Annotated in this window: 43 protein-coding genes and 1 pseudogene; 23 read left to right on the top strand and 21 right to left on the bottom strand. The window is 63.5% G+C overall.

Features of this window, described 5'->3' with window-relative positions; translation table 11 throughout:
- Nucleotides 1-254, top strand: a 254-nt coding sequence (locus BV95_RS24460; RefSeq protein WP_214442613.1) for a hypothetical protein, incomplete at its 5' end; no start/stop codon positions are given.
- Between the two features lie 114 nt (nt 255-368).
- On the opposite strand, the gene BV95_RS16430 is transcribed toward BV95_RS24460, so the two are convergent.
- Nucleotides 369-1,199: a 23S rRNA (adenine(2030)-N(6))-methyltransferase RlmJ gene (locus tag BV95_RS16430; RefSeq protein ID WP_037454331.1), complete on the bottom strand. Its 831-nt coding sequence runs from the start codon at nt 1,197-1,199 to the stop codon at nt 369-371.
- On the opposite strand from BV95_RS16430, the gene BV95_RS23845 reads away from it, so the two are divergent.
- Nucleotides 1,198-1,338, top strand: a complete 141-nt coding sequence (locus BV95_RS23845; protein ID WP_156028694.1) for a hypothetical protein — start codon at nt 1,198-1,200, stop codon at nt 1,336-1,338. The two genes, BV95_RS16430 and BV95_RS23845, sit on opposite strands and share 2 nt — an antisense overlap.
- A gap of 240 nt (nt 1,339-1,578) precedes the next feature.
- On the opposite strand, the gene BV95_RS16425 is transcribed toward BV95_RS23845, so the two are convergent.
- Entirely contained in the window at nt 1,579-3,639 is a 2,061-nt protein-coding gene (locus BV95_RS16425; protein ID WP_037454328.1) for a glycoside hydrolase family 65 protein, read from the bottom strand.
- 215 nt (nt 3,640-3,854) lie between these two features.
- Between BV95_RS16425 and BV95_RS16420 the strand changes: the two genes are divergently transcribed.
- Nucleotides 3,855-6,041 carry a catalase gene (locus tag BV95_RS16420; RefSeq protein ID WP_037454326.1) on the top strand — a complete coding sequence of 729 codons (2,187 nt, stop codon included), beginning with the start codon at nt 3,855-3,857 and terminating at the stop codon, nt 6,039-6,041.
- A gap of 29 nt (nt 6,042-6,070) precedes the next feature.
- A complete protein-coding gene (locus BV95_RS16415) occupies nt 6,071-6,607 on the top strand; it encodes a hemerythrin domain-containing protein (RefSeq protein ID WP_037454324.1) in 537 nt (178 codons plus the stop codon).
- 126 nt (nt 6,608-6,733) lie between these two features.
- Here BV95_RS16415 and BV95_RS24455 read toward each other — a convergent pair whose 3' ends face one another.
- The gene (locus BV95_RS24455; protein ID WP_156028692.1) at nt 6,734-6,889 is read right to left on the bottom strand and encodes a hypothetical protein; all 156 of its coding nucleotides are present in this window, start codon (nt 6,887-6,889) and stop codon (nt 6,734-6,736) included.
- Nucleotides 6,890-6,969: 80 nt separating this feature from the next.
- On the opposite strand from BV95_RS24455, the gene BV95_RS16405 reads away from it, so the two are divergent.
- The gene (locus BV95_RS16405; RefSeq protein WP_037454321.1) at nt 6,970-7,167 is read left to right on the top strand and encodes a hypothetical protein; all 198 of its coding nucleotides are present in this window, start codon (nt 6,970-6,972) and stop codon (nt 7,165-7,167) included.
- A 283-nt stretch (nt 7,168-7,450) separates the two neighbouring features.
- Here the strand turns inward: BV95_RS16405 and BV95_RS16400 are convergent, their stop codons facing one another.
- The 3 genes from BV95_RS16400 to glf all read right to left on the bottom strand — a co-directional run bounded on the left by BV95_RS16400 (nt 7,451) and on the right by glf (nt 10,736).
- Complete coding sequence (locus tag BV95_RS16400; RefSeq protein WP_037454319.1) at nt 7,451-8,095, bottom strand: DUF4142 domain-containing protein; 645 nt, start codon at nt 8,093-8,095, stop codon at nt 7,451-7,453.
- Nucleotides 8,092-8,319 carry a hypothetical protein gene (locus BV95_RS16395; RefSeq protein WP_037454318.1) on the bottom strand — a complete coding sequence of 76 codons (228 nt, stop codon included), beginning with the start codon at nt 8,317-8,319 and terminating at the stop codon, nt 8,092-8,094. The genes BV95_RS16400 and BV95_RS16395 overlap by 4 nt, the downstream gene beginning before the upstream one ends.
- A gap of 173 nt (nt 8,320-8,492) precedes the next feature.
- Nucleotides 8,493-10,736 (bottom strand): UDP-galactopyranose mutase, encoded by a 2,244-nt coding sequence (gene glf, locus BV95_RS16390; RefSeq protein ID WP_037454360.1) that lies wholly within the window; start codon nt 10,734-10,736, stop codon nt 8,493-8,495.
- Here glf and BV95_RS24605 point away from each other — a divergent pair.
- Together BV95_RS24605 and BV95_RS16385 are read left to right on the top strand one after the other, a co-directional pair.
- Entirely contained in the window at nt 10,653-10,934 is a 282-nt protein-coding gene (locus BV95_RS24605; RefSeq protein ID WP_234703214.1) for a hypothetical protein, read from the top strand. The genes glf and BV95_RS24605 overlap by 84 nt on opposite strands.
- Before the next feature lie 102 nt (nt 10,935-11,036).
- On the top strand, nt 11,037-13,220 hold the full coding sequence (locus tag BV95_RS16385) for an SDR family oxidoreductase (RefSeq protein WP_037454316.1): 2,184 nt from the start codon (nt 11,037-11,039) through the stop codon (nt 13,218-13,220).
- 17 nt (nt 13,221-13,237) lie between these two features.
- Here the strand turns inward: BV95_RS16385 and BV95_RS16380 are convergent, their stop codons facing one another.
- From BV95_RS16380 to BV95_RS24950, 3 genes and pseudogenes are all read right to left on the bottom strand, one after another.
- Complete coding sequence (locus BV95_RS16380) at nt 13,238-14,215, bottom strand: methyltransferase (protein ID WP_051749823.1); 978 nt, start codon at nt 14,213-14,215, stop codon at nt 13,238-13,240.
- Nucleotides 14,216-14,220: 5 nt separating this feature from the next.
- A complete protein-coding gene (locus BV95_RS24955) occupies nt 14,221-14,397 on the bottom strand; it encodes a hypothetical protein (protein ID WP_322788226.1) in 177 nt (58 codons plus the stop codon).
- 41 nt (nt 14,398-14,438) lie between these two features.
- A pseudogene (locus BV95_RS24950) lies at nt 14,439-14,540 on the bottom strand (isoaspartyl peptidase/L-asparaginase); the annotation flags it as partial.
- Between BV95_RS24950 and BV95_RS24595 the strand changes: the two are divergent.
- The 5 genes from BV95_RS24595 (at nt 14,521) to BV95_RS16355 (ending at nt 20,257) form a co-directional block, all read left to right on the top strand.
- Nucleotides 14,521-14,853, top strand: a complete 333-nt coding sequence (locus BV95_RS24595; RefSeq protein WP_234703217.1) for a hypothetical protein — start codon at nt 14,521-14,523, stop codon at nt 14,851-14,853. The pseudogene BV95_RS24950 and the gene BV95_RS24595 overlap by 20 nt on opposite strands.
- A 148-nt stretch (nt 14,854-15,001) precedes the next feature.
- Nucleotides 15,002-16,234 (top strand): FAD-dependent oxidoreductase, encoded by a 1,233-nt coding sequence (locus tag BV95_RS16370; protein WP_037454311.1) that lies wholly within the window; start codon nt 15,002-15,004, stop codon nt 16,232-16,234.
- A gap of 237 nt (nt 16,235-16,471) precedes the next feature.
- Nucleotides 16,472-17,287, top strand: coding sequence for a DUF4349 domain-containing protein (locus BV95_RS16365; RefSeq protein ID WP_156028688.1), 816 nt, complete (start codon nt 16,472-16,474; stop codon nt 17,285-17,287).
- A gap of 49 nt (nt 17,288-17,336) precedes the next feature.
- Entirely contained in the window at nt 17,337-19,520 is a 2,184-nt protein-coding gene (locus BV95_RS16360) for a PA5441 family protein (RefSeq protein ID WP_051749821.1), read from the top strand.
- A complete protein-coding gene (locus BV95_RS16355) occupies nt 19,517-20,257 on the top strand; it encodes a DUF3142 domain-containing protein (RefSeq protein WP_322788225.1) in 741 nt (246 codons plus the stop codon). The genes BV95_RS16360 and BV95_RS16355 overlap by 4 nt, the downstream gene beginning before the upstream one ends.
- 93 nt (nt 20,258-20,350) lie before the next feature.
- On the opposite strand, the gene BV95_RS16350 is transcribed toward BV95_RS16355, so the two are convergent.
- The 3 genes from BV95_RS16350 to pobA form a co-directional block, all read right to left on the bottom strand.
- Nucleotides 20,351-21,925 (bottom strand): DUF4139 domain-containing protein, encoded by a 1,575-nt coding sequence (locus BV95_RS16350; RefSeq protein ID WP_051749819.1) that lies wholly within the window; start codon nt 21,923-21,925, stop codon nt 20,351-20,353.
- Between the two features lie 10 nt (nt 21,926-21,935).
- Complete coding sequence (locus BV95_RS16345; protein ID WP_234703213.1) at nt 21,936-23,390, bottom strand: DUF4139 domain-containing protein; 1,455 nt, start codon at nt 23,388-23,390, stop codon at nt 21,936-21,938.
- A 165-nt stretch (nt 23,391-23,555) separates the two neighbouring features.
- Nucleotides 23,556-24,725: a 4-hydroxybenzoate 3-monooxygenase gene (pobA, locus tag BV95_RS16340; protein ID WP_037454344.1), complete on the bottom strand. Its 1,170-nt coding sequence runs from the start codon at nt 24,723-24,725 to the stop codon at nt 23,556-23,558.
- Between the two features lie 111 nt (nt 24,726-24,836).
- On the opposite strand from pobA, the gene BV95_RS16335 reads away from it, so the two are divergent.
- On the top strand, nt 24,837-25,721 hold the full coding sequence (locus BV95_RS16335; RefSeq protein WP_037454308.1) for a helix-turn-helix domain-containing protein: 885 nt from the start codon (nt 24,837-24,839) through the stop codon (nt 25,719-25,721).
- 264 nt (nt 25,722-25,985) lie between these two features.
- Here the strand turns inward: BV95_RS16335 and yaaA are convergent, their stop codons facing one another.
- Nucleotides 25,986-26,738, bottom strand: coding sequence for a peroxide stress protein YaaA (gene yaaA, locus BV95_RS16330; RefSeq protein WP_037454343.1), 753 nt, complete (start codon nt 26,736-26,738; stop codon nt 25,986-25,988).
- Nucleotides 26,739-26,890: 152 nt separating this feature from the next.
- Between yaaA and BV95_RS16325 the strand changes: the two genes are divergently transcribed.
- Both BV95_RS16325 and BV95_RS16320 read left to right on the top strand, forming a co-directional pair.
- The gene (locus BV95_RS16325; protein WP_037454305.1) at nt 26,891-27,346 is read left to right on the top strand and encodes a YaiI/YqxD family protein; all 456 of its coding nucleotides are present in this window, start codon (nt 26,891-26,893) and stop codon (nt 27,344-27,346) included.
- Between the two features lie 120 nt (nt 27,347-27,466).
- Nucleotides 27,467-28,243: an SDR family NAD(P)-dependent oxidoreductase gene (locus BV95_RS16320; protein ID WP_037454341.1), complete on the top strand. Its 777-nt coding sequence runs from the start codon at nt 27,467-27,469 to the stop codon at nt 28,241-28,243.
- Nucleotides 28,244-28,371: 128 nt separating this feature from the next.
- Here the strand turns inward: BV95_RS16320 and BV95_RS16315 are convergent, their stop codons facing one another.
- From BV95_RS16315 to BV95_RS16300, 5 genes are all read right to left on the bottom strand, one after another.
- Nucleotides 28,372-29,070: a TetR family transcriptional regulator gene (locus BV95_RS16315; protein ID WP_234703212.1), complete on the bottom strand. Its 699-nt coding sequence runs from the start codon at nt 29,068-29,070 to the stop codon at nt 28,372-28,374.
- Between the two features lie 151 nt (nt 29,071-29,221).
- Nucleotides 29,222-30,121, bottom strand: coding sequence for a helix-turn-helix domain-containing protein (locus tag BV95_RS16310; protein WP_037454338.1), 900 nt, complete (start codon nt 30,119-30,121; stop codon nt 29,222-29,224).
- Nucleotides 30,102-30,416, bottom strand: a complete 315-nt coding sequence (locus BV95_RS23835) for a hypothetical protein (RefSeq protein WP_156028686.1) — start codon at nt 30,414-30,416, stop codon at nt 30,102-30,104. The genes BV95_RS16310 and BV95_RS23835 overlap by 20 nt, the downstream gene beginning before the upstream one ends.
- An 89-nt stretch (nt 30,417-30,505) precedes the next feature.
- Nucleotides 30,506-31,768 carry a cytochrome P450 gene (locus BV95_RS16305; RefSeq protein WP_051749824.1) on the bottom strand — a complete coding sequence of 421 codons (1,263 nt, stop codon included), beginning with the start codon at nt 31,766-31,768 and terminating at the stop codon, nt 30,506-30,508.
- Nucleotides 31,765-33,618, bottom strand: coding sequence for an AMP-binding protein (locus BV95_RS16300; protein ID WP_037454295.1), 1,854 nt, complete (start codon nt 33,616-33,618; stop codon nt 31,765-31,767). The genes BV95_RS16305 and BV95_RS16300 overlap by 4 nt, the downstream gene beginning before the upstream one ends.
- 193 nt (nt 33,619-33,811) lie before the next feature.
- Here BV95_RS16300 and BV95_RS16295 point away from each other — a divergent pair, with 193 nt between their 5' ends.
- Genes BV95_RS16295 through BV95_RS16285 form a run of 3 tightly spaced genes read left to right on the top strand, consistent with a single transcriptional unit; the run spans nt 33,812 to nt 37,277 of the window.
- Nucleotides 33,812-35,029, top strand: coding sequence for a CaiB/BaiF CoA transferase family protein (locus tag BV95_RS16295; RefSeq protein WP_037454292.1), 1,218 nt, complete (start codon nt 33,812-33,814; stop codon nt 35,027-35,029).
- Nucleotides 35,026-36,507, top strand: coding sequence for an acetyl-CoA acetyltransferase (locus tag BV95_RS16290; protein ID WP_037454289.1), 1,482 nt, complete (start codon nt 35,026-35,028; stop codon nt 36,505-36,507). The genes BV95_RS16295 and BV95_RS16290 overlap by 4 nt, the downstream gene beginning before the upstream one ends.
- Entirely contained in the window at nt 36,504-37,277 is a 774-nt protein-coding gene (locus tag BV95_RS16285) for an enoyl-CoA hydratase-related protein (RefSeq protein ID WP_037454286.1), read from the top strand. The genes BV95_RS16290 and BV95_RS16285 overlap by 4 nt, the downstream gene beginning before the upstream one ends.
- Before the next feature lie 155 nt (nt 37,278-37,432).
- Here the strand turns inward: BV95_RS16285 and BV95_RS16280 are convergent, their stop codons facing one another.
- Both BV95_RS16280 and BV95_RS16275 read right to left on the bottom strand, forming a co-directional pair.
- Nucleotides 37,433-39,982, bottom strand: a complete 2,550-nt coding sequence (locus tag BV95_RS16280; protein WP_037454283.1) for a LuxR C-terminal-related transcriptional regulator — start codon at nt 39,980-39,982, stop codon at nt 37,433-37,435.
- A gap of 21 nt (nt 39,983-40,003) precedes the next feature.
- The gene (locus BV95_RS16275; protein ID WP_037454280.1) at nt 40,004-40,651 is read right to left on the bottom strand and encodes a TetR family transcriptional regulator; all 648 of its coding nucleotides are present in this window, start codon (nt 40,649-40,651) and stop codon (nt 40,004-40,006) included.
- A 150-nt stretch (nt 40,652-40,801) separates the two neighbouring features.
- Between BV95_RS16275 and BV95_RS16270 the strand changes: the two genes are divergently transcribed.
- Both BV95_RS16270 and BV95_RS16265 read left to right on the top strand, forming a co-directional pair.
- Nucleotides 40,802-42,088, top strand: coding sequence for a cytochrome P450 (locus BV95_RS16270; RefSeq protein ID WP_037454277.1), 1,287 nt, complete (start codon nt 40,802-40,804; stop codon nt 42,086-42,088).
- A 127-nt stretch (nt 42,089-42,215) separates the two neighbouring features.
- Nucleotides 42,216-44,027: a flavin-containing monooxygenase gene (locus BV95_RS16265; RefSeq protein WP_051749818.1), complete on the top strand. Its 1,812-nt coding sequence runs from the start codon at nt 42,216-42,218 to the stop codon at nt 44,025-44,027.
- Between the two features lie 58 nt (nt 44,028-44,085).
- Here BV95_RS16265 and BV95_RS16260 read toward each other — a convergent pair whose 3' ends face one another.
- Nucleotides 44,086-45,087: an AraC family transcriptional regulator gene (locus BV95_RS16260; protein WP_037454275.1), complete on the bottom strand. Its 1,002-nt coding sequence runs from the start codon at nt 45,085-45,087 to the stop codon at nt 44,086-44,088.
- Between the two features lie 143 nt (nt 45,088-45,230).
- Between BV95_RS16260 and BV95_RS16255 the strand changes: the two genes are divergently transcribed.
- From BV95_RS16255 to BV95_RS16245, 3 genes are all read left to right on the top strand, one after another.
- Nucleotides 45,231-46,118 carry an alpha/beta hydrolase gene (locus BV95_RS16255; protein WP_051749817.1) on the top strand — a complete coding sequence of 296 codons (888 nt, stop codon included), beginning with the start codon at nt 45,231-45,233 and terminating at the stop codon, nt 46,116-46,118.
- 25 nt (nt 46,119-46,143) lie between these two features.
- Nucleotides 46,144-47,568, top strand: a complete 1,425-nt coding sequence (locus BV95_RS16250; RefSeq protein ID WP_037454272.1) for an aldehyde dehydrogenase family protein — start codon at nt 46,144-46,146, stop codon at nt 47,566-47,568.
- Nucleotides 47,569-47,683: 115 nt separating this feature from the next.
- The coding region (locus tag BV95_RS16245; RefSeq protein ID WP_476712781.1) for a metallophosphoesterase family protein at nt 47,684-48,237 on the top strand (554 nt) is incomplete at its 3' end.

Genomic DNA, 48,237 nt, shown 5'->3' with positions numbered 1-48,237 from the left:
TTGACGGCCGCTATCGATGGTCTATTCTCATTCCTGGTCATGGTGGGGCTCCATTGGGGTTGGCGACTTTGAACATCACCAGCCTGCCATGGCCGCTCAAATCCTCAATGGATTTTGCAGAACATCCCGCACACTACCTCGTGACGGTTCAGCCAAGCATGGCAGCGATCTCCGATGGGGTGGCTTCGCTCAGGAGTTCCCAATCATATTTGAAACCATCAATCTCTACAGTGCCGCTGCGGCCGGGTGTTTGAAAAATATCATACCCTCAGCATGTCAGCAGCTTTACTCCATCCATGGCATCGCAGGTTTTCTCGACGCCCTCAGTCGTCATTCTGAGCGAATGGAGGGTGGAGTGAGGGTTTATTTTAATCGCCCAACCAACCGGATATAATCTCGCCCTTATGCCCTTCGGGCGCTAACGCTGCGCGCAGAGCCTCCAACAGTGGCGGGAGTGCCTGTGTGAAAGCGTAGGGCGGATTGACGATATAGAGGCCCGCGCCGTTGTAGATTCCGGGTTGCTCGCTATCGTATAGCCAATGCTCCACCAGCAGCAATTTCGGGATGCCCAGCTTGCGTAGCTGCTGCTTCCACCGCCAATGCGTGGCGCTGTCTTTCAGCGGATACCAGATCACCGTCACGCCATGCGCCCATTTGCGGTAAGCGGCGGCGAGGGTGGCGGTGATGCGGGCGCGTTCGTCCGGCTGTTCGTAGGGCGGGTCGACCACCACCACGCCGCGCGCGGTGCGGGGCGGCAGCATAGCCAGCCAGAGTTCGTAGGCGTCGCGTTGATGCACGGCCGCGCCGGTATCCCGTATCGCGCCGCGCAGCGCGTAAGCGTCTTCCGGGTGCTTTTCGTTCAGGATCAGGAAATCCTGCGGGCGCAAAAGCTGGGCCAGAAACCGCGGTGAGCCGGGGTACAGATGCGGCTCGTCACCCACATTCACCGCCCGTACGGCGGCGCGGTAATCGTCCAGCAAGGGGTTCGGATCGGCAAAGACCCGCAGCACGCCCTGCGTGGCTTCGCCGGTGCGTCGCGCTTCGTCGCCGCCAAGATCGTACAACCCGCAGCCGGCATGGGTGTCGATCAGGGTCAGCGGCCCCGGCTTGTGCTGCAAAGCCCGTACCAGGGCGATCAGCAGGCCGTGCTTTACGACATCGGCGCTATTGCCAGCATGGAAGGAATGGCGATAATTCATGGTGGTTCAAAATCCTGACGGCCTGCCTTTAGACGAGCTGCCGGACCTTCTGCAAAGCGAAGTTATGGCCGTACCGCTATTGTTGGGCGCGCAAACCGAGCGCGAGGCGATTGAAGCAACCAACCCGGTGCTCGCATAGGGGCGGGCGAAAACCTTCAAAGCGCTTTAGCGCAAGGCTCCAAGCCCACTTTAGGGTGTGTGGGGATTCAGATCAGGGCGCGGCGAAAATAGTGGATTCGAGAATCTCGAAACGAGGCACGTGACTCGTTTCTACGCAGCATACTTCAGTAAGTGAGCACCGGAAGCACGGAAATTGAAGCGAGTCAGGTGTCTCGCTTCAACCATTTGCAGGCCGCCACGGGCTGAATGTCGATCGGTCCTAGGTCGGAACCAGCCTCGCGCATTCTTTGCCATGTTCCGCGACAAGGCGCATCGGCCGGCCGCCAGCGCAGAGGCGGTCGACGGAAATGCTCTTCCAGCCCGAGGGGAGCACGACCGCGCGCCGCGCCCACGCGGCAGGCTTCTCTCCCGTTATCTCCAGTCCCGGCAATCCCATGAGCATCGTCATCAGCATCCCGCCGATATTGGCCATGAATGGACCTGCCGGAACCTTTGAATCGGGATGATCTTCCCTATATTCCAAGCATTGGTGGAAGCGTCCCTTGTCATAAGCGGCATAGCCTTCCTCGAACAATGCGAGCGCCAGGCCTCTGTCTCCGGCCATGGCGGCCCAGGCTGGATAGAAGGCAGGCAGCATGGGCGATCCGACATAGTCGCGCCAGCGCGCAAGGAAGAAGTCCAGCGTCGCCTTCCTTTCCCGATCGGACGCGGGATAATGCATCGGAAACAGCCCGGCCAGCGACGACGGCGTCGCGCCTTTCTCCTCATCGACGCGGAAATCCCGGTGCGGGGCGATCACGCCGTCGCTCCGCACCGGCAACCGAATGCGATCCAGCAGCCTGTGCCATGACGCAGGCACCTCGGCATCGATCGACTTCGCCAGACGGATCGCGCGGCGCAGCAAGTCGCAGGCAGTCATCAGCGTGAAGCTGTCATTGTCCGGCGGATCGGGAACCTCGGCCGGACCGGTCGCGCGCAGCAGATTCGCCCCGCGATCGGTCATCGATATGCGAGCCGCAAGCCAGTCGGCCACGCCGGACAGGATCGGCCAGCCTTGGGCCCGCAAATAGCGACTGTCCCCTGTGACATCGGCGTGCAAGGCAAAGGCGCGGGCGACATGCAGAGACACATGCGCAGCGTTGGCCGCCGCAGGAGCGGCGCCAGGGGTCGCCTCCTCCCCCGAACGGGGCGCCGCCTGCCAGGGAAAGCGCATGCCATCATGACCGTCGAGCTTCGCATAAGCCCTGGCCGCATCGACATGCCGTGCGCGAAAGTCGAGCAGACTCTGCGCCGCTCCCGGCTGGACCAACAACAAGGGCGGGACGCAGAAGGCGTCGATGTCCCACATCACATGGCCGTAATAATAATTATAGCCGGGCCAGCTCGCGAGGCCGAACATGGATGTCGCGGCCGGGGATGATCTGTGCGCCGAACTGTTGAGGTAGAAGAAGCCCGCGTCGATGAGCCGCTGATGATCGCTGCTTGCGCCTTCGACGAGGATGCGCCCCTGCCATATTTCCTGCCAATGTTCGCGATTGAGCGCCCGCAGCCTGTCGAATCCCAAGGCGAGACCCTTCGCCAGACGGCGGACCGCTTCCTCGTCCGGCTGATGATGCACGATGGACGGGATCATTGCGGAAACCTGTTGCAAGCGGGCGGGCCTGCCTCGCTTCAGCTTAACCCGATATTCCTTGATGAGCGGCCCCGAACCATGTTTCTGCCGAAATTGCGGTTGCTCCTCCGCACTCCTGCACTCGCTGGAAAAGGCGATGCCGCAGCTACTCATTCCCCCTTCGGGAATCCAGAGCAGGGCGCCGTCTCCCGCCTGCGCTTCCGCGCCGATCATTCGCCTGGCGGCGTGTCCTCGCACATTTGCGGTCCCTATTGTCGCGCGCAGCCTCACCTGACAGGCAGACTCGGAGGTTAATTCGACCTGTTGAAGGACGAGTGCGGGATCGCTACGGCTGGCAAAGGTCGTGATCCGCGCAAGAAGCGAGTGTTCGCCGACCCGGAACCGAAAGCTGCTGGAAAGTTCGCCGGCAGAAAAGTCGTAGCTCTGCTCCAACTCGCTGACGGCCCACGGCTGCTCGGACAGCCACGCTTCGCCGATGCCGATGTCGCCGCAGAGCGGATAGGGCACCGGGATCGCCGCTTCCAGGAGCTCCTCAGCGTGAAGGCCGACCACGCCGTTCAGGATCGCCGAACCCGGCAGGATCGGCACTTCGCATATCCGAAGACCGACAAGCCCGTTGCCGACATAGGCAGGCAGATCTTTGTTCCGCGCGCCACGAACCGGAAGAGGACTGGATGGTGAAACCATCCCGCTCAAAAGGCGCGGGGACAAAGTTTGTTCCTCACGAGCAGGCTTATCTGGATCAGTGTCGCGCGCATTGCCGGAAATCTCACTGATGCAAATCAGTCCACGCTCATTTGCGCGGAACATAGGCCGGGCTGCGCGCTTTCTCGCTCCAACGGCGCCGGAGCGGCGCATCCCCTTGATAGCCCTGATGTTGATCGAGATAAGGAGGAGTTCGCATGGCGCAGAAGATCGGTCAGGACAAGGGCGCGGCGGCGCAGGCCGGCACGTTTGAAACGGAGACCGGCTCTGGCGGTGAACTGCATCAACTGCCGGACGGCGGCAGCCCGGTCCTCACGACCCAGCAAGGCGTCCCAGTCGCGGACGACCAGAACAGCCTGCGCGCTGGCGAGCGTGGTCCGACGCTGCTGGAGGATTTCCACTTCCGCGAGAAAATCTTCCATTTCGACCATGAGCGCATTCCTGAGCGCGTGGTTCATGCACGCGGCTTCGGCGTGCATGGCACCTTCACGCTGACGGAGAGCCTGGAAGAGTTCACTACCGCCAAAATCCTGACCGAAGTGGGCGAAAGGACGCCGATGTTCGTCCGCTTCTCGACCGTTGCCGGTAACAAGGGCTCGTTCGACCTGGCCCGCGACGTGCGCGGCTTCGCCGCCAAATTCTACACGAAGGAAGGCAATTGGGACATTGTCGCCAATAATATTCCGGTCTTCTTCATCCAGGACGCGATCAAGTTCCCCGATCTGGTCCATGCGGCCAAGCAGGAACCGGATCGCGGCTTCCCGCAGGCGCAGACCGCGCATGACAATTTCTGGGACTTCATCGGCCTGACGCCGGAATCCATGCACATGATCATGTGGACGATGTCGGATCGCGCGATCCCGCGCTCCTATCGCTTCATGGAAGGCTTTGGCGTCCACAGCTTTCGCCTCATCAACGCAGAGGGGAAGGCCGTCTTCGTCAAATTTCACTTCAAGCCCAGACAGGGCCTGCAATCGGTGCTGTGGAACGAAGCGGTCAAGATCAACGGTGCCGATCCCGACTTCCATCGCCGCGACCTGTGGGATGCGATCGATCTCGGCAGCCCGCCCGAATGGGATTTCGGCGTCCAGATCTTCGATGACGACTTCGCCGACAGTTTCGAGTTCGACGTGCTCGATCCGACCAAGATCATCCCGGAGGAACAGGTCCCGGTCCGCATCGTCGGCCGCTTCGTCCTCGACAACCGTGTCGACAATTTCTTCGCCGAGACCGAGCAGGTCGCCTTCTGCACGCAAAATGTGGTGCCGGGCATCGGCTTTTCCAATGACCCGCTGCTTCAGGGGCGCAACTTCTCCTATCTGGATACCCAGTTGAAGCGCCTCGGCAGTCCGAATTTCACCCATATCCCGATCAACGCGCCCAAGGGATGCCCCTTCCACAATTTCCAGCAGGACGGCCATATGGCGATGCGCAACCCGAAAGGGCGCGTAAATTATGAGCCCAATAGCTGGGCGGCGGGGGAAAATAATCCGCGCGCCGACCCGAACACCGGTTATCGCCATTTCGCGGAAGAGGTGAATGGCCGCAAGGCGCAGATCCGCTCCGAGACCTTCGCGGATCATTATAGCCAGGCGCGGCAATTCTTCATCAGCCAGACGCCCATCGAACAGAAGCATATCGGCGACGCGCTGGTATTCGAACTGTCGAAATGCGAGCGGATCGACATTCGCGAACGGATCGTCGGCCACCTGCGCCATATCGATCAAACGCTGGCGACGGTGGTCGCGGACGGCCTGGGCCTGCCCGCCCTACCTGAACCCGTGCAGGCGGCTGTGCCCGCGCGCACCGATCTTCCACCCTCGCCTGCGCTCAGCATCGTGGCGCGTGGACCGGAAAGCTTTGCTGGCCGCAAACTGGGCATATTGGTCAGTGACGAGGCGCCGGCAAAGCTGCTCAAGGCGCTGGTCGCGGGCGTGAAGGCCGCCGGCGCCGTCTATGAAATCATCGCGCCGAAAATTGCCGGTGCGACGCTGGACGACGGCAGCCAGGTGGAGGCCAAGCAGAAGATCGATGGTGGCCCTTCGGTCTTGTACGATGCGGTCGTCCTGCTGCTGGCCCCCGATGGCGCGGCGCAACTCGCGCTGGACAAGACCGCCAAGGATTTTGTGAGCGACGCTTATGCCCATGCCAAGTTCATCGGCTACATCGAGGACGCGTTGCCGCTGATCGACGCGGCAGGCATCGGCGAAGCGGACATGGACGAAGGCTTGATCCTTCTTTCCAATGCCGAAACCATCGCCAGCTTCCTCAAGACCTGCGGCGCACTGCGTCTGTGGGAGCGCAAATATAAGGTGGATCTGGACGCGGCGGGCTTCCTTGCCGCGCAGCCCAAAATAGCGCCACCCAAACAGCCGGGAGCCTGACAACCACCCAACGATAAAGGAGCCTGTCCATGTCCGTACTGGATAAAGTGATCGCAGCGGTGACGCCGCCGGAAAGCGCGGAAACGCGCATCAAGGCAAGGGAAGAGGCGCGTCGGACCGCCATGAGCGGCGACTGGCTCGACCAGATCCTGACCCATCATGAGCAGATCGACGCCGCGTTCGACAGAGCGGAGGCAGCGACCGATGCGGGCGAGCGCACGACCGCGCTCAAGGAACTCGGCGCATTGCTGACCGGCCATTCGATGGCGGAGGAAGCGGTCGTCTATCCGCAACTGTCGCACGATCACAAAGGCCCGATGGGCATGAGCTATCAGGAGCAGCAGGCCGCCAAGGTACAGGTCGCGTTGCTGGAGGAACTCGATCCTCTCTCGCAGGACTGGACCGACAAGCTCGATCATCTGCGGGGCGCGGTCGCGCACCACATCTATGAGGAGGAAGGCAGCCGCTTCCTCAAGCTGCATGAGGAACTGCCGCCCGACGTTCAGGCCCGGATGACGCAGCGCTATCGCGAAGAGACGAAGCGCTACAGCACCGGCCTGGCCTGAACCGGTAAATAGGAAAATCGTCATGACCGCCGCAGGGCGCGTCAGGGCAACCGGAGAAACCATGATGCGCAAATCCCTGTTGATAGTCCTGCTCCTGCCCGCGGCGGCAAGCTGCGCTCCGTCGGATCAGGCCGATTCGGGCGATTCCACCTTCGCGCCCAGCAACATGTCCGCCGGCACCGTGCCCGACGGCGTTCCCGGAGAAGGCGCGGGCAGCGCCATGACTGACGGCGAAACCAGCACGCGGGGGGCGGTGTCGGCTTCCGAGAGCCCCTCCTCCACGCCGGGTTCTTCCGCGACGGGGTCGGCAACGCAAAATGGTTCAGGGCGATAGCCGCCTTCGACAGTCCAAGGAGAGCGACATGCAAGAAGACAGACAAAATGGCGGATCATCCGAAGACCCTGTAGAGGGCCGCAATGACGTCCCTCCGCCCGAACAGGGATCGCCCGGCGGAAAAACCAGCGACGCCGACGACGAAGCGGCGGAAAATGTCGAAAAGGGCGAAGGCAAGGATCCCAACCCGCTGGCACCTCCCATCAACACCAAAGCCGGAAGCTGAGAATGAGGGAGGTGGAGAGCCTCGGCAGCGTGGGCAAATTCAAGACTCGCCGGGCTGAGTGATTGGGTGGAAAGCGGACCTATCCTATTCCTCCCCATCGGGAGATGGGGAGGGGGACCGCGCGAAGCGTGGTGGAGGGGAATGGGGCACAACCTCCGAATCTTCCCCTCCACCACGCTTCGCGCGGTCCCCCTCCCCACGCTGCGCGTAGGGAGGATTAAGCGTCCGCTCCTGGCCATTTCCAGACATTCTGATCTGTCGACGCTGCCTAGGCAGGCACGGATCATTGCCCCGCCGAGACCGATCTGGCGGTGGGACCGAACTTCCCGTCCAGCGCCTCCGCCTGTTTGCGATGGGCAGCTATCATCGGAACGGCCTCCGCCGCGATCTTCCGAAGGGCCGCATAGTCGCCGCCCTTGGCATAGCTGCTCTGAAGGTTGAACGCCTCCTGATGCGCCGCCGCCTGCTGGCCGACATAGACGCTGTCGAACTCCTGGTCCCCGGCTCCGTTCAGGTCACCCAGCATCGCCCGGCGGCGCGGATCGATATTCTGCGGGATGGCGATATTGACTGGATTATTCGCCACGAATTGCTTGAGCCGCTCGCTGCTCTTCCTGTGATCCTCTACCATCATTTGGGCAAATGCCTTGACCTCCGGAGCGCGGGCGCGAACCATGGCGATCTTGCCCGCCTCCATCTCATACATGTCACTGATCGCCGCCTGCGGAATGTAGAAGGTGGTGGTCACCGCATCGTCGGGGCTGGAGACGCCCTCCGGCTTCGGCCCTTCATAATGTTTGGCGACGGTCGCGCTGCCGTTGGCCGGACCGGCATCATTGGGCACGCCGTCGGTCTGGTCGCAACCCGCCACAACCAGCATGGCAAGGCAGGCGGGCAGGACCCGCTTTGGAAATGCGCCCGCGATCATGGCTGCGTTCCGTTGCCGCCGGTCCCCGGCGCGCCGATGCCGGGCATGGCATCGGCCCCGCCGCCATTCCCGGCCGCGTTGATCGCCTCCTGCTGATCGGTGCCGCCGGGCACTCGCCCATTTTCGTTGCGCGCCGCCGGACTGCAGGCGCCCAATAGCATGATGGACGCAAAGAGGATTGATGCGATGGATATCGGGTTGGACGGACTGGCCGGTCGCTGCATGAAGCACTCCTTTCGTGGGGTTTCCGATACAACGTCCCGTTCCGCGCAAGCGCCCCGCCCCTCCGGCAACCCTATGTTAGCGGCAGGGCGCTTTTCCGCGCCTTCACGCAAGGGCAACATGCCGCCACCGGCATAGCGCACTTTATCGCTCATGAACTGCGCGATCGAAGGCGTCAGCCGGCCGATGAAAGAGGCTGTGCCAGCGGCCGCGATGGCGCGGCGGGCGCCACAGGCCCGGCTGCGGCCTTCGCCATCCGGCGATAGGTCGCCAGCGCCTGCCCCACCACCTGGTCCATATTATAATAGCGGTAGGTGGCGAGCCGCCCGACGAAGGTGACGTCGGACTGCACCATGGCCAGCGCCTCGTAGCGCTTGAAAAGTTGCTGGTTTTCCGACCGGGGTATCGGATAATAGGGGTCACCCTCCGCAGCGGGATATTCGTAGGTGATGCTGGTCCCCGCCACCTTCTGACCGGTCAGATGCTTATATTCGGTGATGCGCGTATAGGGCACGCCCGGCGCGGGATAGTTCACCACGGCGACGGGCTGAAACCGGTCGACGTCCAGGCTGACATGCCGGAAATCGAGCGAACGATAGGGCAATTTGCCGAAACGATAGCCGAAATATTCGTCGATCGGCCCAGTGAACACCAGATGGTCGTGCGGATAGGCGTCGCGCGCCTCGCAATAATCGACACCCAGCAGTACATCGATATTGGGATGATCCAGCATGCGTTCGAACATGCGGGTATAACCTTCCAGGGGCATCGCCTGGAACCTGTCGGTGAAATAGCGATCATCGACATTGGTGCGCGTCGGCACCCGCGCCGTCACCGCCTTGTCCAGTTCCGACGGGTCCAGCCCCCATTGCTTGCGGGTATAATCGCGGAAGAATGTTTCGTAGAGCGTCCGGCCGATGGCGGAGATCACGACATCTTCCGAAGTCCGCACCACCGCGACCGGTTCGGCTTGCGCCGTCAGGAACGCCGCCGCTTCCTCCTCCGTCCGCAGGTTCAGGCCATAAAGGCTGTTCAGCGTCGTCCGGTTGATCGGCATGGGCACCAGCAGGTCGCCCACCGCCGCCAGCACGCGATGCTCATAGGGCCGCCATTGCGTGAAGCGGGACAGATAATCGAATATCTCCTGCGAATTGGTGTGGAAGATATGCGGTCCATAACGGTGGATAAGGACGCCCGCCCCGTCCATCTCATCATAGGCATTGCCGCCGATATGGGACCGGCGGTCCACCAGCAGCACCTTCTTGTCCCCGTCGGCGGCAAGCCTTTCGGCCATGACCGCCCCGGCGAAACCCGCGCCCACGACCATCACGTCATAATGGTGCGGCCCCTCGCTCTTCCAGTTGGTGGGGGAAACGATGGGATGGGAATGAACGCCGCGCGACATCGCGTCGCGGATCAACCGGCTCATCTGCTGGAAACTCCTGTCCCAGGACATGCCCGCCAGCATCTTGTCCGCCTCCGCCAGCCAGCTTCCGCCCGAAGCGGACAGCGCCAGCGCCTCGTCGCAGGCGCGGATGAAGGCGTCGCCCGGCTCTGCGACGCGGACCGCTTCGATCTGGCCATATTGCCGAACCACGTCGGCGATGGGCGTGGACACGACGGGCCTGCCCGCCGCCAGATATTCCGGCGTCTTGGTGGGGCTGATGAAGCGCGTAGCATCGTTGATCGCGAAGGGCATCAGCGCCACGTCCCATCCCGCGACGCAGGCCGGCAATTCCTCATAGGATCGGCCGCCGGTGAAGTGCAGATTGTCCCGGCGCGGCAGGTCCGCCTCGCCGATCTTCACCACCGGACCGACAATCTCCACATCCCAGTCGGGCCGCGCATCGGCCAGCATGGCGAGCAGTTCGACATCCATGCGTTCGTCGACCACGCCGTAGAAGCCCAGGCGGGGCCTGCCCCCGTGCCGCCCCGGCTGCGACGACCGCGCCTTGGCGAAATGCGCCGCGTCCACGCTGGAGGGAAAGGGATAGACATGGCCATGCCTATCCTTCTTCGCTTCGTACAGGCTGTATCCGCCGGTGAACACAAGGTCCGCCTGCGACAGCAATCGCTGCTCCAGCGGCAGCAGTTCGGGCGGCGCGCCCTTGAAATTGGCCAGTTCGTCCATGCAGTCATAGACGATGCAGTCCGCCATGACATGGTCCGAAAAGGGCAGCATCATCGGCGTGTAATACCAGCGGACGAAAGGCCCCTCCTCGCCCGCCAGAAGCAGGTCGAGCAGGGCCTTCAGCCTTTCCCGATCCCCGCCGCGATCCCCTTCGGGAAGCTGCGGCGTGATGACCGTCATCCCGGTCGCCGCGCATGTCTCCACATGCAGGCCTGGCTGTTCCAGACCGGCGATATGGCAGGGTTCTTCCCAGAACAGGACGCGGGATCGCGCCGCGAACCGGCTCATCAGATGCTGGGGGCGCTGAAATACGAAGTTCCAGCGAAGATGGCTGAAACATATGACCGTATGCGTATCACCGACCTCTATCGATCCAGACTCATGCCAAGGAAAAAACTGGTCCTGGACCATATAGAAAAACCTTTCTGCCGGATGAACATTGCAATAACCGCATGCCATTCGGTCCAGTTCCTGCGCCTGCACTGATCCAGATTGCGACAATGTCGCTATTTCATCCTTTCACTTGATCGAAGTTTCCCGACGCGAAATATTCGACGCGCACCATCCTGTGGGAAAAGGGGAACGACCATGCCGCCGCAACTTTGGGGAGGCCTGGAATGCACCGTCAACCGGGTGCACGACCGTTATCGCGATCAGATCCGGGCGACCGGCCATCATGACAGGCCGGACGATCTGGACCTGCTTTCCGACACCGGCATCTGCGCCCTGCGCTACCCGATCCTCTGGGAAAGGATCAGCCCCGACGATCCGGCCCGATGTGACTGGGACTGGACCGACCAACGGCTGGGCCGCCTCCGCCAGCTCGGCATCGGGGTCATTGCGGGTCTCGTCCACCATGGCAGCGGTCCGGCCTATACCAGCCTGGTCGACTCCGGTTTTGCGCCCGGCCTTGCCCGGCATGCGGCGGCCGCGGCGCATCGCTATCCGTGGGTCATGGACTGGACCCCGGTCAACGAACCGCTGACCACCGCCCGCTTCTCCGCCCTGTACGGCCATTGGCATCCGCACCAACGGTCGGAACGAACCTTCTGGCTGGCCCTGCTGAACCAGATCGACGCCACGCGCCTGTCCATGCAGGCGATCCGGCGCGTCAATCCCGCCGCCCGCCTGATCCAGACCGACGATCTCGGCCGCACCTATGCCACGGCGGCGCTGCGCGACCAGGCGGCGTTCGACAATCTGCGGCGCTGGGCGAGCTGGGATCTTCTCTGCGGCCGGATCGGCCAGGATCATCCGCTCTGGGACCGCCTCTCGGCCTTCGGCTTCCAGGACCGGCTCCGCGCCATCGCGGACGATCCCTGCCCGCCCGCCATCATCGGCATCAACCATTATCTGACAAGCGACCGTTTCCTCGACCATCGGCTGCAACGCTATCCCCCGCACAGCCACGGCGGCAGCGAAAGCCAGCTCTACGCCGATGTGGAGGCGCTCCGCGTGCTGGAGCCACCGCCCCAGGGGCTGGAAGGCGCCCTGCGGGAGGCATGGGCCCGCTATCGCATACCCCTCGCCATCACGGAGGTTCATAATGGCTGCACCCGGGAGGAGCAGATGCGATGGGCCGCCCAGGCCTGGGACATGGCCGAACGGCTCTGCGCGGACGATATCCCCGTCGAAGCCGTGACCCTATGGTCGCTGCTGGGCAGTTCCGGTTGGAACACCCTTCTCACCGGGGAGGGCGCGTATGAACCCGGTCTGTGGGACGTCAGCGGCGGCGCGCCCCGCGCCACGGCGCTGCTGCCGCTGGCCCAGGCGCTCTCCCGTCCGCAGGATCGCCCGCTGCTGGCGGGGGGCGCAGGCTGGTGGCAGCGTCCGGTGCGCATCGGCCATCCGCCCGTCACCCGTCCCGCCCCGATGAAGGCGCATCTCGCGGTAAGCCAGCCGCGCTTTTCCGCCCCGCCCCTGCTGATATGCGGCGCGACCGGAACGCTGGGTCAGGCCATGGCCCGCGCCTGCGCCCTTCGCAATATCCCCTTCCTGCTGACCTCCCGCCGCGACCTAGACCTGTCGGCGCCGTCGCGCATGGCGGAAAGGATCGAACACATCGCCCCCTGGGCGGTGGTGAACGCGGCGGGCTGGGTACGGGTGGACGAGGCGGAGGCCGCCCCGGACCCCTGCATGACCGTCAACGCCCAAGGCGCGATCGCCCTGGCCCGCGTCTGTCAGGATCGCGGCATCCCCACCCTCTCCTTCTCCAGCGATCTGGTTTTCGATGGGCAAAAGGACAGGCCCTATGTGGAGGACGACCCGACCGGCCCGCTCAACCGCTACGGCCTTAGCAAGGCGGAAATGGAGCGGGGCATCGGCGCGCTGGCCGGACGCCATCTGATCGTGCGCACCGCCGCCTTCTTCTCCCCCCATGACGAATTCAACTTCGCCGCCGACGTGGTCAGATCGCTGGCGCAGGGCGGCCATTTCGTCGCGGCGGACGACCTGGTCGTGACGCCCACCTATGTCCCGCATCTGGTCGCGACCGCGCTGGACCTGCTGATCGACGGGGAGGTGGGCTTGTGGCATCTCACCAGCGGAACGCCCCTTTCCTGGTCGGATTTCGCCCGGCGGATCGCGGCGAGATGCGGCCATGATCCGGCGCGCATCCGCGCAGTGCCGCATCGCTCGCTATGCTGGGCGGCGGAACGGCCCGCCTATGCCGCCCTCGCCACCCGGCGCGGGGCCGCCCTTCCCCCGCTCGCCGCCGCGCTGGATCAATTCACGCTTCATTTGCCGCCGCATTGGGCTCGGCAGGCAGCATGATCGTTGGAAACCAATTGTCATAGCATTTCGAACATGGCCCACACCAAGGCGATCCGCTCCACGTCCCGATAGGCGGGCTGCTCCAGTTCCTCCCCGAATATGTCCGGGTCCACCTCGCTATAGCGCAAGGCGCAACCATGCTCGCGGGCCAGCATCGACAGCCTCTCGCGCAACGCATCCGCGCCCTCTACGATGGCGCTGCCTGAATAAAGCAGGAAACGCCCCCCTCCATTCCGGCGCGGCAAGGCCTCCCGCGTCATGTGCAGGGCCACGGCAGCGCCATGCATGTCTCCGCCATCGCGATAGGCGCGCCCCATTCCGTCGGCAATATAGGGCGGATTGGCGACGATCAGATCGAACCGCCCCTCCCGCGGGTCCAGTCGATCCCCCAGCGCCTGCCGGGCCTCTATCCCGGCCAGCCCCGCGTTGATCCGCGCAAAGCGAAGCGCCGCCGGGTTGACGTCGGTCATGAGGATGCGCGCATCCGGACGAAGACGGGCCAGCGTCACCGCGCCCACGCCCGCCCCGGTTCCCATATCCGCGATCCGGGAACCGGGCGAAACCGGGATCAGCGAAAGTTGCTGCCGGATCATCTCCGCGAAACGATAGCTGTCGGGGCCGAAGAAAACGGCGTCCCGCGCCCTGGTGGGATAGCCGGAGTGAAGGAACAAATCCCCGCCCAGCGACGAAACGCGCACCCGGCTCTTGATTGCGTCGCCCGCGGCCTCCACCATGTCCGCCCTTCGCAGCAGATCCATCATGGGCGCGGGAAGCAGGCCGGGATGAAAGGACAGGTTCCATCCAAACACGTCGCGCAAAGTCCGCGCAGGAGAGGAGCCTGTTCTCCTCAAGATCCGCGCATGGGTAAGCGGCGTCGGGGCGACGAATGCATAATTCTGCCCCTTCAGCCAAAGCAGCAGGTTGTGCAGCGCTTCATCCCGACCGGCCGGATCGCGCCGCAATTCCGCCTCCACCGCTATGTCCAGTGGTGACATCGCCGCTAGTCCGGCCGTGCCGCCACGGGGCAGCGACGGTTCAGATCGAAGACATCGTCCTGGCTCAGCACATGCAGCCGCACGTCATGCATGGACAATGTCCGCTCCGGGCTGGCCTCCGCGATGTTGGAATGGGTGACGCGGGAACCGTCGACGATATAGACCGCGCCCGATCCCAGCACCCGGAAACGATGCCCCTCGACGATGATCGCCCAGGATGCTTGCCGGGCAACCCGCCGGTCGAGGTGCCGGACGCGATATGGCCCTGCGCGTCGATGGCGACGCAGCCGACGGTATCATGCGCCTTGGCATATTCGGACGCCATGCGGCCGGGCGCGATCATCCCGGCCGGATCGCACAGCGCCATGCCTTGTCCCGCGGCGAACCGCTCCGCCCCCTCGGCGGCCAGCAGCACGGGCCGCGCCGGAAGGATCATGCGCGCGGCGACGATGGGATTGCGGATTCGCCGCACCCCCACGCGCAAAGGAGCAAAATCCGGCGATCTCCAGGCATGGGGGCGTTCGAACGGCATCACCGAACTGGCCATTCCCCGCGACATTCGCGAAGTCGATGCGCTCCCGGTGCTTGGCACAGGCAAGCTGGATTATGTGACAATGGGGGCATTGGCAGTTGCATGAATTTCGTCCTCTCGCTCCCCGGCAGGCGATCAGACATCCACGCCGGTTCGGTTTCGCCGAATATTCCGGACGATCTTCCTCGCCTCCAATATAGAAGATGTCGGGCCATCCTCTTGGAACGGCCAGTCGGCTCGGCTAGACGGCGATCATGCGGGGTCTAAACATCGCGATCGCAGGCTGCGGGCCGTGCGGACTGGCGGCGGCGCTGCTGCTTCATCGCGCAGGGCATCATGTCACCCTGTTCGAGCGGTTCGACACACCGCAGCCCATCGGTTCCGGCCTGATGCTTCAGCCTACCGGAATGGCGGTTCTCGCCAGACTAGGATTGAAGGATGCGGTGCTGTCGCGGGGCGCGCGCATCGATCGGCTGTTTGGCAAGGCGGGCGAGAGGGTCGTTCTCGATGTCCACTATGCCGCCCTCCGCCACCAGGGTATTTTCGGCATCGGCATTCATCGCGCCAGCCTGTTCGCGATCTTGCATGAGGCCGTCCTGCGGTCGGGCATCACCATCCATACCGGGCACACGCTGGCCGGGAGCAAGCCGATCGGGGCGAAACGCGCGCTGCACTTTGCCGATGGCAAGACGAGTGATGCCTATGATCTTGTGGTGGATGCGCTGGGCACCCGCACGCCGCTGGCTCCGCTGACGGGGCGGGAACTGGCCTATGGCGCGCTCTGGGCCAGCCTCGATTGGCCGCAGGACGTGGGCTTCGATCCCCATATGCTCGCTCAGCGCTATGACCGCGCCAGTATCATGGCGGGCGTTCTGCCCATCGGCACGCCGCCGGGCGCCACGATGCCGCAGGCTGCTTTCTTCTGGTCGCTCCGCGCGGACAGGCTGGATGACTGGCGGGAGGCCGGGCTGGCAGCCTGGAAAGCACGAGTCGCAGCGCTCTGGCCCGACTGCGCGTCGCTGCTCGACCAGATTCATGATCCCGACCAATTGACGTTCGCACGCTACGCGCATCGAACCCTGACCACCCCGGCGGAACCGGCGCTGGTCCATATCGGCGATGCGTGGCACTCCGCCAGCCCCCAGCTTGGGCAGGGCGCGAACATGGCCTTGCTCGACGCCTGGGCACTTTCTAAGGGGCTGGAGCAAGCGAACAGCGTCGATGAAGGGGTTCGACATGCTATCAGGCTGCGCCGCCGTCATATTGTGACCTATCAGTGGCTCACCGCATTGTTCACGCCCGTCTATCAGTCCGACAGCCGCTTGTTGCCGCTGATCCGCGACCGTTTGGTCGGCCCTTTGTCCAAACTATGGCCCGCCACCACCATACAGGCGGCGATGGTGAGCGGACTGGTCGCCAATCCGCTGGGACCGCTGGGGCTGGATGAAGAACTTCAGGCTGGTGAGCCTTTAGCGGAGGCGGCATGAGCGCGGCATCGGGCGATCGCAATAACGGCCCGATCATCGTCTTCGACGCGATGTGTGTGCTCTGCTCTGCCAATGCCGCATAGCGGAGGGAGGATAGCAGCGCCCGCATAGTGACAGCTTCTTCCAACGGACATCCGATATAAAAAAAGCAAGCTTTACTTGATGTTATGTTCCTCCCGTGGAACAATCTCACGGTGCACGAGTAGGGGGAATGAGATGCGCAATTCGGTCATTGCCATGGCAGTTTTGCTCGCTGCTTGCGGGGAAAAGCCTTCGGAGGAGAGAAGCGCCGAGGTGATGCAGGAGCCAGCCGCGCCCAATGTGGCAGTCACCCGCACCCCCGGCGTGTCGCTGACATATCGTTATGGCTTCCGACTGCCGCCCGAGCGAGTGGCTTCCGTGCAGGAAGCGCATGCCGCCCAGTGCGAAGCCTTGACCGCGGCGCGCTGCCGCATCACGGGGATGAGCTATCAGGTCCATCGGGACCGCACGATCAACGGGTCGCTGGTCATGAAGCTGGCGCCTGACATAGCGCGAGATTTCGGCAAGAAAGGCGTGGCGACCGTAAGCCAGCGTGGCGGCATGCTTACGGATGCGAGTATCGACAGCGAGGAGTCTGGAGCCGTCATCGATGCGGCGAAGCGCGACCAACAAGCAATCGCGGAAGAGCGTGCCCGGATCGAACAGCAATTGAACCGGTCAGGCCTGCCCACCGCTGAACGCACGCAGTTGCAGGATCGTCTAGCGGAGCTATCGGACCGGCGCCAACAGGCTGTCGCGGTGCGGAACGATGCACAGCTCAAACTCGCCAACACCCCCATGACCTTCGATTATGCTTCGGGGCAAGTCGATCCCAGTCTAAACGATGGACCGCTGCTTGGCGCCATGAAGGATGGGTGGGTCAATGTCGTCGCCGGCATCGCGGTCCTGCTGATGCTGGCGATCTCGCTCCTTCCATGGATGGTCGCTGCCGCCGGGCTCGCCCTGGCTTGGCTGGGCATCAGGCGCTGGCTGGCGCGGCGGCAACGGCACGATGCGTCTCCTCCGGAATGAAACCGGGAAGCGGGGCCTTGCGAGCGATTTTCGGTCAGGTAAGAATGGAATGATGAAAGACAATGGTCGTCTGGACCGCATCATCAGTCGTGGCGTCTCCCTGCGCCGCGAACATCCGGTCGCCACCCTGCTGGGCGCACTGGCGCTGTCGACGATTGGCCTAGGAAGCACCCTATGGGCGTGCGCGGACTCGTCCTGCGCGCCGTCCTGGCAGTTGGCATCGGCGGAATATGATTGCGGCGGCCGGGCGGTCATCAGCCCCGGCAACGATACCCGCATCAACATGCTGTGGCTGATGCGCAGCCTAGCGCCGGACGATAGGGCGCAGGTGGGCGCCGTTACAGACGCTAACAACCCGCAGTTCGGCCAAAGCTTCATGACATGGCCCGGCCTGCGCGCCGCCCTCTGGCCGCAAACCGCAGGGGGCAGAGATGACGCTGGCCAGGCGATGCCGGAGGCCCCCGGCTGCGAGGCATCGAGCGGCGGCGTTCCCGCATTCAATGCCGCGCTCGACGCAGAGACCGCCTTGCCGGAGCCGGAACGCGCGGCATTGCGCCGGTTCCGGCTGCAGGCGGGCTGTGGAGAGGCGAACTGGGACGACAAGACCGTCTCCAGCAAGCCCGGCCGCGAGTATCTGAGCTACCTGAGGGCAGCGGACGCTTTCTATAAGGCCGACTGGCCGGCGGCGCGCAGCGGCTTTGCCAGCCTGACCCGCGCCCGCAGCCGTTGGGTGGCGGAAACCGCAATATATATGCCGATCCGCATCGGTCTGCGCGCCGCAATGGCGCAGGCGGTGGATGAATATGGCGACTTCGTTGGCCCGGATAAGGTGGATCGCACCGCGGTTGCGCAAGCGGAAGCCGCCATCGCCGCTTATCTGAAGGCTTACCCCAAAGGCCGATATCGAGCGTCGGCCGAGGGACTCAGACGCCGTGTGGCCTGGCTTGGCGGCGACTGGGCGGCGTTGACCCGAAGCTATGAGACGCTCCTCGCCACGACGCCCGGCGGCGATGAAGCCGCGGCCGATCTGGCGGAGGAGATCGACATCAAGCTGCTCGAACGTTCGGACGCCTCGACCATCGTCGGCAAGCAGCAGAATTTGCCGCTGCTGACGGCCATTTTGGATCTGAAGCGGATGCGGCAGCATAGTGACGGTGCAGCGCCGCTGTCCGCGAGCGAACTGGCGACGCAGCAAGTCCATTTCCGGGCGCATGGCGACCTTTACGGTCTGCTCCAGGCAAGCCGGGCCTATTATGCGGGAGAAGAGCCGAAGACCATATTGGCGCTGTTGCCCGACGCCGCGCGGCAGAGCCGCTTCACGCCGCTGGCGTTCAGCCGTCAGACACTGCGGGGAATGGCACTTTCGAAGTTGCGGGACCCCAATGAGGTTGGCTTCTGGCGGGATCTGTTGGGCGGCGCGAGCCCGCTTTACCAGCGCCCTTTGGTGGAGATGGGGCTCGCCGTCCGCTGGCAGCGCGACGGGCGGTTGGACCAGATCTTTACGCCCGGATCGCCGATCACCGACTCCGCCACCCGCTCCATCCTGCTGCAGACCGTTGCGACGCCCGCCATCCTGCGCGCCAGCGCAGGGGATGCCGCGCGCCCGGCGCGGGAGCGCGACCTTGCGCGCTTCACCCTGCTCTACAAGGATCTGATCAGAGGCGCCTTTGGCGATTTCGCGGCCGACCTTGCGCTGGTGCCCGTCAACGCTCCGGCGGACAGCGGGCTTTGGGATTTCACCCAGCAGGATGTGATCCCTGTGGGCCTGTTCCGGAAAGGCAAATGGTCTGACGGCTTTGCCTGCCCCACGCTCGTGCAAACAGCCGCGACGCTGGCGCGCAACCCGGCAAATACGAAGGCTCGCCTATGTCTGGGCGACTTCTACCGGTTGAACGGCTTCGACGGGTTCAGCCTGTTCAGGGCATCGGACGACAAACTGGCGCTGGGTAACGGACCGGACGGATTCCCCGGTCGTCCGCAGTCTCGCGACGACATCTACACACGCATCATCGCGGACAGAAACGCAGCGGCGGAAGACCGCGCCTATGCCCTGTATCGGGCCGTCATGTGCTACGCGCCTTCCGGCTATAATAGTTGTGGTGGACCCTATCGAAACTATGAGGAAATGGAGGCGGCCCAGGCGCCGCAGGCCGAACGGAAGGCCTGGTTCACCGAGTTGAAGCAGCGTTATCCCGACAGCCGATGGGCGAAGGCCCTGCGCTACTATTGGTGAGGGGACTTCTGGCGGGACGGAGACTGGCGCTGCTGGCATCGGTTCTGCTGACCGGATGCGATATTCAGCCGGACAGGCAGGCGGGCAGCGTTGACCCGGCTGCCTATGACGCTTTCTATCTCTGGCCCGGAGTACGCCCGACCGGGGACATCCGGCCGAAGACCCTCTATCTGCTCGATGGGGAAGTGCGCCGCGGTGGGGCGGCGCGCTTCGAGCGCCTGCGCATGGGCATTCCGCGCCTTCCCGGCAAGACAATCTGGCTGGTGGTAAGGGCGGAGCGGCTCGACTGGAACGACATGGTGACCACCGCGATTTTCAACGATCTGCGCCGCTGGCAGGAGGCGGGAAACGAAGTCGCCGGTCTCCAGCTCGATTTCGATGCGGCTACCAGAGGGATTGAAGGCTATGCGAAGTTTTTGGAGAAAGTGCGACAACGCCTTCCTCGCACATGGCGGTTGTCGATCACCGGCTTGATGGACTGGAGCGCCCATGGCGATCCGCAAGCGCTGACCAACCTTGCGAAGACCGTCGACGAAGTGGTGGTGCAGACCTATCAGGGCCGTTCCACCATCCCGGATTATGAAGATTATTTTCGGAGGATGGAGAACTTCCCCATTCCTTTCCGTGTGGCGCTGGTTGAAGGCGGATCTTGGCGGGAGCCGGCCCGGCTTGCGCAACATCCGCAGTTCCGGGGCTATGCGATATTCCTGTTGAACACTGCTGAACTTCGTCGCTGACTGGATCGCCGCAAGCAGACATTCAGCCAAATGCCCCCCTAGGCCGTAAACTCATAAATGGGGCGTTCGAGGCGCCATTTATGCGTTTACGGCCTAATCCTCCCGCTCGGCGGATCGGAAGCGGAAGCGAATTTCGGCGTTCGCCGGCACCGTCATGACCCAGACCTTCTTGCCTGGTTTTGCCGTAAGCCCGCTGCCAAAATCGCTGAAGACCCGATCACCGTTCACCGGGAAATCCATCTCGAAGCGAATGGGGAAGGGATTGGAATTGCGCGCAATCACCGTGTGGCGCAGGCGCCCCCTCCCATCGTCCGCCTCTTCGTGGTCGAGGGTCAGATTGCTTGCCCCGGCAAAGCGCCATTCGACCTCCTCGTCCACGGCCTTGTCCCCGGTCGTGCTTTCCCCGACGTACATCCGCCCCCATGGGCTGTCTTGATAGAGGACGGCGCGTCCCGCCGGGAGCGGATCGCCCATGCCTTCCTCTTTCCGGTTGCGGAAACGGAACAGCATCTGGGGATCGTCCGGTTCGTCCCGGTTCATCCTCGAGCGGTAGATGAGAGCGCCCTTCACTTTGTCTTTGAGAAGGAAAGCCACCTGCTTTTGCGAGCGCGCGGCGATGGTGACAGGAACAGGAATCCGGTAGAGCTTCAGGTCGCCGAGATTTTCAGCCCTGGCGACTACCGAGACAGCGATTGGGGCGGACTGTACCGCTTCCTGGCGCCGCTGGGCGCTCACGACGATTTCGCCGGCGTCCATCATCATTTCCATCGGTGGGGACGCGGGCGGCGGTGGCGGATAAACGCTCCCTACATCGCTCGTCGTACCGGCGGGCCAGCAATTGTTGAACCTGTCAAGATAACGCGCCTCTTGCCGTGCATTTTCGCCTGTGTCGTCACGGCTATCCTCCGACCGGCCGACCCGTCCGGCCACGGCCGACGCCGTCGCATCGACAAAGCTCGTATCGTCCGCGCTCGCGAGCGTCAGCCAGCCCAGAAGGTTCAACGACTGCCCATCAGGAGCCAGCGTGGCCACATAGCTGGCGTCCCAGTCGAATCCGGTCGCGATATAGGCGAGCGTAATCGTCACGCGGCCACCGGGCTGGTCCTTCGTCGTCATCGTCAGCACCGGCTTGGCGGAGAGCGTCGGCGGCGCCTCTGGATAAAGGAGGGTCTGACGCAGGCCGGAGCAATATAGCGCTTCTACCCCACGCGGCGTCGTCACAACCAGCCTGTCGGTCGCGGAACGAACCGTCGCCTTTTCCTCGACCGTCTTGCCGGTCGCCGGATCGGTGCGGCGCAGGATTACCCGCTGGCCGGTAAAGGCGTCGACCAGCCCTTTTTGAGATAGCAAGGCCGCGTCGCGATTGCGCTCGCGCGGGGGCGTGCCGAACAGGATCGCCGATTGCGGCACGATGCCGCTGGCTACCCCTTCGAACCGGATCACTACAGGGCCGGGCGGCAATATCACGGTGCGCGTTTCGGCCACCAAGGCGAAGGCGCCCGGATCGTCGCGATCGAGCGCGCCCTCTCCCCGGTTCGGGTCACGATAGAGTGTGACCGCCACCCTGTCCGGCGCTGCGGAGATCACCACCGGCAATTGCGCCCTGGCAGCAATAGGCGCGCAAAGCAGCAGGACGAGCAGCAATCCCAGGCCCTTGATGCGACGCATGGCGGCGCGCTTACCAGGGGGTGAGAAATGTGGCGGTCAATTCGGCCTTGCCATTGGCAGGGACCGGCACGACCCATCGCCTCATGTCTGCCGTCTCCTGCTCTCCCTTGATGCTCTCTTCCGGCACGCGCAGATCGCGCCACCACCACCAACGGGCCAGGCCGGACTGGACCACATCGACATTCACCGGCACCGGCTTTGCATTGGTGATGATGTAGCGCATCTGTGTGCGGTAATATTGCTTCGGCTGCTCGCTATAGCCTTGCTTCGTGGCGCCATCGGGATAGGTGACCCGCCAACGCGAAGTCTGGGTCCATTCGTCGGTGGTGATGAGGCCGCGCTTCTCCGTGACCGGCTGCACCTTGACGTCGAAGGCGTCGCCGGTGCGCAGCGCCAGGGTCGAACCACCCGGCGTATGCGGAATGGCGCTTTCCCCGATGAACTGCGCCTGCCCGCGCGTATCGCGCATATAGACGCGCACCGTGCCCGCAGGCAGCGCGGCGCCGATCCCGGAAGCCTTCGCATTGGAGAATTTCAGCACAGATGCCGCGCTCTCGGCCTCGCTTCTGTTTTCCATCCAGTCGTTGCGATATTCGTAGGCACGTGCGGCCGGCACGCCCGATGCGTCGAGGAAACTCACCTGCTTGGTCTGGGCATTGGCGATCGTGGTGCGCCCCTCGATCGGATAGACATGGAAGTCGCCCAGTTGCTCGCCTCCACCGCTCTCCGTGCCGGGCCGGTTGCCGCGCGGCTGAGGGCGGCCGCCATCATAGCCGTAATAGCCCTGCTGCACCTGCCCCACTTCCCCCGCCACCAGCAGCGCGCGGGCATTGGTGAAGGTGGTGCCGGTGCTGTTGTTGAGCGTGATCCAGCCCTGCATGTCGAGCTTGCCCGCCTTTTCGTCGAATAGCGCGACATAATCGGATTTCCAGCTCATGCCCGGCGTCAGATAGCTGAGCGTCACTGGCCGGGCGCCGGCCTGCTGCACGTCCAGGGTAACGCTGAGCGTCGGGCGGGCGCGAAGGTTGGGCGGAATGGAGGAAAAGATGACCCGCACCGGCAGGCCATCATCACGCAGCACTTCTATCCGATCCCCGATTTTGAGAACCACGCCGCCATTCGCCGCCAGGACCGTCGCCTGCTCCCGCGTTTCCGCTCCCGTGGCAGGATTGGTGCGCAGCAGGGTAATGGTCTGTCCCACGGCCTTTTCCATGAGGGCCGCGGGCGAAAGCAGATCATAGTCGAAATTCTGCTCGACAATGCCGATGCCCTCGCCCGACAGCGTCACCGTCTCCGGCCGAATGCGCGCGGAGACGTCTGGAAACTCCTGCCGCGATCGACCGGACGACAGAGTGATCCGGCGCACGTCCTGCACCAGCGCAAGGTCGTTATTGTAGATGGTGACGGATACATCGCCTTGGGCACTGGGCGTCGCGGCCGACTGTGGCGTCTGAGCGAAAACCATTTGAGGGACCGAAACAGCTATTATGAAAGCAGGATAATTCAGCCGCATGAAGCCCCCCTCCGATATCGCTGCAAACATGCCCGAAAAGGCCCAGCCATTCCAGAAGCATATTCTCTTTGGAACCGCTGACAGGATGGGCACGAGACATCAGGCGTGATGCGGTCGCTAAAGCGGCAAACCCACATAATTCTCCGCAATGGCCGTCTGCGCCGCAGGCGAGGACGCGATATAGTCCAGATCCGCCATCTGCATGCGCCGGTCGAATGCATCATTGTCGGGAAAGCGATGCATAAGCCGCGTCAATTGCCAGGAGAAACGCTCCGCCTGCCATATCCGCGCGAGCGCCCGGCCCGAATAGCCCGTAATCGCGCCATCGTCTCCACGCCGGAAGTAACCGGCCAGCGCCTCAGACAAATAACGGACATCGGAAGCCGCCAGATTCAGCCCCTTGGCCCCCGTGGGCGGCACGATATGCGCGCTGTCGCCAGCCAATAAAAGCCGCCCATGGCGCATGGTTTCGAACACGAAGGAACGAAGCGGGGCAATCGATTTTTCCAGCGCCGGTCCCCGCGTGATCCGCCCGCCCGCCTCCGGCCCCAGACGGACCGCCAGTTCGTCCCATAGCCGATCGTCGGGCCAGTCCGCGACTTTCTCATCCAGCGGCACCTGAATATAATAGCGGCTGCGCGTTTCCGACCGCATGGATGCCAGCGCAAAGCCGCGTTCGTGATTGGCGTATATCAGTTCATGGTCGCAGGGCGGCACATCGGCCAGAATCCCCAGCCAGCCGAAAGGATAGACTTTCTGATAGGCCCGCGCCGCGGAGGCCGGGATCGCGGCGCGCGCGGCGCCGTGAAATCCGTCGCAGCCGCAGATGAACTGCGCGTCGATCCGCCGCGCAGCGCCGTCTTCCACGAAGGTGAGGTAGGGCGCATCCCCATCCAGCCCGTGCAGCGTCACGTCGGCGGCATTGTAGATGATCCGCAAGCCACGTTCATCCGCCGCGTCCATCAGGTCCCGCGTCAATTCGGTCTGGCCATAGACCATCACCTGCCGACCGGTGAGCGCATTTATATCGATGCGTATGAGGCGTTCGCCATCCGCAAGACTGAACCCATCATGCGGCAGGCCCTCCCGGTGCATGCGGTCGCCCAGACCCAGCCTGTCCATCAGGTCCGTCGTCGTCCGCTCCAGTACCCCGGCGCGAATGCGCCCAAGCACATAGTCCGCCGAAGCCCGTTCCACGACGACGGCCTCCAGCCCTTCGGCCCGCAACAAATGGCCCAGCAACAGCCCGGCGGGGCCGGCGCCGACGATGGCGATCTGCGTCTTCATCGCACCTGATCCCGTCCTGCTATCCATGGCGGCATCCTGCCCCGGAAGCCGCTTGCCGGACATGGCCGTCTCCGCCTATAAATTGGATGATCCAGCAGGTTTTTCGTCGCCATGACCACCGCCATCCCCACCTTCTATCTTTATGGAGAGCCGCAACGTGCTGTGGAGGCGGGCTTTGTCCATGTGGAAAGCCTCGACGATCGCTCCCGCCCCAGTGAGTGGACGATCCAGCCGCACATCCATCGCGATCTCAACCATATCATCCTGATCGCGGAAGGCGGCGGCTCCATGCGCGCCGATGGGAACATGATGTCATTCGACGCGCCCAGCCTGCTGCTGGTTCCCGCCGGCATCATCCACGGTTTCACCTGGCTCCGCGAATCCAGCGGTTGGGTGACGACGATTTCCGGCAGCTATCTTCAGCATCTCCTGGAACGCGATGAAGATCTTCAGCCGCTTTTCCGCAACCCGCGCGCCATATCGGTGCCTCCGGCCGACGTCCGGGAAGCCGGGGCGACTATCCAACGGCTGGCGCGGGAACTCGCCTGGTCGGGTCCGGGCAGGCGCGGCGCGATCGAATCCCTGCTGCTCGACCTGATGGTTCAGGCATTGCGCCGTGCCGCCCTGAGCGAACCAAGCGCGGCCACCGGCGGCAGGCAGGCGCGGCTCGTCGCCCGTCTGCGGGAGCGGATAGAAGGGCGTTTTCGACATCGGGAGCCTGTGGCTGCGCATGCCCTGGCGCTGGGGGTCAGCGAAACCGCGCTACGGCAGGCTTGCTCCCATGTCGCGGGCATGTCCCCGGCGGCCATGGTCGATGAACGCGCCCTGCTCGAAGCGCGTCGCCTGCTCCTCTATTCCAGTCTTTCCATAGCCGAAATCGGCTATGCTATCGGTTTCGACGATCCCGCCTATTTCTCGCGTTTCTTCACCCGCCATCTGGGCCATCCGCCGCGGGCCTGGCGGGCGGAGGCCCGCAGATCGGCCACGCGCAGATAAGTCCGTCAGAATCCACAGCGCCCGATGGTGCGAAGGCGGCTGCGCGATCATGACGAGGGCGAGGACATCGAACACGGCCCCGACAGGTTTGGGAACCAGATGTCGGGGCCGTCCTGCCCCCCGCGGACAGGAGGAATAAATTTAGCACTATGGGTCAGGAATGAAAGAGAAATGTGATGACCGGCAACCGGACGAAATCCTGATCCTGTACTGCGCCGCGCCACCGCGGCGTCGATTACAACAGCGCGCTCTTTCCTGCCCCGCTCATATACGGGTGAACCGCCAGCGATCAGCTTCGCTCTCATCCGGGTCGAAGCGATATCCGTCGCTGTCGAAGCCGCGCATCGCTTCCACATCCGTGACATGATGCTCGCAGAGCCAGCGGGCCATCATGCCGCGGGCGCGCTTGGCATTGAAGCTCACGAAACGCGGACCATTCGGACCGGGTTCGCGAAACTCGACCTCGATCACCCGCATCCCCGCCAGCTTGCCCTCGACCGCAGCGAAATATTCCTGGCTCGCGAGATTGAGCACGACGCCCGATCCTTCTTCCGCAAGCTGCGCGAGCAGCAGTTGGGCGATGCGGTCGCCCCACCAATCGGTCAGCCGCTTATGGCCGGGTGCCCAGCGCGTGCCCATTTCCAGTCGATACGGCCGGATGGCGTCAAGCGGTCGGAGCAGACCATAGAGGCCCGACAACATCCGCACATGGTTCTGCGCAAACGCGACGCCCGCATCGTCCAGCGTATGGACCTCGAAACCCGTATAGACGTCACCTGCAAAGGCGAACAGCGCCGGTCGCTCAGGCAGGTCGGCGAAGTCCCGGAAACGCTCCGCATTGAGCTTGGCGAGGCGCGGGGAGATATGCATCAGCTTTCCCAACCGCTCCTCCGTCAGGCCCGCAGCCGATTGCGCCAGACCGCGCGCTTCCTCGGCGAAGTGCGGTCTCGAAACCGTCAGCGGGGGCAGTGCGCTCTGGAAGTCGAGCGTCTTGGCGGGGGACAATAGGGCGATCATCGCGCCGCGAGTAGCGATAGCGGTCACTGGCGTCAAACCGGGGAATCCGCCGGGCTGGCCATGAGACAGCGCTGCAATCCATGCCAGGACCGTCTTCATCTCATGGCAAGAAGCCCCTCCCTTTTTCAAGCGAACGCCTCTACGTTTTTGGGATGCCCCAGATTCTCATCGATGCCGACGCCTGTCCGGTTAAGGACGAAACCTACAAGGTCGCGTGGCGACATAATGCGCCCGTCATCGTCGTCAGCAACAGCCCCATCCGGGTTCCAGCGCATCCGCTCATCTCACGCGTGGTGGTGAGTGATGGATTCGACGCGGCGGATGACTGGATCGTGGAGCATGTGGAGGCCCGTTCCATCGTCATAACCGCCGACATCTTGCTGGCTGACCGCTGTTTGAAATCGGGGTGCGGGGCTGTGATCGCACCGACGGGAAAGCCGTTTACCACGGCATCCATCGGCAATGCGGTTGCGGTGCGGGCCATCATGGCGGATCTGCGGGCAGGCGCTGTCGGCGATGGCATCGGTGGACCGGCACCTTTCGCGAAGGCGGATCGGTCACGCTTTCTCTCGGTGCTTGATGAGACGCTGGTGCGGCTTCGCCGGTAATGTTTCATTGCATGAATGACTTGGTGAAGTGACGCCCCTCCGGGCGAGGGCGTCTTTCTTGATCAATCAATTAATTATTTGTATCGTCGCGCCGATGAAAGCGAAACTGAAGGAACCGTGATGACCTTTCCCCTTCCCAATGCCAGTCAGGATTTGAGTGGCCAGATCGCCCTGGTGACTGGGGCTTCGTCGGGACTTGGTTACCGTTTCGCGCGGATATTGGCCCTTGCGGGCGCGCGGGTGGCGGTCGCCGGCCGGCGGAAGGACAGGCTGGACAAGGTCGTGGATGAAATCCGCGCCGCCGGGGGGCAGGCCTGTGCCATCATATTGGACGTGGGGGATGCCGGGTCGCTGGCGGACGCGGTGGCGCGGGTGGAGGAAGCCATGGGCATGGTGACCATCCTCGTCAATAATGCGGGCATGCCGGATGCCCAGCTCGCGACCAGGATGCCGCTGGACCTGATCGACCAGGTCATCGGCGTCAATCTTCGCGGCCCCTTCATTCTTGCCCGCGAAGTGGCCAAACGCCTGATCGAGGCCCGCAAGCCGGGCCGGATCATCAATGTGGCGTCGATGGCCGCCTTCCACTATCCGGGGAAAGGCGCCTCCCTCTATGCCATCACGAAATCGGCGGTGGTGCGCATGACCGAAGTTCTCGCCGTGGAATGGGCGACGGCCAACATCAACGTGAACTGCATCGCTCCTGGGGCCTTTTCGTCGGAAATGATGGACGGCATGCGGTCGCGCATCGGCGATGGCTTCATCGAGAAATTTCCGCGAAAGCGGCTGGGCGATCCGGCGCAGCTCGACAGCACGCTGCTTTATCTTGCATCGCCGGCATCGGAAGCCGTCACCGGCACGGTCATCAAGATCGATGACGGTCAATCGCCGCGCTAGGTAGGGTGGAGGGTTTGGAGGGGCGGGGGATGGGCATTTCTAGACATTCCCCTCCCGCCTGCGGGAGGGGGGATGACCGCTCTCACCCAAATCACTCAGTCCGGCCAGTCTTGAATTGTCCATGCGACCTAGTTGGAACGCACCAACAAGCCTTCCGTGATGATCGAATAGAGGTGATCGACGAATTCCCGCTTCAGTTCCGCCGTGATATCATGAACGTCGAACACATGTTCCAGTTGATATTTCCCGTAGAAAAGATGGTCGCAAGATCCGACGACATGAAAATAAAATAGCACAGGGTCTACCGACCGGAAAACACCGGCCTCCACACCCTGCTCCATGATCCGGCGCTGCGCTTCGGCGATCGGTTTTCCGAACTCCTCCGCAATCAATTGACCGTATGTTTCCGAATCTTCCGCCAGCAACTGGTGCATGAGGGGGTTGATATAGGGATATTGATAATAGCTGTTCACCATTCCGCTGATATGAATGCGCAGCTTCTGCTCCGGCGGGATATCCATTTCCGGCAGGAGCTTCAATTCAGCGATGCCAGCTCCCATGACCTTGCGCAGCAAGGCGACAATCAACCCGGCCTTGTTGCCGAAATAATATTTGACCAGCGCTGAATTGAGGCCGCTCTTCGCTGCGATATCGCTCAAGGATACGTCAGTCGACCGGCGTTCCGTCATCAATTCACCCGCCGCGATCAGCAATTGATCACGCGTCCCGATATCCGAACCTGCCGATTGCCTCCGCCGCCCTTTCAACGAAGTGCCCCGCATGTTCGCCTCCGAGTCAAATCCATAGCCGCGCCCCCGGTCAGCCAATCCGCCATAGGGCGCATCGGACAGTCAGGTCGCTGCATACACCCGCGACATGAACAGGTAAAACCCTATTCATTGATTAATTGATTATATCCCGCTCATCGCCAGCAGGCCAAGGATGTGCCGATATATTCGAGCGTTCGGGAGACACCGTTCAGCTTTGGGCTGACCGGCGATAATTTCCGGGCGTCGAGCCGACATGTCGCCTGAAAGTGTGAGTCAGATGCTCCTGATGCGAGAAGCCGCAACTGAAGGCAATTTCCGCCAGCGATTGGTCGCTATGCGCCAGAAGCCTCTTGGCGCGCTCGACACGCCGCCGAAGGACAAACTGATGGGGCGATACGCCGGTCGCCCGCTTGAACTGGCGGACGAAGTGGGAAACGCTGAGACCCGCGATCAGGCTCAATTCCTGAAGCTGGATCGACCTTTCCAGATGGGCTTCCACGAAATCCTGCACGCGTTTCAGCCGCCCCCTGGCCAATCCGCGACTATTGGCGGCGGGCGCCGGTTCCTTCGAATAATCGTGCCGGATCAGCCGGGCCGCGATCGCCAACGCCATCTGATCCACGTAAAGTGCGGTGGACGCGCCGCCCGATGCCGCGACGCTTCTGACCTCGAAAGCCAGTTGTTCGAGCAGTTCGTCCCGCTGGCCTACCCGCGGGCGAAGGCGGATGCCGTCGGGAAAGTCGTAACCAAGGGATTTCGCGACATCGTTGACGACGCTGCTGCGAATGTAGAGATGCAGGGTTTCGATCGAATTTTCCAACTCGATGGACAGGGTCGAATTGGCGGGGCACAGGCACAAGGTGCCGGGTGGGATCACAGCCTGGATCTTCATGTCCTCGACCACGCCGGTGACCTGGGCCAGACCACCCAGATGGAATATGAGCAGATGATCGGGCACAGGCTCGGCGGACGCCTTGAACGGCTCCTCCTGTTGTTCCGACAGGAACAGGGATGTCCAGCCAAGAGCGGCGCTTGAAGTCTGGGCGGGGTTCCGGGCACTGGCGAACAGCCCATGCGTGTGGCTGATGTCAAAATGTGCCGCCGCCATTGCCATCACTGTCCTCCAAACCGTTCCACAGGCACGGCCAGTCCGCGCGGCCCCGTTTCCCGATACCATGGATCATCATGATATCCATCTTGTGATGGGCCTTTTTTGCCTCAACCTCTAACGTGCCGTTTATGAGTTTACGCCCTAGGCCGCGTGGACAAATTCGAAAAATGTCGTGAAATGGCCAACCCAAGGCATTCCCCTTCCGCAGGCGGGAGGGGTTAGGGGTGGGCGCGAGCGGAGCGAGCTTCTTACTTAGCCGTTGCAAAACAACGCTGATGTTGCGCCAGCCCACCCCCTAACCCCCTCCCGCCTGCGGGAGGGGGATGACGGAAATCCACCTAAATCAGTCAGTCAGGCCAGTCCGGAATTTGTCCACGCAGCCTAGAACCGGAAACGGATGGGGAGGGTCTTGAGGCCGCTCACGAAAGTGGACTCTATGTAGCTGGGCTCGCCCGCCAGTTCGACATGCTTCAACCGGGGCAGCAGTTCGGCATAGAAGGCGCGGATTTCCATCGTCGCGAGGAATTTTCCGAGGCAGAAATGCGGGCCATAGCCGAACGCCAGATGCGCCGGATTGCCTGGCCGGTCGACGCGGAACCGGTCGCCGTCGGGAAAGACCCTCTCATCCCGGCATGCCGACGGATAGCAGAGCATGATGGCTTCACCGGCCGCGATGTCGACGCCGTGCCAGGTGACGTCTTCCCTGGGCGTTCGCATGAAATGCTTTACCGGCGCCGTCCACCGCACGAATTCCTCGGCCGCCGAGTTCAGCATGCCGCTATCGGCCCGCAATTTCGCCAGTTGTTCCGGAAACTGCATCAGCCCCAGCAGCCCGCCGCCGATCGATGCCGCCGTGGTGTCGTGACCGGCGGTGGAGGCGATCACATAATAGGATGTCATCTCCCGCTGCGCCATCGGGCAGCCGTTCACGGTCCCGTTCGCGATGGTGGAGATGATGTCGTCCCGTGGCCTCTGGCGTCTGTCGTCCGTCAGCGCCTGATAATATTCGCCGAATTCCGCGAACACGTCCCGCGATCCGCCTGCCCCGCCCGCCTGAGCCTTCTCCCCCGCCTGGGTCTTCAGATCCTTGTCCGCCGGACTGAACAGCCGTTGCGTCAGCCGCAGGACATGGGCCTCATCCTCCTTCGGCACGCCCATCAGCGTCATCACCACGCGCAGTGGAAACCAGTAGGCGATGTCGGCGGAAAAATCGCAGGAGCCGCCGAAATCCTCCATCCTGTCGACGAACTCCCTGGCGATGTCGGCGATCTGCGGTTCGAATTTCCGGAGATTCTTCGGGCCGAACCAGTCCATCGTGACGCTGCGGTGGGCGCGATGATAGCTTCCGTCCATGTGGGTCAGCGGCTTGACCCCGTTGCGGTCGCCATATTTCGCTTCGTAAATCGCCTCGACTTTTTCCGGCAGCAGCACCGTGCGGTCGCCAGCGGCATAGGTCGCGGGATCACGTTCGACCGCCATGATGTCTTCATGCCGCGTCATTACCCAAAAGGGGCGGTAGCCGCGAGGTTCGGCCTTCACAATCGGAGCATCGCGGCGCAACCGGGCGTAGAGATCGTAGACATCGGCCGGGCGCGCGAATGTCGAAGGCCGGGCAAGGGATTCAGGCGAAAGCGGCTCGGTCATGAACATGTCTCACGGTAAGTTATCTTCAGATTCAGCGGACCAAGCAGAGCTTCGATCTTAGCGACTGTATCGGGTCCGGAGGGAGCGCCGCTTATCTCCACCGCCAGGCAACCGCGATCGTCGCTGAGAACTCTCCAGACTAAATCCTGGGTGGAGGGGATGTCGTGCAAGGTCGCGGTCACCGCCGCCTGCGCCGCGAGCCGACGCAATTCGGGCTTGAATATCTTGCGCATCGCCGTGCGCGGCAGCGCGTCCAGCGCGAATATCCTGACCGGCGTACCGGCGCGTTCGGGCAATCGCTGCTGGCAGAATGCCTTCAGCGCGGCCTCATCCAACTGCGCGCCCGCCGCAAGCTGCACGAAGGCGACCGGCATCTCCCCTACCCTGGCGTCGGGCATGCCGACCGCCGCGGCATCGACGATGTCCGGATGATCCAGCAGCGTTTCCTCGATAGGAGCGGGATCGATATTATGCCCGCCGCGAATGATCAGATCCTTGTCGCGGCCCGTGACCCACAGATAGCCGTCAGCGTCGAAACGCCCCAGATCGCCTGAATCGATCCAGCGCGAACCGGGCATTCCGGCTATGAACTTGCCTGCGTCCTGGCTGGCGTCCAGATAGCCTTCGAACACGCCCGGCCCCGAAATCGCGATATTGCCCGTCTCGCCCGCTTCGCATTCCCGCGCAAACCGGCCCTGCGCATCGAGCAGGACGACCCTGACATCATAGAAGGGCGATGTGATGCCGCCGCTCCCCGGCCGGGCGGGCAGCGCGGACGGATTGACGCAGCAGAAGCCCGACGTCTCCGTCATGCCATAGCCCTCGTGAATCCCGCTGCCGAAGAGATTTTCGTAGGATTTGCAGAGGCTGGCCGGCAGCTTGCTCGCGCCCGCGATGAAATGGCGGATCGTCGTCCCGCCGCCCCGGTAAGTCGCGAGCAGATCGGCGAAGACGGTCGGGACGGATATGAATTGGGTGAAGGCATATTTGTCGGCCAGCGCCCAGAAATTCTCCGCGAGGCCGGGCGTCCTGAACGCGGCCGGGGTAAGGATGACCATCGTCTGGCCCAGCATCAATGTCCGGGTGGAGGCTATCCCGCCCCCGCCCACATGGAACATCGGCAGTCCCAGCGGCACGACCTGCGCCGGGTCCAGCGTGCTGGCCACGGCGCTGCTGAAGGCGCCTGTCAGCAGATTGCGATGCGACAGCCGGGCGATCTTCGGCGCGCCGGTCGTCCCGCCCGTCGGGAAATAGGCGGCGATGTCGTCCAGACCGGGGTGGCGCCCCAGATAGGCGTCGTCCGACCGGTTCTCCTGACCCGCGAGGAGATCGACCGCATTCTCGCCCGCGTCGCCGCCCAGGACGAGATGAAATTCCAGACCCGGAACGATGGAGATCAGGGAGCGGGCCAGGTCGAAGCTGCCGTCGGCCCCCTCCCTGCCCGCCGACATGATGGCGCGCGCGCCCGTTGCCCGCGCGATATCGCCGATCATGGCGGGATCGAGAAACGGGTTCACCGGCACCACGACGCCCAGCAACTGCGCCGCCCAAAAGCCGGTCAAACCGGCAAGGCAATTTGGCGCGACGTAGAGAATCCTGTCGCCCGCTCCCAGTCCAAGGGCGAGCATGCGATTGGCGGCCTGCACGATGGCCGCGTGCAGCGCCTGATAGGTGATGGTCGCGGCGACCGTGTCGATCCGCGCATCCGGAAGGTCGATCACCGCCAGCTTTTGCGGAAATCGTTCCGCCTGCCGACGGATCGCGTCGTAGATGCTGACGCCGGGCAGGTCGCGAAGCTGCGCCGCCGCGAAGCTCGCGCTGACTTCCTCCAGTGTCGGGCCTCCCGCCATCGTCGCTCCCCAGTGGCTGTTCTGTGCAGCCCCATATGGTGGGTTCCGTTGCGGAACGGCCCCCTCGAAAGGATGGGAGCGGTTATTGCCTTTTTGCCGCCTACTGCGCCGACCCATCCCTTTTGCGGGGTCGCGGCGCGATCGACGGGTTTAGATAAGGGCGGGAACGAAGGAACCAACAATCGAGGTCGTCTTGATCCCTCCCATTGCTCAACCCGGCGCGCTGGACGGTATTCGCGTGGTCGATATGACCAGCGTATTGTTCGGCGCCTACAGCTCGCAGATCCTGGGCGACCTGGGCGCCGACGTCATCAAGGTGGAGGCGCCGGGCACGCGACCGGACAATGGCGGCGATATCTTCCGCTATACCGGCAAGCCCGCGAACAGCCCGGCGATGGGGCCGATCTTCATGCATTTCAACCGCAACAAGCGGTCCGCGCTGCTGGACCTGAAGCAGGAGGCCGGACGGGAAGCGTTGCGCCGGCTGATCGCGGAGGCGGACATCTTCATCACCAATGTCAGGATGAACGGCCTCCACAAGCTGGGCTTCGATTATGAAGCGGTGAAGGCGCTGAAGCCCGACATCGTCTACGTCCATTGTTCCGGCTATGGATCGGACGGCCCCTATGCCGAAAAGCAGGCCTATGACGACCTGATTCAGGCCGCCGCCGGGGGAACCGACCTTCTGAGCCGCGTCGACGGCGATCCCGCGCCGCGCTATCAGCCATCCCTGATCGCCGACAAATCATCCGGACTGTTCGCCGCCTATGCGACGATGGCCGCCCTGTTCCACCGGCAGCGGTCCGGCCGGGGCCAGTTCGTCGAAGTGCCGATGTTCGAATGTTTCAGCTATTTCAACATGAGCGAAAATCTCTACGGTCACACATTCGATCCGCCGACCGGGGATTATGGCTATAGCCGCGTCTTCAACCCCAACAGAAAACCCTATGCGACCAAAGACGGCCATCTGGCGATCCTGCCCTATACCGACTCCCAGTGGGACGATTTCTTCGAGATTGGCGGCCTGCCGCCGGGGACATTCACGAAAAATCCCCGCTATGCGACTTATTCGTTGCGCACGGAGAATATCCGGGAAATCTATGCGATGATCGAGGAAGTCGCGAAGACGAAGACAACGGCCGAATGGGTGGCCGCGCTGACGGAACGCAATGTGCCGTGCATGAAGGTCAATCGGCTGGATGAGGTGCTCCAGGACGAGCATCTCAACGCGGTGGGCTTTTTCGAGAAGCGCGACCATGCCAGCGAAGGCCCCTACATCTCCCTTCGGCATCCGGTGCGGTTCAGCGAGACGCCAGCCTCCGTCCGGCGCGATCCCCCGCGCGTGGGGGAACATACCGACGAAATCCTTGCCGCCATCGGCCTTGGCGAAGCGCGGGATGCGTCCGCATGACCAATGTCGTCATCGTCGGCATCGGTGAGATCAAGGACCGGCCCGATGATCCTTCGCTGGGGCTGGACCCGCTGGACCTGATGGCCGCCGCCGCCCGGCGCGCCGAGGCGGACAGCGGGGCGCGCATTCTGGACCGCATCGACGCCGTTGAGGTGGTCCACCAGATCACATGGCGATATGAGGACACGGCGCGCAGGCTTTGCGAGCGTCTTGGCATCGATCCAGCCAGGGCGGCCTACCATCCGGGAGGCGGCGAAAGTCCGCTCAGGATCATGCACGACGCCGCGCTTCGGATCGCGAGCGGGGAATCGCGGATCGCGCTCGTCTGCGGGGGAGAGGCGCGAAGCACCGTCCGGAAGGCGCGCAAGGCTGGCGTCGCATTGCCCTGGCCCGCGAAGGCCCCCGCCGTGGAACATCCCTGGCGGGTGGAGGAGATGCTGTCTGCAATGGGCCGCGCCCACGGGATTGCGCAGCCGACCTATATCTATCCCCTGTTCGAGAACGCCGCATTGCATGCCTGGGGCATGACGCCGGGCGAAGCGCAAACCGAGTCCGCGCGGCTATGGTCCCGCTATTCGGCGGTTGCGGCGGACAATCCCCATGGCTGGATGCAGCGCCCCTTCACCCCTGCGGAGATCGAAACGGTCTCACGCGACAATCCGCTGGTCGCCTGGCCCTATCCAAAGCTGATGGTCGCCAATCCCAGCGTGAACCAAGGCGCCGCCGTCCTGCTGATGTCGGAGGCTGAGGCGCATGCGATGGGCATAGCCGCCGATGCCATGATCCACATCATGGGCGGAGCGGCATCGAAGGAGCCGGAGGATTATCTGGACCGCGATTGCTATCATTCGTCGCCATCGCAACAGGCCGTGCTTCAGGCGGCCGCCGCGATCAACGGCGCGCCGTTCGATCATCTCGAACTCTATAGCTGCTTCCCCTGCGTCCCCAAAATGGCGCGGCGCACCCTTGGCCTGCCCGACGGCTTCACGCCGACCGTCGCGGGGGGCCTCACCTTCTTCGGGGGGCCGTTCAACAATTATATGCTGCACGCGACCTGCGCGATGGTCCGCCGCCTGAGGGAAGGAAGCGGCAGCGGATTGCTCTACGGTCAGGGCGATTTCGTGACGAAGCATCACGCGCTGGTCCTGTCCGCGGCGCCGGGGGCGGAGCCGCTGTCCTCCGACTATCGCGTCGACGGCAGGGCCGATGCGCTTCGCGGGCCTGTGCCTATCGTCGTGGACCGTCATGACGGCGACGCCACGGTCGAAAGCTTCACCGTCATCTATGGCCGCGAAAATGCCGTCGACCGCGCCATCGCGATCTTGCGGACGCCTGAGGGATGCCGCACGATGGCACGGGTTCCCGCCGACGATGCGGTGACCATCGCACGCCTGACGGACCCGGCGCGCTCGCCGGTCGGCGAACGCGGCATCGTCACGACGGCCGATGACGGACTATTGGAGTGGAGACTTTCTTGAGCGACATCCTCATCGAACATCCTGTCGCGCATGTGGCGCTGGTCACGATCAATCGGCCGGACGCCCGCAACGCCATCAACGGCGCGGTGGCGCGGGGGTTGGAGCAGGCGGTCATCGAAACCGAGGCGAACGACGATATACGCTGCGTCGTGCTGACGGGCGCGGGCGACAGGGCCTTCTGCGCGGGTGCGGACCTGAAGGAAATCTCCGCCGGTCGGGTGGGTGATCTCGTCACCCGCGACGGCGGCTTTGCGGGCTTCGTCAGGGCTGCGCGGCAAAAGCCCTGGATCGCGGCGGTGAATGGCGCGGCGCTGGCCGGGGGCACGGAGATTCTTCTGGCCTGCGACATGTCAGTGGTATCCGAGGATGCGAGCTTCGGCCTGCCGGAGGTGAAGCGCGGACTGGCTGCGCTGGCGGGCGGTCTCTACCGGCTGCCGCGGGGCCTGCCGCGCGCGGTCGCGTTGGAACTGATCGCGACGGGCGAGCCGCTCAGCGCGGATCGCGCATTGGGGTTCGGGCTGATCAATCGGGTCGTTCCGAAGGGCGAGGTGGTGACACAGGCGCTGGCGCTGGCGGAGATCATCGCGGCCAATGCGCCGATCGCGGTGCGCGAGAGCCTGGTGATCGCTCGCGACGCATACAACCTTTCGGAGAAAGAACTGGAGGCGGCTTCGGACGCATTGGGCACGCGGCTTGCGCTTACCGAGGATTATCGGGAAGGCCCCCGCGCCTTCGTGGAGAAGCGCGCGCCGCGCTGGACGGGCCGATAGGCGGCGGGGACAAATTCGAGACTCGCAGGGCTGAGTGATTTGGGTGGAGGGCGGACCTATCCTATTCCTCCCCATCGAGAGATGGGGAGGAATTGATGTCCGGGAACGCCAATCCCCCGACATTCCGAATTGCCCACGCGGCCCAAGCCCGATCCCTACAGCATCGCCAGTCGTCGGGCGCGTGAAAGCGCGCCCGACCGGTTGCGCACGCCCAGCTTGTTGTAGATATTCTGGATATGCCACTTCGTCGTCGACAGGCTGAGGTCGATATGGTCGGCGATGGCCTGGCTCGTCAGCCCGCTGTCGAGCAGGACCAGAACCTCCAGCTCCCGCGCCGTGAGGGGGTCGACCGGCTGATCGCCTGCCGTGTCCGCGCATATGCCATAGCGCGACCGCAAACGCCCCAGCACTTCCGCCGCAGGCCCGTGAGCGGCGGACAGCAGGTCCGGCTCCGACAGCAGCGATGTCAGGCCCCACCCGCAATCGACCGCCGTCCGGCAGAAACCCCGGTCGCCCGCGATGCGCAAGGCCCGCTCCAGGCTGCGTCTGGCATCCCCCGCCTTGCCCAGATGGAGCGAACATGTCGCCGCCAGCATCAGCAGGGCGACATGATCGCGCGCCCGCCCGGCGGTTTCCGCCGACGGCAGCAGCCGCGCCACGATCGCCGACGCCTGCTGCGCCTCCCCCCGGCTCAGCATGACCCAGGCATGGGATTGATCAACCTCATGCGCCATCCAGCAGGGTATGTTCCGGCCTGTCGCGACATGCAGCCATTCGTCGTTGCATCGCGCGAAAGCGGCATGGAAATCGTCATGGGCCTCATCCGACCGGCCATGTCGAAGCTGTAGGCCGATCGCCATCAGATCGGCCCTTGCGGCGTAGCGCAGGCCGCGCACCAGCCGGTGCTGCGTTTCGCAGAGGGCCGCGTCGACGCCATCGGACTCTTCGGCCAGAAGCATCGCGGCCTCCAGCGCCGCGACATGGGTTTCGATCAGGCCATTGTCACCCGCGTGCAGATGGCCCGCCGCCAAATGCTCGCGGGCAAGACCACTCTCCCCCGTTTCGACCAGAATCCGGGCCGCCAGCAGGTGGACCGTGCCGATCGTGGAGGCCGCGACCCTCTCCAGCTCCTGCGCCTTTTCCAGCGCGAACAGGATGATTTCCCGCGCTCGCGTTGCCCGTCCGCCCAGCAGTTCGATATAGGCGTCCGCCTTGGCGACCCATAGCTGGCCATAGGCGCCGCCGCCTTCGCCCGCTTGCTGGCGGGCGACCAGCATGTCCCGCCGGGCGGCATGGCGGTCGCCGGACTGATGATGCGCCAGCGACCGAACGACATAGACCGCCGCCGTGTGAAACGGGTCGACATGTTCCCATCGCGACATCCACGCATCGGCCAGTTCGACAAGCTGCGGCACATCGTCCCCCCGCGCCGCCAGACTGACCCGCAGCCGGTCGCGATGGGCGCGCCATGCGGCGGGCGCGCTCTCAGGCATCTCCAGATCGAGGATTTCGAGTTCGGCGCATGCCGCGTCGATCTGCTGCGCCAGAATGAGCGCCCAGATTTTCCAGAGGCGCAACGGGACGGAAATCGCCTGCCCCGCCCGTTCCAGTCGCTCCGTCCAGGCGAGCATCCTGGGCAATTCGCCCAGCCCGTGGACGATGGCGGCGGCGTTATCGACGACCATTTCCTGCGCGCGGTCGAAATCGCCTGCTTCCAGGGCGTAATCCACCGCCTCGCAGACCGCGCCCTCACGCTCGCACCAGGCCGAAGCGGCGCGCAGCAGGGTGATGCTTTTGCCCGCGCCCGCCTGACGCTTCCGGCTGTCGAGGAATTTCTGGAACACGCCGTGGAGCCGCAGCCAGTCCCCCCCTCCCGCCGGAACGATCATCACATTTTCAAGCCGGGCGCGCTGCAACAGCAATTCGGCGGACGGCCCCATCACCTCTATCAGCATGGCGGGCGAAAAGCGCCCAAGGTCCGCAAGGTCGAAGAGGAACCGCCGCATGGCGTCGTCCAGTTCGACATAGATGCTCTCGTTCAGATATTGGCCGAGATCTTCTCGCGGATAAATCTCGCGAATGTCGACTTTCGACCATCCGCCGCGACGGCGCGCCAACATGCCGTAACATTGCGCGGCGATGGGCCAGCCCTCGATCCACTGGGACACTTTGCGGGCCTGCTCCATGCTGGGCGCCTGCCCGGCATAGAGCGTCAGCATCGCGGCGACTTCGCCCTCGTCCAACGCCAGCGTCTCCACGTCGATTATCTCGACCCGGCCCCTGGCGACGAGCGCGATCCAGTCCATGTCGGGCAGCGTCCGCGTGGCGATGACGAACCGTTGCGCCGCGTCGCTGGAGGTGATGGTGCGGATGAGCCGGGCGAACTTTCGCGGATCGGCGTCATGCGCGTCGTCGATGAGGATGATGTCGGAATCGTCGGCCAGCGGCGAACCCGCGACCATGCGGTCCAGCGGATGCCAGCCGACGATGCCGCCCGCCGATGCGACATCATGGGCATGGGCGCTCAGCAGCGTCGTCTTGCCGTAACCCGGTGGCGCGGACAGGATGGTGACGGCCGCCTTCCCCTGACGCAGCCGGGCAAGGGCACGGGTCGGGATAAATGCGCCCGGCCGGTTATCCGCCCCCTTCTTCGCGACGGGGCCCGCCGTTCTCGTCCCAGCCGTTCTCGCCCTCATCTTGAGCATGATCCATCTCCTCGGCCGCCCTTATGCGGGCTGCTCGCTTCTGATTTTCAATCCGTCCAGAAGGAAGCGCACGAGATGATCGGCATAGTCTTCCTTCAATTTCGATGTGATTTCCGGCGGCCCGGACAAATAGGGAAGCGTGTTGCGAGAGTGGAACAGAAACTCGCACGCGCCGATCACCGTATAGTAGAAAAGGGTCGGGTCCACGAAACCTATGTCCCCGGCCCGCAGGCATTCGTCGATGATACGGGCCTGGAATTTCTGCAGGGGCGCGATGAAGATCCTCGCCAGTTCCCGCGCCATATCGGCATTGCCGGACTGGAGGACATTGATCAGCCGGTTGATATAGGGATAGCGGAAATAGACGTTGATCACGCCGCGAATATGGAGTTCGAGCTTCGTCAGCGGCGGCATGTTCTGCCCGACCAGATGTTCCAGTTCGCTCAGCGCCCTGGCGGCGTCCCGCTCCAGCAGCGCCAGTAGCAGCCCCTCCTTGCCCTTGAAATAATAGTTCACCAGCCCGTGGTTGAGGCCGGATCGCGCCGCGATCTCATTCAAGGAAATGTCCAGCGTGTCGCGTTCGCCGAGCAGGGCGCTGGTCGCGTCGAGCAGCCGTTCCCGCGCCGCGACGCGGCCATTTGCATCAAGACGAACTCCGACTCTCGCCATTTGCATCCTCCAAATTTTATTTATGCGTATAGATAAATTTTGGCAACAGGCTTTGCCATCCTTTCGGATGGGGCATGCGCGCATAGGCCATGGCAGGCAGGCAACCTCTTTTTCCCACTCGACACATGTCCCGGATCGCGGAAACTTAGTATGACAAAGCCTGTATTGCCCGCAGAGGTCGCCGCCTCCGTCATCGATCCCGTCGCCTATGGCCGATGGGCCCCGCTGCACGAACAGCTTGCCTGGGCACGCGCCAACGCGCCGCTCGCCGTGGCGGAAAATGACGGTTACGACCCGTTCTGGCTGGTCACGCGACATGCCGACATCATGGCGATCAGCCGCGATCCCCAGCGTTTTGCGAGCAGCCTTCGTCCCACTGCGGTGACCAATCGCGATGCGGAGGCATTGGCCCGTACCGCGACGCCGAACAATGACGGCCATCTCGTCCGTTCGATGGTGCAGATGGATGCGCCCGACCATATGAAATACCGCCTGCTGACGCAGAGCTGGTTCATGCCCAAGAACCTCAGGATCGTAGAGGAACGCATTCGCCAGATCGCGCGCGACGCGGTGGACCGGATGCCGGAAAGCGGCGGCGAAATCGATTTCGCGCACGATGTCGCGGCCTATTATCCGCTGCGCGTGATCATGGACATATTGGGCGTCCCGCCGCAGGACGAGCCGCGGATGCTGATGCTGACGCAGCAATTGTTCGGCCCGACCGATCCCGAACTGAACCGCAGCCGGGAGACGATCAGGAGCGCCGAACAGGCGATTGCGATGATCCAATATGTCATCGCCGATTTCGAAAATTATTTTCGTGAACTGACGGCCGACCGCCGCGCCAATCCGCGGGAGGATATCGCGACGGTGATCGCCAACGCGATGGTGGGGGGCGAACAGATCCCCGACCGCGAACTGGCCGGCTATTATATGATCATCGCGACGGCCGGGCATGATACGACGAGCGCGTCGACCGCCGGTGCGGTCATGGAACTGGCGAAGAATCCCGCCCTGTTCGAACGGTTTCGCGACGCGGACAGCGACAAGTCGGGACTGATCGAGGAAGCGATCCGCTGGACCACCCCGGTGCAGCATTTCATGCGCAGCGCCACGGAAGATGTCGAGATCGGCGGGCAGACGATCCGCGAGGGCGACTGGCTGATGCTGAACTATGTGTCCGCCAATCGTGACGAGAGCGTCTTCAACGATCCCTTCGTCTTCGACCCGGATCGCGAAAAGAACAAGCATATCGCCTTCGGTTTCGGCGCGCATATGTGCCTGGGCCAGCATCTGGCCCGCATGGAAATGCGGATCATGATGGAAGAGTTGTTGCCGCGCCTGAAAAGCATCGAACTGGCAGGCGAACCGGCCCGCGTGGAATCGGCGTTCGTAGGCGGGCTGAAGCGCCTGCCGATCCGCTTCCAGGCGGCGTGAAGGCGCTTTTCAGTTTGGCGCGGTTGGTCATTTAAATGGCCTGACAGGACAAAACGGGATTACCGGCAGGCGATATGGCCGTACCGGGACCGGCGGCGAAGCCGGGAAATGAGCGAAGGGAGAGGCTATGGCCTACGCTGCCGCAACGCAGGATACGATCCATGACGACATCGATCTCGATGCACTTCGTCAGAAATATATGGAAGAGCGCGCAAAGCGCCTCAATCCGAAAGGCAACAGCCAATATATCGAGGTAAAGGGCGACTTCAGCCGTTACATCGACGATCCCTATGTCGATGGTCCGCTGGTTCGCGACGCCGTTGACGAAACGGTCGAGGCGCTGGTGATCGGCGGAGGCTTCGGCGGCCTTCTGGCGGCGGCGGAACTGCACAAGATCGGCGTCACCGACATTCGCATCGTCGAAAAGGCGGGCGACTTCGGCGGCACCTGGTATTGGAACCGTTATCCCGGCGCCCAGTGCGACATCGAATCCTATATCTACATGCCGCTGCTGGAAGAGACGGGCTATGTCCCGACCGAAAAATATGCCTATGCGGCCGAACTATTCGCCCATGCCCGGCGGATCGGGGAGCATTATGACCTCTATCCCCGCGCCCTGTTCCAGACGCAGATCGTGGAGATACGCTGGGACGAGGCGGCGGCGCGCTGGGTCGCCACCACGGATCGGGGCGACACGATCAGGGCGCGCTGGGTGCTGTCGGCATCGGGACCGCTGAACCGCCCCAAGCTGCCCGGCATCCCCGGCATCGAAGATTTCAAGGGCCATACATTTCACACCAGCCGCTGGGACTATGCCTATACCGGCGGGAACAGCCTGGGCGGGATGACGGGCCTGGCCGACAAGCGCGTGGCGATCATCGGCACCGGCGCGACCGCCATCCAGTGCGTTCCTCCCACCGCGCGCGATGCCGCGCATCTCTATGTGGTGCAGCGGACGCCATCGACCGTCGACGTGCGCGGCAACCGTCCGACCGACCCCGAATGGGTCAAGAACCTGAAGCCCGGCTGGCAGCGCGAGCGGATGGACAATTTCAACGTCCTGGTTTCCGGGATGCGCGCCCCGGTCGATCTGGTGCAGGATGGCTGGACCGCCCTGCATCACGACCTGCTGACATCCTGGATGCCGGAAGATCCGACGTCGGTATCCCCTCTGGAACTGATGCGGCGTGCCGAGCTTGCCGATTTCCGCAAGGGCAACAAGGTCCGCAGCCGGATCGACGAAATCGTCACCAACAAGGATGCGGCCGAGGGTCTGAAACCCTGGTACGGCATGTTGTGCAAGCGGCCGACCTTCCACGACACCTATCTGCAAACCTTCAACCAGCCGAACGTGACGCTGATCGACACGCAGGGCGGCGGGCTGGACCGGATCACCGAAAACGGCATCGTGTTCGACGGCGTGGAATATCCGGTCGACTGCATCATCTTCGCCACCGGCTTCGAAACGGGGACCGACTATTCACGCCGCGCCGCGATGGCGATCCGTGGCCGCGACGGGAAGCTGATGAGCGACCATTTCGCTGACGGCATGCGCACCTTCCACGGTTTCTTCACCGATGGCTTCCCAAATCTGTTCCTGCTGGGATCGGCGCAGAACGGCTTCAAGCCGAACGTCACCGACATGCTGGCGGAACAGGCCGAACATCTCGCCGGGCTGATCGCGGCGGCGCGCGCGGAGGGCAAGACCCGCATAGAAGCGACCAGCGAGGCGGTGGACGGCTGGATGAAGACGATCCGCGAAAAGTCGCAGCGCGCGCGCATGTTCCTCGCCGCCTGCACGCCCGGCTATTTCGGCGGGCATGGCGACATCGAACAGGGGCTTCTGATCAACACCTATGGCGACGGATCGATAGCCTTCACGGCGCTTCTGCAGGCGTGGCGCGCCGCCGGAGACCATGCGGGATTGAAGATATATTGACCGATTGACCGATCGGACGAAGGAAAGGCGGCGGTCGTTACGGGCGCCGCCTTTTCGGCTATTTGGGTCTTGCGATCTTCCGGATTCCCAGACCCATATTCTTCCGCAAATAACGGGAAGCGGCGCTCGCCTCGCTATATCCCAGTCGATAGGCGAGCAGGTTCAGGTTCGGGCGCTTTTCGGTGCGGAAATATTCGTCGACCACCCGTCGCCGCGCCGCATCGAGCCGCAGGGTGAAACTCGTCCCCTTCTGCTCCAGGCCCCTTTGCAATGTCCGGCGGCTCACGCGCAGCAATTTGGCGACATGGTCCATCATCGCCTCGCCGGATGTCAGGTTGGCCGCGATCAGTTGGTCAACCTGGCCGACGAAATCGACCGGTTCCGCGCTTCTGACCGTTTCGAGATGACGTTCCAGAAAGGCGAGCAGATGTGCGTTTCCATGTTGCGTGGGACGATCAATGTCGTCGCGACTGATGATCACGGCGGAACGGTCGGCCCCGAATTCGATGGGGCAACGGAATAACTGTCGATGGAGGGCGTAATCTTCGGGCGCCGAATGTTGAAATTCGATCCGGACCGGCGACCATCCCTCCCCCAATATGAGGCGCCCCAGCCGCGTCGCGAGCAGCAGGACCGACTCGATGAACTGCGATCCGCCGTAGCGCGCCGGCACGAGAAGCAGGTGCCGGATCGCGACCTCGTCAATCTGCTGGTCGAGCGAGGTCGTGATCGCCTTGCTTTCAAGCTCGGCAAAGCGGGAATTGACGCGGATCGCATCGGCCAGCGTCGGGCAATGGTCCCACAGCAGGCTGAGCGGGCTGTTGCCGCGAATATTTCCCCATTGCGCCAGGGCTATGCCGAGATTAGACCGCCGGGTGACGACCGAGCAGATCTGCAACATGTCGACGATTGCATGCGCCGGAACGCGCTCGGCCTGCGGCGCCGCCGTGGCGATCGAGCGAAGTTCCCTGTCGAGGATCCGGTCGAGATCGAGTCCCGACGTTTTCGCGAAACTGATGAATTGCCGCAGCGCGCCGGCATCGGCATCCGCATGGGTCACAAGTCTCTCCTTTGACGTACGTTGTCATAATAGAGGCGCAGTATGTCAAGATAAAAGCCGGGCGATCTGACAATCTCCGGCTCGACAAAATCCATATTGGCAAGGAGGATGACTATGGTCGTGACAATGTTGGAAGTTCTCCGATGAGCGCGCGCGGAACCGATCCTGAAATGGCCGCGATCAAATCGTTCCTGGCCGCCAATGGAGGCCCCGGCATCCTGACCGCGGATGTCGGCATGTTGCGCGCCATGCTGTCAAGCATGTCGCCCCAGGGCGGGCCGGACATGTTTGCAGTGGAGGACCGCGAAATCGGCGGAGTGCCGGTGCGCGTCTACAGGCCGGGCGAAAGCGTCCCCGGCACCATCATCCTGTATCATGGCGGCGGCTGGGTTCTGGGAAGCGTGGCCGATTACGATCATTTCGCCCGCTCGCTCGCGCAGCGGACGGGATGCCGGGTCGTCTCGGTCGAATATCGGCTGGCACCGGAAAATCCCTTCCCGGCGGCGGTCGAAGACGCCTGGGCGGTCCTGTCGGCCATCGATGCCGACGGTCCGCTTTTCGTGATGGGGGACAGCGCGGGAGGCAATCTTTCCGCGGTCGTCGCGCAAATGGCGCGTGACCAGGGCGCGCCGAAACTGGACGGGCAGATCCTCATCTATCCCTCCGTCGCGGGGGACGCCGACAGCGCGGCCATGCACGCCTTCGTGCCGTCCACCATGAAGCGGGAGGAGATCGCCGCCTTTTTCGACCTATATGTTCCCGCTCCCCAGGATCGTTCGGACATACGCTTCGCCCCTCTGCTGGGCAGGCTGGACGGCCTGCCGCCCGCGCTTCTGGTCGTCGCGGGCGACGATCTGGCCGCCGATGAAGGGAATCGTTACGCCGATGCGCTGGCGCAGGCGGGGGTTCCGGTCACGCTCCATGAAGAACCCGATGCGTTCCACGCCTTCCTGACCCTGTTCCCCGACACGCAGGCCGCGAGCCGCAGCAGGCAGGCGATCGATGCCTTCATCGCAAATCGATTGCAGTGAATTCAGAGAAAGCTGGAGAGAGACGATGAATTTCGACCGCGATTACGCGATGTTGATTGGCGGCCGGTTGGAGCATGGCAGCGCCCGTTTCAACGTGCTCAATCCCGCGACCGAAAATGTCATCGGCAGCGCCCCAAACGCGACCCGCAACGACCTGGACCGCGCGATCGACGCCGCGCGCGAAGCGTTCCCCGGCTGGGCCGCGACCCCCATCGCGGCGCGCAAGGCGGCGCTGGTCGCGATGGGACAAGCGCTCATGGCGCATGCCGACGGCCTCAAGCGGCTGCTGACCGCCGAGCAGGGGAAACCCCATGCCGATGCCGGAATGGAGGTGATGGGTGCGGGCTATTGGCTTATGGGCGCGGCGCATCTCGACCTGCCCGTCACGGTCAATGAGGACAGCGCGGAGCGCTATAGCGAGACGCGCCATGTGCCGCTGGGCGTGGTGGGCACCATCCCGCCCTGGAATTTCCCGCTGCTGCTGGCGATGTTCAAGGTTGGCCCGGCGCTGCTGGCGGGCAACACGATGGTCCTGAAACCCTCCCCCTTCACCCCGCTTTCCACGCTGAAATTCGGCGAGTTGGTGAAGGATATCCTGCCGCCCGGCGTGCTCAACATCATCTCCGGCGGCGACGCGCTCGGCCCGTGGATGACCAGTCACAAGGGCTTCGACAAGATCAGCTTCACCGGATCGACCGCGACCGGGCGGCGGGTGATGGAATCGGCGGCGCCGACGCTGAAGCGCGTCACGCTGGAACTGGGCGGCAACGACGCCGCGATCGTCATGCCCGACGTCGATGTCGAAAATGTCGTGGAAGAACTGTTCTGGGCGGCATTCCGCAATAACGGCCAGATCTGCGTCGCGACCAAACGCATGTATGTCCACGAGGATATTTACGAACCGTTGAAGGACGCGCTCGTCGCCTATGCGAAGACCGTGAAGGTGGGCGACGGGTCGGAACAGGGCACGCAGATCGGCCCGATCAACAATGAGGCGCAATATGCCCGCGTGGTCGACCTGATCCAGGATGCGAAGGACAAGGGCTACACCTTCCTGCTGGGCGGCGACGCGGTGGACGTGCCGGGCTATTTCGTCCCCATCACCATCATCGACAACCCGCCGGAGGACAGCCGCATCGTCCAGGAGGAGCAGTTCGGTCCCGTCCTGCCGCTGATCCGGTTCGACGATTATGACGATGTCGTCGCGCGCGCCAACGCCACCGAATATGGCCTGGGCGGATCGGTATGGGGCAAGGATGAGGACAAGGCGCTGCGGATCGCCGAGCGCATCGCCAGCGGCACCATATGGGTCAACGAAACCCAGCATCTTTCCCCCGCCGCCGCGTTCGGCGGGATGAAGCAGTCGGGCGTCGGCGTGGAGGGCGGGCTGGAAGGCCTGCTCGAATATACCAATGCCCAGACCATCGTGCGGAAGAAGCAGCCGGCTTGACGCCGTCACGCCGAAGCGTCCGGCTTCGACGGGCGGCTGGCCAGAGCTTCGGCCCATATTTTTACGACATCCCCGTGCCGCCAGCGATTTCCCCCGGCGGCACGGAAATGATTTCATGGAGACGGAAGCAATGTCGATGAAGAAAGTCCTGCTCTTGCTGTCGGCCTTTGTGGGTGCGTCGCAATATTCTGCGCATGCCGGGGAGGGGCAGTTCACTGTCGCGGTGATACCCGACACCCAATATTACACCGATTTCCGGCATCAGACCGATGCGGGCTTTCCCTTTGACGCTCGCGAGCTTTTCTTCGACCAGATGCGCTATATCGCGGCCAATGCGCAGTCGGCGGGCGGCGACATCGCCTTCGCCACGGCGCTGGGCGACGTGTGGCAGCATCCCAGCGAACGGATGCCGGCCGAATATGCCGCCAAGGGCTACAAGCATATCGAAAGCTTCCTGACCAGCCTGCCGCAAATCCATCCGGACGAGCGGGTGAAGACGATCGAGATGCCCACGGCGCGCCAGGGCTATGAGCTGATCGCGGGGAAACTGCCCTTCTCGGTGGTGCCGGGCAATCATGATTATGACGCGAACTGGGCCGATTCCCGGTACGTGCCGGGGCAGAAGCCGGAATTTCCCTTCGGCATGCTCGCTTATGGCGGGCTGAAGAA

Source organism: Sphingobium chlorophenolicum (genome assembly GCF_000722875.1).
Lineage (GTDB): Bacteria > Pseudomonadota > Alphaproteobacteria > Sphingomonadales > Sphingomonadaceae > Sphingobium > Sphingobium chlorophenolicum.
Note: the sequence above shows the minus strand (reverse complement) of the source record. Positions and strands in the feature narration are given on the sequence as shown.

Bases quoted from the DNA above. Each gene is read 5' to 3' on its own strand.
- BV95_RS23845 (WP_156028694.1), top strand. From the start codon at position 1,198: ATGGTGGTTCAAAATCCTGACGGCCTGCCTTTAGACGAGCTGCCGGAC.
- BV95_RS16430 (WP_037454331.1), bottom strand. From the start codon at position 1,199: ATGAATTATCGCCATTCCTTCCATGCTGGCAATAGCGCCGATGTCGTA.
- BV95_RS16425 (WP_037454328.1), bottom strand. From the start codon at position 3,639: ATGGTTTCACCATCCAGTCCTCTTCCGGTTCGTGGCGCGCGGAACAAA.
- BV95_RS16420 (WP_037454326.1), top strand. From the start codon at position 3,855: ATGGCGCAGAAGATCGGTCAGGACAAGGGCGCGGCGGCGCAGGCCGGC.
- BV95_RS16415 (WP_037454324.1), top strand. From the start codon at position 6,071: ATGTCCGTACTGGATAAAGTGATCGCAGCGGTGACGCCGCCGGAAAGC.
- BV95_RS16405 (WP_037454321.1), top strand. From the start codon at position 6,970: ATGCAAGAAGACAGACAAAATGGCGGATCATCCGAAGACCCTGTAGAG.
- BV95_RS16400 (WP_037454319.1), bottom strand. From the start codon at position 8,095: ATGATCGCGGGCGCATTTCCAAAGCGGGTCCTGCCCGCCTGCCTTGCC.
- BV95_RS16395 (WP_037454318.1), bottom strand. From the start codon at position 8,319: ATGCAGCGACCGGCCAGTCCGTCCAACCCGATATCCATCGCATCAATC.
- BV95_RS24605 (WP_234703214.1), top strand. From the start codon at position 10,653: ATGCAGGCCTGGCTGTTCCAGACCGGCGATATGGCAGGGTTCTTCCCA.
- glf (WP_037454360.1), bottom strand. From the start codon at position 10,736: ATGAGCCGGTTCGCGGCGCGATCCCGCGTCCTGTTCTGGGAAGAACCC.
- BV95_RS16385 (WP_037454316.1), top strand. From the start codon at position 11,037: ATGCCGCCGCAACTTTGGGGAGGCCTGGAATGCACCGTCAACCGGGTG.
- BV95_RS16380 (WP_051749823.1), bottom strand. From the start codon at position 14,215: ATGTCACCACTGGACATAGCGGTGGAGGCGGAATTGCGGCGCGATCCG.
- BV95_RS16370 (WP_037454311.1), top strand. From the start codon at position 15,002: ATGCGGGGTCTAAACATCGCGATCGCAGGCTGCGGGCCGTGCGGACTG.
- BV95_RS16365 (WP_156028688.1), top strand. From the start codon at position 16,472: ATGGCAGTTTTGCTCGCTGCTTGCGGGGAAAAGCCTTCGGAGGAGAGA.
- BV95_RS16360 (WP_051749821.1), top strand. From the start codon at position 17,337: ATGATGAAAGACAATGGTCGTCTGGACCGCATCATCAGTCGTGGCGTC.
- BV95_RS16350 (WP_051749819.1), bottom strand. From the start codon at position 21,925: ATGCGTCGCATCAAGGGCCTGGGATTGCTGCTCGTCCTGCTGCTTTGC.
- BV95_RS16345 (WP_234703213.1), bottom strand. From the start codon at position 23,390: ATGGTTTTCGCTCAGACGCCACAGTCGGCCGCGACGCCCAGTGCCCAA.
- pobA (WP_037454344.1), bottom strand. From the start codon at position 24,725: ATGAAGACGCAGATCGCCATCGTCGGCGCCGGCCCCGCCGGGCTGTTG.
- BV95_RS16335 (WP_037454308.1), top strand. From the start codon at position 24,837: ATGACCACCGCCATCCCCACCTTCTATCTTTATGGAGAGCCGCAACGT.
- yaaA (WP_037454343.1), bottom strand. From the start codon at position 26,738: ATGATCGCCCTATTGTCCCCCGCCAAGACGCTCGACTTCCAGAGCGCA.
- BV95_RS16325 (WP_037454305.1), top strand. From the start codon at position 26,891: ATGCCCCAGATTCTCATCGATGCCGACGCCTGTCCGGTTAAGGACGAA.
- BV95_RS16320 (WP_037454341.1), top strand. From the start codon at position 27,467: ATGACCTTTCCCCTTCCCAATGCCAGTCAGGATTTGAGTGGCCAGATC.
- BV95_RS16310 (WP_037454338.1), bottom strand. From the start codon at position 30,121: ATGGCGGCGGCACATTTTGACATCAGCCACACGCATGGGCTGTTCGCC.
- BV95_RS16305 (WP_051749824.1), bottom strand. From the start codon at position 31,768: ATGACCGAGCCGCTTTCGCCTGAATCCCTTGCCCGGCCTTCGACATTC.
- BV95_RS16300 (WP_037454295.1), bottom strand. From the start codon at position 33,618: ATGGCGGGAGGCCCGACACTGGAGGAAGTCAGCGCGAGCTTCGCGGCG.
- BV95_RS16290 (WP_037454289.1), top strand. From the start codon at position 35,026: ATGACCAATGTCGTCATCGTCGGCATCGGTGAGATCAAGGACCGGCCC.
- BV95_RS16280 (WP_037454283.1), bottom strand. From the start codon at position 39,982: ATGCTCAAGATGAGGGCGAGAACGGCTGGGACGAGAACGGCGGGCCCC.
- BV95_RS16275 (WP_037454280.1), bottom strand. From the start codon at position 40,651: ATGGCGAGAGTCGGAGTTCGTCTTGATGCAAATGGCCGCGTCGCGGCG.
- BV95_RS16270 (WP_037454277.1), top strand. From the start codon at position 40,802: ATGACAAAGCCTGTATTGCCCGCAGAGGTCGCCGCCTCCGTCATCGAT.
- BV95_RS16265 (WP_051749818.1), top strand. From the start codon at position 42,216: ATGGCCTACGCTGCCGCAACGCAGGATACGATCCATGACGACATCGAT.
- BV95_RS16255 (WP_051749817.1), top strand. From the start codon at position 45,231: ATGAGCGCGCGCGGAACCGATCCTGAAATGGCCGCGATCAAATCGTTC.
- BV95_RS16250 (WP_037454272.1), top strand. From the start codon at position 46,144: ATGAATTTCGACCGCGATTACGCGATGTTGATTGGCGGCCGGTTGGAG.